The sequence below is a fragment of the Sporosarcina luteola genome, assembly GCF_023715535.1.
GTDB classification, from domain to species: Bacteria; Bacillota; Bacilli; order Bacillales_A; family Planococcaceae; genus Sporosarcina; species Sporosarcina luteola_B.
Map to the genome: position 1 here is coordinate 1 of NZ_JAMBOI010000007.1, position 57,671 is coordinate 57,671.

The window sequence follows — 57,671 nt, forward strand, 5'->3', positions numbered from 1 at the left end:
GGGGCGGACGGTTTAGCTGACGGGTTCTATCACCCACGGGTGCTTACGTCCTACCCCGGCTACAGTAATCATAAAACCATATAAAAAATGGTCAACCAGAAATATCTGGCTGACCTTATAATACGAAAGGGTGCTTTACTTGAAATCATTTTGAACTGCTTCAGGCAAATTAGATACTGGATCCCTATTTATGGTTCTAATTGAAGATTAGTGATTCAAAACTGAACGGATTAGGTCAATAGACCATCCTGTTATTTCATTCTAGAGGAGGAAAGTAATTATGTTAGATGGTCTTTTTGATTGTAATCCACTTGCCATAATCCGTTTTAAGATTGACGACGAAAAAGAAGAGCATGGGGAGTATATGGGTGGATTTTCAACTTGGGTTCCCGATGAATTGACTGAACACCTTGAACATAATTTCGGTAAGGTCACACTTGTTCAACAAACCGAAACCAGGATTCGGTACACTTACAAGCGTGGGAAAAAAGGCGGGAAGAGGGAAGGGAAAATACTTGTGACGTTCGATTACTTGTGGGATCAGAAAGCGGAGAGGGTTAATAAACTTGTCCCCTATTGGATTGCAAAGGGGCGGCAGTAGCATGGGGAAGTAATTAGGAAATTAATTCTTATGCCTAATTACCGAACGCTCAATTTTTCTTGTTCAATCAACGGGTGCTTTACTTCAAGAAGGAGTAAAGAATTTTTCCTGATTGACCTAACGTGGCATTTACTTCAAGAAGGATGTTAATGGGTGTTAATAAAATATCATGTGACTGCCATAGGTAATTCGATTTTCTTTTTCATATATCACTACAGTTTAAAGGAGGAATTGAATGACAATCTCTATTCATGATGGTGTGTTAGTTGGCTACTCAGTAAGTTTTCTGGAAAATGAATTGTTATTAGATATTAAAACGGTGGCAAATGAAATTGTAACTGTTACATTCGAGAATTACTTAGCACATTATTTCGATCATGTAATGGCAGGAAGTATTTTATTTGATATTGAAGAAGTAGATTTGAAAAGATTTATCGTGGAGAACAGAGAAGAATTAGAGTCCCGTAAATCATTTGATTGGCCGATTCGGTACAATGATACAAATGACCTCGAAAAATACTTACAAAAGAATAATTATAAATGCTATCTAATTTTTGCATCACTAGGATTAAGTGGTTATACATTTGCTAAAACGCTTAAAATCAAAAGAAAATGATAAGTTCAGTGAGAAAAACTAAAGTTTGTGAAGTATTCTACCTGAACTAAGGGTGCTTTAGAAAAAACGGGCAACAAAGTAAAATGAGCATAGAGATGTATTTTTCAGCTCATTTTTATGAGCATTGTTAAATCAACCTATACCCTTAACATAAATTTAAAAGAAGCAACGCCGGTTTATCAGCATTGCTCTTCATGGTTTATCGGTTCTTTGTTTTCAGATCACATGTTGTATATTATCTCTTCCGAACAGGAAGCCAAATTTCACTATAGGCATAATCCTTTTTATGCTCATCCATTGTAGTAAAGGAATAGGAAGGAGCATTAACGATCTCATAATCGGAAGTGGGGAGCCATTCTGAATATGTTCTTGCCATTGTTTCTTGCAACGTTGATGGAAATGGCCCTTCATTTGGAAACACTGCCCAACTACATGCTTTGACTGGGACTTTATCTAATCGATCACTTGCTTCAGATTCAGTCGTTAAAACACCGATCATGTGAGTTAAATCCCCTTCTTCTTTTAGGAAATTTGCGTCAGCATGATAAGAAGCATTAACGATTTTCTTAGGCTCTATATTTTGAAGTGAACGCATTTCTTTTCTATGTTCATCCGTTATGCTTTGTGCAAGTTTTACGATTTCGTTATTCACACCTTCAAATTGCATAGGGACACGTTTACTTACACCGACTAGATTGAACGCTGGTTTATCTTCGATTCTAAATTCCATAGAAACTCCTCCTTTTACAGTAATAACGAATGAAAGTTTGGGAAATGTTTTGCTACTCCTATTTTTTATGACATCTGAAGGTAAATAGCCGCACCATTTTTTAAATGCCTTCGTAAAACCATCCAATGATTGATACCCATATTTAAAAGCAACATCAGTTACCTTTTCTCCACTTACTAAATCCTTATTGGCTTCCGATAGTTTTCTGTTTTTGACATACTCATTTAGCGTCATCCCCGAAAGATGAAAGAATACCGTTCTAAAGTGATAATCGGAAACCCCAGCATAATCGGATATACTCTCAAGAGACAGGTCATTGGTTAAATGATTTTCAATATAGTTAATCACTTGGTTTAACTCTTTTAACATCGAATCCCTCCTTTCATAAATTCATAATAGTATAGCCAGTATAAAATCACTCGACATTTTCAATGTAAAAATATCGAATTGTTAAACCATGTATTATGTAAAATCGTAATATAGAAGGGGACACCTGCGACGCAGTTGCAAATTGCCGAGAAATCCAGTAATGATGAAAAGAGGAGTCAACTATGAAACTAAACAAATACACGCTACTCCTGTTGGCGGTTTATTGTATTCCATTCGTCTTTTTGTCCATGTATAATGACTACAAAAACTACTCAATAATCGTTTACGGTCTGATGATAATTGCCGTATGGTATTTCGCCTCTCTAGCAAAAAGAAAATCGTCTTTCTTTGTACTTTTGATTGCAAATATCCTGTCTTTTCTCAGCTCTTATTTTTGGGTGTTGCGTGTGAATAAAGTCGAAGAGTGGGAAGGCTATTTCAAACCTTTTTCCTCCGATAAATTTTTAGTATTCGTTACTGTTCTAATTGTTTTGCTGCAAGGGGCGGTGTACCTGTGCACTCGGCCTGCTGATTATGAGAGGAAGGTTAAAAGGACCGAAAAATGAAGCTTTGCGAATAAATATCAATATCATCATGGAGGTGGCAAGATGGTCAGAAGAAGAGGGATCTACGAAGTGAACGTCCTTGGCAAGTCGCTCACTTGTCTATTCTGTCAAGGGAATCAATTTCGGCATCGTGAAGTATACATGGATTTACAGCCGTTAGGTCAAAAGGTGACGAATCAGCTCACCTTTCAATCTCTAACTTGCACGTCATGCGGCGATAACCGTATGTTTCAGGAAAAGGAAATTCTCCACCAAACGTCAGAAAAACAAGTATCGAGCATTGAATACACGGAAGTGATACAAGAATGAGCATCAGTTATTTACGGCCGATTAAGTGCCGGATTACGATCTTCGATAAGCCAATGATTTGCAGATTCTGTTCCAACGATGTCTTCATTCCATATGAAATGTACATAAATGTTGAACAGCCGGGAATCGGTTGCTTATATGCGCACGATCTAGCGATTTGCCAACATTGCGGGGAAGTGAACCATTTTAGCGACCCAAGCGACTTTGATAATGAAAAAGGTATATTTGTCTGGGCGTTGAAGCAATATGCAGTGGATGAGAATGAGGAGAATGATTAAAGGGGGCCACTCAGGCCGGAATGGACAACCTTTTACAGTGAAGTATATGAAGAACCCCTTCATAGCCGCGAAAAGGCTTTGAAGGGGTTTCGCTGTGGGTTTCATTAACAACTTGTTATCACTACACCTGCGCGCCATATATAGCTAAATACTGTTCCTGCAATACAAATCCATTATTGCTCCATCCAAGCGTATTCAGAATATAACCTAATCCATCCGCATGATATCTTCCGGATATTTTTTGATAGGCTAAAAGTTCGTAGACTCCGTTGGCATCAAAATCCACCGGATATAAGCCGCTTAAAGGATCTACAAAACCGATTATTGGGCTTTTCAACTTGCCATTCCTATCGTATATTTCATTTAAATAGTCCGCTCCCCTAAGAGATATATCAATAATATATCTCTCGTCATTCGGTCTGCTCACAACTTCAACCTTATAATTGTCTTGATACGTGACCTCATAGTGGAAATGATTATTATAAACGTCAGAATCAAAAAGGATTCTCGCCTGATTGCCCGCAAAGGAAACAATGTAATAGTTTATAATCCCACCACTGCCGCCCGTAGCAATGCCTATTACGATCTGATCTACGCCATCCCCTGTGAAATCTCCCAAGAACAGTGTCGGATTATAGCCGACATTGTTATGAAGCGGAATCATTGTCGTTATTCCTGTTCTACCGTCCCAAATGTGAAGCGTTATATTTTGGATGAATGGACTATCAGCCGTTTTTGTGCCAGTGAGATAGATTTGATCGATCACTGTATCACCCGTTACATCTCCACTAACAAACGCCACAACACCTGGATATCCCATAGCAGCTGAAACAACTGAATTATTCATGATACCCCCCTTTCCATAAAGACTATAGATATATCTATCCTATGGGTTACTGGACTGATTGCTACTACTTGTCATGGAATCATCGAAGCTGGCAAGATCGGTGACTATAAAAATCAAAGAACGGGTAGAGGATATATATAATTGGGAGGTAACTAGTAATGAAAAATCATGTTATTGGCATATACGAAAATGAACAACAAGTAGTTGAAGTCGTTGAGGATTTACTAAAGAAGGGATATACAACTGATGAAATTTCAGTGATTGCTAAAAACACAAACCAACTACCCGAAATTGCAGAGGAAGTGAAACCCTCCATTAAGGATGGAGCCATCGCTGGAGCAGCAACGGGAGGAGCAATTGGTTTAGCAGGAGTGATAGCAGGGTTATCCACTATATTGATCCCCGGATTTGGTGCTGTGCTGGCCGCAGGTCCTATTATCACCACAATCGGAGGGGCAGTCATAGGGGCCAACTCGGGTGCTGGCGGATTTAAGCATGCGCTTATGGAAATGGGAATCACAGATGATGAAGCTGAACACTATTCCAAAGATGTTGAGGACGGTAAAATTCTTGTGTTTCTTCATTCGAAAGAGTGAGGTTGGATTGGAATTAATTAAATAAATGAAAACGCCAGCCATATTACTTTTTGGCTGGCTTAAATAATAGAAGAAATGAGTGCTGACTAACTCTTTTTCACATTTCAATTCTCTAACTTCTTCAATTGTAAGCCCAGTGGCTGTGGCAATCATATCTATCGACAGATTTTGTTTCAATAAATTAAGGTTGGCTAAGTTCAAAAATGATGACTTCGAGAAGTACTATGCGTTAGTATCCAATGAATCCGTCATGGCGCAAATCACAGAGCGGGCGATTCCATTGGATGAAGCGGAAGTGAACTATCGAAAGTTGCTAGAGCGCAACAGCAAACACGGGCTGTTTGGCTCCTACAAAGTGTTTGATGAAGACTACATAGGCCTCGGGCATGTCACTGTAAATGAAGACAATCCCCAAGAAGCTGAAATCGGATACATGTTGCTGCCAGCTTACTGGAACAAAGGATATGGAACCCTCATTGCAGCCGAACTAATTGAATTGGCAAAGCATACGAATGTGAACCGTCTCACTGCTGTCATCGACCCGGAAAATATCCCATCGAGAAAAATTCTTCTCAAGCATGGATTTACATCGGAAAAGGTTTGTGAAATCGGTGGACTGCCCGGGGAAATTTTAGGTAGGTTCCTGTTGAGATGAAGAAATTAGGAGGCTGTGAATTTGGCGAATGAAGTGCTATTTCGATTAGCGACAGAACAAGATTTAGAACGAATCGTGGAAATGCTGGCGGATGACAAGCTAGGAGCCACACGGGAACAATTCGTACTGCCCTTACCGGAAGTGTACCGTGAAGCGTTTCGGGCGATTGATGCAGACCCCAATAATGAATTAGTCGTTGCCTGTCTCGGAAATGAAATCATTGGCGTCCAACAAATCACATTCACCCCCCATTTGACGCGTCAAGGTGGATGGCGCGCAACAATCGAGGGGGTAAGGACCTGTTCAACCGTACGAGGAAAAGGGGTCGGAACGGAGCTCATCAACTGGGCTATCCAGCGGGCCGAACAGCGTGGCTGCCACCTCATTCAGCTAACGACCGATAAAACGCGGGAGGACGCCATACGCTTTTACGAACGGTTAGGGTTTCAAGCAACTCATGAAGGGATGAAGATGAAGTTGAATTGAAAAAAGTGCCTATGACCAAACAGAGGACAAGGGTTTGGTCATAGGAAATAAAAAAATGCAAGGCGATTGTTCATTTTTCTTCAATAAAAACGTTGAAGCCTGGTTCAAAAATCATTTGGAATGAAGCGACTTTTGCTTCCGCCTCTTCAATGGTTTCATAATTCCCTAACTCCATATAAAAGCTGCTCTCAGTTGTGTTAAAAGGGGCACCACTTTCTCGTAAGTAGCGGATACCTTCTTCTTCATAGACCCTCTCTTCCATATTGCCAAGCTCATGTCCGAGTGGATAAGCGTCCGTCCGAATCGTGTAGAAAGCAGAATCGTCCTCTTCTTCATCGTTTCGCGGAAGAATACTTACAACAACTTGAGCGGGATCTGCATATTCGCGGATCTTATAATGGACAGGGGAGTTGAACACAACGACAAACCGGTAAGCGGAGTCATCGTGCGTCATGACCCAATAGGCATCTGCGACCAAATCACTGTCCTTTAAAGCTGTAAAATCCCTTGCGTCAAACGCTCGCACGCCATGCATTGTAAAAAACATTGTGTACGGGTGTTCTTGTACTTTCACATCGAAATAAGGGGCGACGAGCTGCGGTTCCTGAGCTGCCGCATCACTTCGCTGCGTAAAACCGATAAGAATATGTTCGACTTGCTCATCTTTTTCCAACGAAATGGTACGAATATTGACATTGTCCGTACTTTCTCCGCCAGACCCCTTGCCATCTTCAAAGGACAGTTCTTTCACTAAATTTCCAGCTGCGTTAGCATTCTGAATCAATTCTTCTGCATCCTTATTATCCTTTGGAGATGAAGCGTTTTCTGAAACGACACTACAGCCTACACATAGGAGTAGAGCAAGGAATACGATTGCTTTTTTCATTACCTCACGCCCTCTATATTTTTATACTAGATATGGAAAAGATTAACTGTTACCATTATCTTAGATGAAAATTATCAGAAAGACAACTCAAAGTGTTCCATTTTAGGCTTGATGATCAATGAGTTGGCGATCGTCTTTGTCATTGGAATTGTTCGCAAAATCTTCGCGATGATCAAATATAATGAAGAAAGGGGTGCATTTCCATGATTAGTGAAATGAAATTACTATATGATAACTGGAATAAAAATCAGTTGCAGCTTGATGACCATGAAGATTTTATATTAATTACAACACCATTCTTGGATTACACCACGATCTTCTCCAATTGGTATTTACGAAAAATGGCAGAGGTGGATATAAACTATCCGATGATGGATATGTCTTATCCGAGCTTGGGATGTTGGGGATCGATATTTTCAGTTCGCCGAAACGTAAGAGTTTTTTTGACATGACACTCAGAATGTTTAGCGTAGAAAACAATCGGGCTACCGGGGAACTTTCTCTATCAATAATTTGCTATCCGATTATCCAAAAAAGCAGAATAACCTCATCCAATGTCTTTTGAGAGTTTCTGATATGCTCCTTACAGCTAGAGATACAGTGATTAGTATTTTTGCCAAAGAAGTTTCAAACTACTTTCGAGAGAACAATGTCTTCTATTCGGGTGACATCGGATATACAGGCAAAACGGGCAACTATCATAGTTTTGACTTCGTCATTCCATCTGCAAAGCAAAAGAAAGAAAAAATAATAAAGGCCATTAACAATCCAAGGGCAGATAACTACAAGCAACCCCTATTATCATTCATAGACATTCAGGAATTAAAACCTGACTCTGATTTTATCGTATTAGGAAATGAGACGAATCATACAATATCCGAGACAATCTACAGCACACTAACGAATTATAATATTGAAGTGCTTGCTTGGTCGGAGCCGGATAGGCAATTTATGGATTGTCTAGCAGATGAATAGATTGTGTTAGGCATGATAAATGATGGATAATGTTATGAAAAGCTAAAAAACGAAACAAGGATGGTTTTGTGAATGGAATGGGAAGAAGTTCGTAAGTTATACCCAAATCAATACGTAAAACTGAGTATCCTTGCCTTTCATGTAGAAGGCGATAATAAAATCGTAACCGATGTCGCATTACTAAATGTTATTGAAGATCCTAAAACGGCTACGATAGAATTAGGTCACGCAAAAGGTGACATCATTGTTTATCATACAGGCACAAAAGAAATCGTGATTGTAATGAGAAAAAGAAAAAAGTAACCACCCTCCGCTAACGACCTAGTAAGCAGATGATTACTTTTTGTGACACTTTTGTTTCGATACTGGTCAGCCGCTAATCTTGCGGTATGTCCGTTAGACTGATCAGATGTTACAGCATCTGGCAGCACCTAGTCTTTCCTTATTTTACGCTCAGTTTACCACAACCAAACGAATTATTCACATAATTGCACATTTCGATTATTTATCAATCACCACAGAACCTTCTTCCTAATCACTCTCCAAATACTTCTCCCGCAAACATGAGAGCGTCCATCCACTCTCTTGATGCATAGCAAACATATACGTTTGGATGCTGGCCCAATCAAAGACTTCCTTCAACCATTTTTGTATTGATAGCTCAAAGGTATTCACTTGCACATTCCCATTAGTTATAAAACCCCTTCATAGTATCACTATCATTCCCGTTCTCATTGAGAAACTCCATAACTATTCGAGTGCCTAATTCCACGCTTGTCAGGGGACTACTTTCAAGCATGCTTTTATCATATCTCTTGATATAGAGCACGTAATTCCATTTGACCAAATCCTCAACATCTTTAATCGTTGCATAGCTTGCAGTGTAGCGGATCGCCTGCAATTTAACTGTATCGTAGTTAATGGATTATCCGAAGGGGAAGGGTTTTGGTTCTATCCTTGAATCCTTTGTGAAAATAGTCTTGCAGTAAATATAGAACTGTAAGACAATGGAATGAAAGAATTATTAAAAAACTAAGAATTGATGATCCAGTAAAAGTGAAAAAAGTTGGTGTACTTATGATCATATATGAATCGACAAAAGAACAATTTGTAGGAGACGTAGTCAATGAATTGCTCATTGACAGACTCTACAACTCCTATCAGAAGAAAATAGGCCGTACTTCTAAAGCTGAAATACGCTCATAGGAGAATTCGTTGCAAAAAATGTCCAATGTCATGCAGGATGATGAAATTCCAAATGACGCTTCAGTTGCCATTGAGTTTAATATTCCTAACACTTCTAAACGAGTCGATTTCTTAATTGCTGGCAATGATGGCAATCAAGATCACGTCGTCATTGTAGAACTGAAACAATGGGAAGAAGTTGAGATAGTGCCCAATAAGGATGCCATAGTTCGGACTTATTTAGGTAAAGGGAATCGGGAAATAACCCATCCATCCTATCAAGCGTGGTCGTACGCTGCGCTTATTGAGGATTTTAATGAGAATGTACAAGAAAAGGAAATTCAGTTGAAGCCTTGTGCATATTTGCATAACTACAGGAAGGTTGATGACGATCCTTTAACAGATGCTCATTATCAAGATCATCTCGACAAGGCACCTGTTTTTGCAAAGGGAGAAATACAAAAACTTCGAGCATTCATTAAGAAATTCATTCGAAAAGGCGATCACAATCATCTGATCTACCAAATTGAAAACGGAAGAATTCGCCCATCAAAATCCTTGCAAGATGCATTGAATAACATGCTTAAAGGAAACGATGAGTTCATTATGATTGACGAGCAGAAAGTATTCTTTGAGGAAGCGTTCCATCTTGCATTGGAAGCCGTTAAAACAGACTCGAAGCAAGTGATGATTGTAGAAGGGGGTCCTGGTACGGGGAAGTCCGTGCTGGCCATAAACTTATTAGTGAAACTGATAGACCAAGGGCTTGTCACTATGTATGTAACAAAGAACTCAGCCCCCAGGAACATTTACTCCACAAAGCTCAAGGGTGATTTCAAGAAATCACATATCGATAATCTATTCAAAGGCTCCGGCAGCTTTACAGAAGTGGACGATAATGAATTTGACGTACTTATCGTAGATGAAGCGCACCGTTTAAACGAGAAGTCAGGTATGTTCCGTAACAAGGGTGAAAACCAAGTGAAGGAATTAATCAAAGGCTCGAAGTTCACTATCTTTTTTATCGATGAAAACCAAAAGGTCACATTGAGTGATATAGGCAGTGTCGATTTAATTAAACAGTACGCCAACCAATACAAAGCAGATATTATTTCCTGTGAACTTACATCTCAATTCCGTTGTGACGGATCTGACGGATATATAGCATGGCTAGATGATGTGCTGCAAATTAGAAGTACAGCAAATATGAACGATCTAGGAATGGATTATGATATTAGACTTTATGATGATCCAAATGAAATGCTTGCAGAAATTGAAAGGCTCAATGAACGCAACAATAAATCCCGTGTGATGTCTGGATATTGTTGGGAATGGCCAAAGAACAATCGCCAGGACGTAAATCATCATGACATTACAATTCCGGAACATGATTTCGGAATCAGCTGGAATATCGAAAACACATGGGCAATCGAAAACTCTTCAGTTAGAGAAGCGGGTTGTATTCATACTGCGCAGGGTTTGGAGTTTGATTATGTTGGCGTCATAATTGGCGAGGACATGCGCTATGAGAACGGACAAATTATTACGGATTACACGAAACGTGCTAAGACAGATCAATCGTTAAAAGGAATAAAGAAGATTGCAAAGGAACATCCAGAAGAAGCACAATCATTAGCTGATCCAATCATCCGAAACACGTATAGGACATTAATGACACGGGGGCAGAAGGGTTGCTTTGTGTTTTGCACGGATCATGCATTGCAGGAGTATTTAAAAGAACGGTTGGAGAAGGTTATGTTGTATCGGAGGGAAAGGGAGGAGACGTTGTATTTGGTGGATGAGGGGGAGGGGTATATGTAAGGCGACAAAAATGATTCTATTTAACCCTCGCATGGTCCTCTATTATAATATTATTTGTTTTAATAGCCAAGGCAGAAATAAAACTAAAATTCGGAGGTGTAAATTGTGCAGATTAATTTAGATGGGTATAAAATGATTTTTTTTATAGAAAATTTATTAAGGGAATACTGCGAAGAATTTACTCAAATAGAAGATTTGAGTAGTGAATTAAGGACTAAGTATAGCGAAACGGCAAAAGCAAATGAACAAGACCATAATAACTACCGCAATTTATTAAAATACTCTCACTTGGGGGACTTAGTTGATTTTATTAAAAGTAAAAGATTCAAAAGTTATAAAATGAATAATTTAGAAACTGTGAATGTATCTGTGTTAATCAAGAGACGAAATGACATAATGCATTCAAGATCGATTAGTCATTTAGAAATCGATAAAATATCCGAAGTATCTAATGAAATATCTTTAGCATTATTAGAAAGTAAGTACAATCTGCAATGGAATAAATTTATAACAACCGATATAAAAGAGTATAGAATACCTTTAGTACATATGGTATATCCACTGGGTAAGAATTTTGATAATCTTATTGGTAGAAATGATGAGCTGATTGAGTTGAAAAGAGAAATAACAAGACCCATACCTGTATCGATAGTTGGACATGGTGGTTTAGGAAAAACTGCATTGGTACTTCAATTAATAGAGGATGTTTTGTATTCCCCCGATTTACCCTTTGAAAATATCTATTTTATGAGTTTTAAAAATAGTACCTTTGAAAATGGACAAATTATGAGATTTGAGAAAGCAATAAGCAATCATACAGACTTAATACAGAGACTGGCTTCATTTATGAATATTGAATCAGAAAATAAAGAGTTTCATGAGTTAGAAAGATTAGTTTGGGATAATTTGTTTGCCCAGAAGTCGCTGTTAATTCTAGATAACTTGGAGACTGAAATTGTTAAAAGTAACTTGAATGAATTTACGGAAATAGCACAAAGATTCATAGCTGGCTTCACGAAACCCTCGAGATTAATCATAACGAGTAGGTATGGTCTAGGAGATAGAGAATCAAAATTTCCTCTACACCAATTTAATCTTCAAAATACAAAAAACTTAGTTTGTAGTTATTTGAGTGAATCAGTTCTTAAGGAGAAAAATATTAAGCAAGGAGATTGGGAATGGATACAAAGTTATACTAGAGGTAATCCTGGTTTGATTATTGCGTTTTGTAATACTTTAAAGTCGACTAGAAAACAGTTGATGGATCTTAGGGTTGAATATAACACAAAATATACTGAAGAGTCTAAGATATTGCATAATTAATTGGAGGAATTTTTAGTTTTTTGTTTTGAAAATACTATTGAAAGTATGTCAATTGAATCTCAGAAATTTTTGGCGGTTTTATGTTACATTTGTTCGGAAGCAAATATAAATGAAATCAACGAAGAACTATTAACTTATATAAAAGATGAAGTTGGTTTGAAAAAATTAGGAGAACACAACTTGAGATCTCAGTTATTTACGAATATTGGTTTTTTACAGCCGATACCTTCTTCAGATAAGTTCTATGTCAATGAGCTGTTTCTTGATTATTTAGATGGAAATTTTTCCGATAATGTATTTAATGTATTTAAACTTAGGGACTTAGAGTGGTATTCTGAACTGGAGGAATTAAAGAATCATATTAATGAAATACAGTTTGACGAAGAAGTTTCAATCGGGAAACTGCTTTCCAATTTGTATCTTTCTAAGTATAGAATCAAAAATAACAATAAGTATTTAATACAAGCTTTCTTCTGTGACCCTGATTTAGATAAATTGATTAAGATATTTACCGCCTCTCCAGGAACAGAAATTTTAAACCAGTTTAATCTAATGGATAAAGTGGAAATGAATTTGAAGAATATTAAAGAGAAAGCAAACCAAGAAAGAATACTTAATATCATTATTAATTCGTTAATAGAAATAAATAAAAGAATATTAAATAAAGAATTGAATAAGATAAGACAGAGAGATTTACTTGGATACTATACACAGCTTGAAAATAAAATACCGATTTTAAAAAGAGGTATAGTAAACATTAAAATAAAAAAGTCAGCTTGTTCTTTATTGAATAACTTGAAAGAATACGAGAAAGTTGAATTTTTAGCGACTAATGAGCCGAAACTAAGGCATGAATTGTTCATATCATACTTAAAACAGGTTGGTGATTTATCAGGAAATAATAAAGAAGAATGTATGAGGAAGATAGACAAGTGTAACCAGATTATTAAACAAAATCCCAAGGACATCCCTAATCATTTAATTGGTCAGTTTAAGTTATATTGTTCTAGGTTTTATAAAAAAGAAAATCCTCACGAAGCGTTAAAATTACTTAATAACTACGAACAATACTATATTAGTAATAAAAACATAAATGCCACTATTTTTTATTTGGAATCTTTGTTAGTGAGAATGGAATGTTTAATTAGCACCAAATCAGATATTGTGAAAATTGAATCCCTAAGAGATAGGTTTAAGAAGATATCTCTAGAATCGCAGTACCAACAGATTTTTAAGACGAAAAGGGATAAAATGGATCAACAATTCAATAAATTGATAAAAGACGTAGATGAGTATAAAAAGACAAGTGCTTATGTATAAAATTGTCCCTATCGTTAGAATGGAATTAAAGGAGGATGCATTCACTTCAGCTTTAAGTATGAAATGATGTTGTTTTAATAGCAGAATGAGCCAGGGTAGTGTCAAGCTTCGAGTTCATCAAGCTTTTTAAAAAAAGTTGAGCCAAATATCACATAATTTGACTGTACAATAATCGCTTTTGAATCTAAAATCCAGATAACTTTCCTAAAGGGTTAACTAATCACAAGTGAAGGAATATGGTTCGATCTATAGAAAATAAAAAACTGGCTTCCTATCGATCCCAACTAAGGATGTATGATATGATCTCCATAACAATAGGCTGTATCGCATATGCGGTAGCTGTTGGTTAGTTAGGAGGTTAATTGATATGAGCAATTCAAAACAATTTTATTCCGATGGTTTGGTTAATATAGAAAGATTGTTAAATGGTCAAGATTATTATGAAATACCCGTACTTCAAAGAAACTACGTTTGGTCTAAGGATAATATCAAAGATTTAATTAGTGATATTAAAGAAAGTATGGATGAGGATCATACACAGGACTATTTTATTGGCAGCATGGTTTTTTCGGAAGGCAAAGAACGAAAGGTAGTCGTTGATGGACAACAAAGGATTACTACGCTTTCTTTGATCTTTGCTGTAGCGGTAGCACGATTCAATAAGAATAATGATACTGATTATATAGGTTTGTATTCCCCATACCTATACAAAGGAACACCTAATGATGATGGGGTTATTATTTCAATGAATCGCTTGAAACACCATGATAAAGATAATTCATTTTTCACTAATTTAATTAATAGTAGACCTGTTGGAACTACGGTTACTACATCCCAAACAAATATGGCTAATGCCAGAGTAACGATTGAAGAAGAGCTCGGTTCTTTTAATGAAAATGAACTAAAACGATTCATAAATTACTTGGCAAAACGGGTACATATTGTCTCTATGGTAACTAGTGATCTTAATATGGCGTTTCGAATCTTTGAGACGTTAAATGATAGAGGGGCGAAGCTTCAGCCTGAAGATCTTTTGAAAAATATGCTGCTGCGGAACTTATCTGACGGAAGCTATGATCAGGTTGCAAAAAGCTGGGATAACTTCATCAATGTCTTAACCTCTGATAATGGAAAAATGCTCGTTCCAACTTCCACGTTCTTAAAGCATTATGTAATGTCAAAAGGGCACCTTGTACAGAAGGCTAAATTATATGACTGGTTTGAGAAGAGAACGCAATCATCTACAGTTAGTCAAGCCTCATTAGGATATGAGATAAATACCAATGAAGGAATTAATGCATTCATCAATGAATTGGCTGATGAAGCCAAATTATATGTGAAAGCACTCTCTGGTAATTTCGAGGAATCTATTGATAACTGTATTGCGTTAGGAGTTAAGCAGGTATTAATTATGGTCCTGGCTGCAAAGAAGCTCGACGAGACAAAGCGGAAAAAAGTTTTTGCTTTAATGGAGTCATTAATTTTTTCTTACGTAATTACAGCTTCAAGATTTAATGTTGTTGAAAAAAGCCTGTATAAAATCGCAGGAAAGATTAGAAGTGCTCATACTAATTCTGCGTTATTTGATGAAGCAGTCAAGGATATAGAGGCATTAATATTGGATAAAAAAGAGCAAGCACTCACCGCTTTAGTAGAATTTAAAATGAAAAAGTCTGACCGTAAAAAAGCAAAGTATATACTGTCTAAACTAGGTGAGTCTTTAGATGACATTGATCATTCGGGTTTCACGATTGAACACATCATGCCTGAAGAAAAGTCTGCTGGTTGGAAACATGTTAAAGAGAGTGCAGAGGATTACCAAGTCTTAGTTTCAAGCATTGGAAATCTTACGCTTATAAATCCATCTGGGAACAGTTCTTTAAAGAACAAAGACTTTGATAGTAAAAAACAAGTTTATAATAATCAAACTATGCTTACCAAAACCATCGTCGAAAGTGTTAATACAGGTACGAAAAATACTAAGCATGACAAGGCAATTAAAGCGTTTAATTATGACCCTGTCAGCGGAACGTGGAATAGAAAAGAGATCGAGAGAAGAGCCAAAGCGATACGAAATTTGGGAGAGCATATTTGGTTTAAGTTCTAATAGTAAAACTGAAAAATAATCCATCCTTGAGTGTGGTAACTCAAGGATGGATTATTTTATTTCTAGATCACTTGGAAAGGTAAGTATTAATACTAATAATTTTATTAAATGGAACAATTTTCATGTTATGTGGTATTATTTTAATAGTTAAAGTGGCAGACGCTTCCCTGTTATCTAAGTAAATAAGGCGAACCTTCTACTAGATGGTTATAATTTTACGGGTAGAAAAACAACAGGGGAAATGAATTTTGGACGAGTAAAAAAATTATCGTTAAAATAATTTGGTGTTCGGCAATTAGTCATTGAGTATTTAGTATTTAGTATTTAGGGCGTATAGTAATTAAGATGGATAATAAAAGTGATTGCTGATACTCTGAGTATATAGTTTTGAAGCATTAAATAAAAGCAGTTTTTTCATACGTACAAGAGATCATTGCAATTCTTAAAATAAACGAATAGGAGAATAGCTTTGAAAAAATTTGTAACACAACATTTTTTCTCATTAATTATTTCTATTTTAGCAGGTTTAATTGTACTATATTTCCAACAACAATCCCCTGAAATTAAATATACACTTTCAGAAAACATTCCAATAATTGGAGATATTGCTGGTCTGGAAAAGGATACAAACATTCAGTTATTAGAAGTGAAAAATACTGGAAATAAAGAAGCAAATAATATTCAAATACTTTTAAATGGAGAAATTGAAAATGTTAGCGTAGAAAAAAATTCCAGTGGGGATGAATTTCAAATATATAAAAGTCATGATAAATTTGAACTTGTATATACATCTCTTCCGGTCAAAGGGACATTCAAATTGGTTATCCAATCTAATTTACAACCTATTAAAGATTCAACACTGACTATTAAGCATAATGAGGGGCAGGGAATTAATGCATTAGAAAATCATAAAATAAGTTTTTCACTCATTATCGCATGGATAATTATAGTTATATATTTATTGAGTACTTTCAAAGATTTGTATATTCGGAGTCTTTATAGAAAGTCATATTACTTTAATCAGCTAAATATTCTTCATAAATTAAAACCTTGGTATATATCCAATGGTCATTGGAAAGAAATTAGAAATACGGCGATCGATACATTGTTAACAAATGACTTTGATTCTAAAACCATTGAAGAAGTAGCTGGATATAAATTGCTTTCTGATGACAAACATTCCAATATAACTATGAATGAATGGGAAAAAATAATTAAGTCGAGTGAAGAACAAATAAAACGTTGGGTCGATAAGTATATTAACCGTTCATTTAGGAAATCAAATGAGATAAGCGTTTTACTAAAGACTAAAAGGCCAAAGTATTATTCAGAAATAAGTTGGCTTGAGTTAATAAACGTTATAGAACGTGAACTGGTCGAGAAATTAAAGAAAGAAATTGGCAATAATTCATTTGATCAACTAATGAGCATTGATTTTTCTATACTGAATATATTGAAGAGAGAAAATAAAGAAGACTTCACATATTATTACTTACAGTTACTTGTAAATGAAATAGAAAGTTCTATAAATGAAAGTGAAGAACCTTTCGATATTTATATAAAGTATTGTGATGGCAATGATATAATTCCACAGTATTTATTAAACCGTTTGGAACGAGTTGCAAAAAATAAACAGCTTATAATAACTCCAAATTTATATGAAAAAGAGAATGCTGAAAAATTTATTGAAGAAGCAAGTGAAAGAAACTATGGTGACTATTATTTTTCAGTATTATCTAAGGTTGCTAGATCAACAATTGAATTAGAAAATAAAATACTAAAATATAATTACCTAAATAGAACATTGCGACAAATAAGTAATTCTAATAACGAACCTATAATTAAACCTGATTTTTTAAATGTAGATGAATATGAAAGTCTAAAGAAATTGTTTATAAAAATCAATGAATATAAATCAAATCGTAAGGAAGTTGAAGATGCTAAAGAGGAATTGATTCCATTGAAAAGGAAAATAGAGAAACAATTAAGTATTATTGATATTGTATTAAACAATCCTGAGGGAATAGAAAAAATAGAAGATTACAGTAGTGAATTTTCTCCAGGAAACTTTAGAAATATAAAGGAATTAGCAGTTAAAATAATTGAGGGAAAATAGGATAGGAAAATTACAGACGTCTTCAAAGCTATTAAGCGGCACGTACAATAAAATAGATTGGGAGAAAGTTCAAAGTTTTGCGGAATTCGGCAGAATATATTTTGATTTAGGTTCTAATTGTTAAACCACAAAATAATCCATCCATGAGTGGTAAATTCTATTGGATGGATTATTTCACTCTAGCTACCGTTTGGCAAGAAATCACTCACTCAATTACGTTTACTTTGCGGCCTTTCTAGCCGCTTATACCAACACCCCGAGTTCCGCAACATCCACATAATAACCAAGATACTCCATAAAAATCTCCTTAAGTTCATCCTTCTCTAACATCGGAGACATCACGACAGGGTAGCTTTTATTAAACTCCAAAAGGACTTGACGTCCCACCCGTGGATCATCACCTAAGTCGTCACGCCACGTTATTTTCTTCTTCAATAAACTGGATAGCCCCAATTCATCAACGATCGACAGGATATTAAAGACGAATTGTTTGTTGCGGAAAACCTCGTATTTAATCATATAGTTAAAGAGATCCAGGTTATCGACGATAACCTCATAATAGTGTTTGCGTGTTGCTTCATCTTCGACTAGGTCGGTTATATATTCAGCTCCGATTACCGTCTTGTAAATGTAATTTTCCCAGTCGAAGCTCTTCAGTACAATGTTGTTGAAGTTTGAGATGCTTTCTTTAATCTCTGGATATTCCCGTAGCAGGAAATTACGTTTCTTCAAGACAAGCAACGAGTGCCAAAACTGCTCGTCAAAGTGTAGTTCTCGGTTGCTATCTAGATAGTGGTTGCCGACTGTCTCGAATGCTTCTAAAAACAATTGCTTCCGGTCATCTTCACTTCTTTTTGCCATATAGATGGGGAAGTCAGGTGCTTCTTTTATATAGACGGTTTCGTCGGTGAAGTAGTCATCGTTGCTTTCGATCGTGTCGTTCAAGAAGTCTTGGTAAAACTGTTCGTTTTTCTTATATCCTTTGCTTAGCAGTTTAATCTCCACTTGCTTCCAATCCTTTCACAGCTGTTGCGTATTTTTCAATGACGCGGTCGGAAATTTTGTAGATCACTTCGTCTAGCGAGTCGACATCTAGTTCGTATACCATCTTCGCTTTCATAAGTCGATAGAGCTTGGCGTCTAGCTGATCTGTTGGCAATTCAACATCGTCCAGGTAGACATGGCCATCATCACCATAATCGGGATTGGTCGCGAAGCGGTGTAATGCTTTCTGTAGTCCCATATAGATGTACGGGTTGTTTAATGTCCCGCTCATTGGCATTCCAGCGAATTGGAGATCCTCATTTTTGTAATGAATGACAATCGTTTCACTGCCGAGTTCTACTTTAATATCGGACTTCAACGTAGCGTCAATCTTCCGTTCAAATAAGTCGAACGGTTTTGTGGAGCTGCCTTCGAAAATAACGGTATTTGAAAAGCCGAGAAGGGCATGTTTCGGAACGATGATGTCATCTTTGAATTCTCGATAGAAGTCGTTTATGTCTTCATTGTCACGGAATGAGATGTCAGTCGTTGCTTGAATACTCATTTGGATAGATGTTCTTGTGTTGATGGATAAACGTGATTTCGCAATTTCGATAGCGCGTTCATCTGGCTGCAGTCTGAAGAATTTATTATCCTTCGACTGGATAATTAAGAATAGCTGAGCTTGCTTACGAGCGAGCAGCTGTTCTAAAAAAGCGGATTCTACTTCGTATTCGATATCGAATCGATACGTATCTGTATTCTCTTTCAGATCAACATTCAACGTAAATCCGCCGCTCTCATAACTGTTCGATGTATTCGTTAGCACTGGGTAAGGGAAGTTGGCATCCTTTTTGTAAATCATTTTACACCTCTACATAATAGACGAATTTCAATGCGCGGTTGTAGTTGTTTTTCAGATCGAAAGTCAATTCAGCTATGCCTTGATTGATCGTCACATGATTTATTTTATTGTTGTTGAGTGAGCATGTTGAGCCTGTGGATTTATCGATGACTTGACTGAAATTGTCTTTCAGTTTGAATGCGCTTCTATATTCTTGGCCCATCCCGTCAATAATGGAAATGCTAACGTTGCATGTAGCTGCTTTTTTAACTTCCTCATTGCTAGTAAGGTTGAATCGAACGATTTCTTTATTCCCCATAAGCAAGCGCTCTACAGTGTTCGGATGGATGTTGAAAATGCTAACTGGCTTGTCATCGTTTGAATCGGTATCACCCTTAGATCTATCCCTTTTCACCGGTTTGATCAGCTTTGGCGGTGTCAGTTTGGAAGGGCCTCCAGGTTTCTTTTTACCTTTTTGAGAGGGTAAGTCATCATCCATTTTGACAACGGGTTTCTTTTTATCGATAACAACTGCACCCATCGCTTTCGAAAGTTCTTGTTTGAATTGGATTTCAGAAACGTATAGCAAGTCTCTTGTATCCATTTTGCCATCTGTCGGGTTATGCTCTTTCACCGCTTCATCAATGACAGCTGTCATCGCTTTCGACAAGTTGTTTATGAATCGTTTCGCTCGTTTTTGTAGCACGGGATCTTTAATGTGATCATGCGTGAGCTCAGTATGCGACTCGTTTTCTAGTGATTTTAAATAGGCATCTTCTTTCATCCCACCGATTAAGACCGCGTTGAACGGCTGATTCGCTTTGTTCTTTACTTTCTTATCCTCGATTTTCATGCCGATTGTACGAACTATCGCGACTCTGCCTTTTGGTATTTCTTCGTCGTACCGGAAATACAGGTTGAATTCGTAATCGTCTTTGCCGTCGGACACTTGAAGCGTACGGGCAGGCTGTTCTAAATAATTGCTCACATAGAGGGGCGTGAATACGTGTTTCATGTCCGCAATGTTTTGAGTGTAGTATTCCGGATCTTTCACGTATTCCTGAATGTTGTCAGCGTTAATTTTTCTGCCGTTAACGTCGACTTCTAATTTATTCAGAAGGATTGAAACGAAGAAGCTGTCGCATACACTACGAATGATTTCCGTTTCATCGCTATATTCTTTTCGTAAGAACGGAATGATGATCTTCAAGCCACGCGTTTTCTTTTCGAACACTTCGTGGAAGTTGTTTTTAAAGGGATAGAATTTTGATTTAGATTTATTGGCATCTAGATATGTAATATCCGCGAAGTAGCCTGTGGAACGGTAACTTTTATCTTTATAGTTATGCTCAATGAGTTGCACGGTACCCCCTAGATGCTGGTCTCCGTTCGCATCGCAGTTTGCGAAATACATGACATTCAAATCTGAAGCAGCGTTGGAAGCGATTTTACCGACTCCGTGAGAACCACCGCGAGAAGTTTCAACAGCTGCGTCCTCTTCTTCTGAATGGACCCCTTTGTTATAAGCGTAAATCGCCCAAGTGTCTTTAGGAGAATTGCTCTGGCCATTCTTCGCGCCACTCAAGCCTCTCGTATTGGAATCTTCAAAAGAGATATAGTGAACCTCTTCCTCCTCAGACGTTTTCACCATATGTGCAATGGCTTCTTTCGTATAACTGTTACGGCCTTTCAAGGAATGAATACGTTCGATTACTTCATTGATTCCTGGAACGTCTTTCTTTTGGATCGTACCTGTTGTAATGGAGAACTTTACAGGACCCTCGCTATCAAGCAATCTGCCATCTAGTGAGTTTTGGATATTTTCACGGATAAGCCCCGCTACTTTTAAGTTATAAAATCGTTCAAGAATTTTATTGAAATTGGACTCCTCTATATTCGGAATCGGGGAGAACTGCCAATAGGACATACTGCACCTCACGGAGATATTCATATTTTAATCATAATGTCTTGGATCTAAGACATTATAGTAAAGTATAGGGGAAAAGATGCAGAGGATCAATGTATCTCGTGGTATTGTTTTAGGTAAGTTGACCCAATAGTCTGTTGATTTAATCGTTCATATTGGTTTCTTTTATGGGGGATGCGGTACAGGTAAAAATCACGATGAGATTTTTGTTGAAGGAGTAGTCTAGACTCAAGGCATAGAATGTTCTTACTAAGGTAAAATGATTATGCATCTGAATATTGTTAGGGTGGTTGGTTGTCGCTCTTCTTTCCTGTAAGGGGAGGGAGATAATTATGGAAACATTTCTTGAATATACACGATAAGTCTTAAAGGGGATGGTACGTGCAGATAGTGCATACCTTTTTCAGACACATGTATTAGAAAACAAGAAAACCACCCTGCGCCGTGAGGGTGGTTTTCAAATAACTTTTTTGACAACAATCCCCTTGCGGTAGAGGTTACAAAGAAAAGATGATTGGGAGCTGGGTACCATTTCTGAGGAATTTTTTATATATATTATGGTATTATTGTAATAGATGAAAAAGTAGATATCTTTGATGCATAGAAAGATATATTAAAAACTAAATGATTTAATCAGTGTGTGCCTTGAATGTATAAAATTATCATTTTATAGAGATATTTCTTAACGTTTTTATTGCATCAGGGTTTGTCATCATATTTTTCAATCAGACTGCAAATACCGGTTAGTATAGGGAAGTATGGTTAGCAACAGTTTTGGGAAGAGGGTGTGCACAAAATCTCTTGTGTGTAATTCGATGCAAGGAGCAGCACATTAGTGAGGGTAAAGTTAAGTGGAACTTTGAAGCAGAGCGACTTTTGATTAACTATAAACAGAAAATAGAAAGCCTCAACCTAGACTATGTAATAGATGCGTAAAGCAGAAGACGCCACATAGACGGTACATTTTACATACCATCCCTGTTTTTCATGCTGCTTGTCAGAAGTGTTAATGAGGAGAGGATTGTACTATTGAAAAAGCCCAATGTCTGCTACGCAAACAATGGACTTTTCAGCAGTATATTTAATCAAGACCTGCTATGCAAGCCATCATTAAATATAATAATTATTATATGCACATATTCATTATAATATGTAGGGGAAATAATATCAAGCCGAAAGTGTGGGGGAAAGTGCAGTGAGCTATGAAGTAAATGTATTTTTCGATGAAAGTGGAAAGTCAAAAGACCCATTGCATTTTATGGGGGCTGCTTCAATTCCGAGACATTTGCATGAGAAACATAAGAATGCTTTAAATGAGATTATTGAAAATAACGATATCCATTGGACTAAGTATGGAGGACATCGTGAAACCGCAAACGCTATTAGACAATTCATTGAGATACTGTTAGAAACGCCTTATCTCATCTCGGTGAATATTATCTCTTATAATATAAATACAATTGAAGCCAACTCTAAAAATATTAAACCATTTATGGAGGATATTGTAGAGCATACTGTCTATAATAAGTTTCCTGAACGTGTCATTTATGGTGTCATTAGAAAGCATGGAAAACATACGAGGATTGAAGCGAATTTATTTTTAGAACATGATAATGTTTATGAACCGCCTTCCAAAATATTTAGTTTAAAAGAGGATCTCCCGAAACAACTAAATATTCAAAGTGTATATCGTAACGATACATATATAGTGAAAAATTCTGAGTATCGACATAAAAAGGAGGATTTTGGTATTGAATTTATAGACTTGATATTAGGTTTTACCCGACTCATCGTAGTGAATGAACCAATTACACAAGGGAGAAATTATAAAAAGCGTGAGCTGATTTATGAATTATTGACCAGTAATAAATACAACTTGTTTGAATTTATGGAGAATATAAAACTTTATGAATGGGGCAATCATAGGTCTCAATTGGAGCCAATTGGTTTTAAAAACTATCTATATACTTTTATCGGTACATCGAAGTCAATTGGTTTATAGGGAGAGCATTTTTCGCTATACTTTGCAAAGAGGATACTATCTAAAGGAGGGTAATCATAATGAGTGGATTAAGATTTTTGTATATATCACAAGAGGGCAAAGTGTTTAGAGTTCCTCAACCAAAAAACAATAAATTTAAAGCGATTCGAGATTTATCAGGTCAAGTTGTTTTAAAAGTGATGTTATATTACGAAACCGAAGATAGAATACCCTCAAAACTATTATTCCTTGAATTCGATCGAATCCAGCTCGATTCTGAAGGGGGTTATGAATTGATAGAGACAGAAATAAATAAGGTGATAGGAAATGCGATGGAATATATTTTTGTCACTCCTGAAGAGATGGCAAAAAGACATAGACCATTTGTAATTCCACTTGCCCCTTCTCTTCCGGATGAAATAGAAAAGAAAGCTCTATATGGTTATTTGGAACTTAAATTGCCCTTACTGAGTAAAGATGCGCCATTCATTACCGAAAAAACAATAAATAAACTAAAGCAGATTCATGATAAGAAATTAACATTAGTAAAAGAGGCAAATAGGCTTAGGAACGAAAATAAATAATATTTGTAAACAAATTTTAAATGCCGGATTTCAATTTTATTGGAATCTGGCTTTTGGGATTTCGGGCAACATGAAACACTGTATGGTATTAGTTCAAAAAAACTCCTAAATTAATTTTTCCATACACACTTAAATTTCTTTTTCCTTAGACGTCTTCACCGTATATTCATTTACGGTCTAATTCCTAGAGTTTATGGGGATAATAATATAAGTCGAGCCAGCAATTTGAAATAAATTTGGATTTTAATTAGATATGGTTTCAGTTAACCGAGTCAACTTTTGTTCATCTTTTTTCTGTTGCATAATGTACTGTCTTATTAAAAAAACTAAGGAGAGCTAAAATGATAGAGAAAAAATTCGAATCTTACAATGAACAAATTGTGAATTATTGGTTTTCAATCGTAGATGAATCTGATTTAAGTGTTGATGCGTCCGAAGCCCAAGAAAGGTGCTGGAGATGCGGATGCGAGGCACGTTTAGAACGGTGCCACATTGTACCAAAATCTCTTGGTGGCACCAACTCACCAGAGAATTTGGTACTGCTTTGCAAGCGATGTCATAATGAGAATCCTAATATAACAGACCCTGAAATTATGTGGGATTGGATAAGGGCATATAGCACAACTTTCTATGATATTTTTTGGGCGTTACAAGGAGAAAAGGAATATCAATTTATCTATGGAAAAAAGTTTGAGGATGAGTTAAGAGAAAGAGATATCACGGATCCTAAGATGATTGAAAGCCTACTAAAAGAAGCATTTCAAAACACTACTTTTCACTTTGGCCAACCTTCTACAAACACAGCAACATTAGCAGGAATATTGCGCACGGTGATAAAACAATACGATAAAAGTTTATGAGATAATGTTTTGAATTCCTGGTATTAGTGCTGATAATAATAAAGCTTGAGATAAATATCATATGATAACCTTCAACAACTCATAGCTAATATGATCGCCTTACCAATCAAGTTATACGCTCAAAATATTGACCCTTAGTACTTATGAATTTCGACTATGGGAACTTCGTAATCTCAATAAATATATAATTCATGATGCCAGTTTCAAAGTATTGAACCAGGCATCTATTCATAAGGTCGGGGATTTGATGATGTGTCTTGTAAAAATAAAACAAGATACACTCTGTACCAACTTTGAATTTTGTCGTTAATTGGCACCAATTAAATTAATGTGAGTCTCTTAAGACACCGATCCTTTCCTCTCAAAATGCCAATGTAATCGATATTCACAAATCTCCTTCATCCACTCAAACAATATCCCTTCATGTTCTTTTATCACTTTTAACTGTGGGGCGAAAACCCCATCTTCAAATTGGATCAGACCCTTTGAAGTACCACTCCACTTCGTCATTGGCATAGTCTCAATGAGCTTAGCAACTTTGGCCTCATCATAATCATGTAATGCCAGTCCTTGCTTATCTGCCAGGTCTGCATCTCTACGATACGGTTTCTCCATCAGATAGGCATGAAAGAAAGGTGCCACTTCCACAGCTGTAACCGGCTTGTACCAATTTCCGGCTCCTCTTGATAGCATATATTTCATTACGACCATCTTGTAACTTTTATTCATGCCGGTGCGGTTCACTTCAATCAGCCAGTCCCCATGCTGTTTCAACACTCCGGTTTCTAATTCATTCAACTCCCCAGCTTGTTCTAAGAGGATAGGGTAAGTTTTGAACTTCTGTTGAATCGCTCTAGAATCCTCTTTTGCCTTAAGATGATATTCCAAGTAAGAAGGCCGATGACCAAGCTCTTCTTTTAATTCAAAATAAGCATTGATCAGTCGCTGCTGGATTGGCTCATTCTGTTTCATTGCTTCCAATAAATTGATGACTGCAGTCTCGAAGTGGAACTCAAAGTACCTTGGTTCTGTAAATGTTTCACTACTTATTTTGACGGGCAGCTCATTGTTATCATTGAAAACTTTATATTTCTGGCGTGCATTGCGGTAATTTCCAATGAGATCGATGATTGTACAATGTGATTTGCCGGCCGCAAGTCGTAGTCCGCGTCCGATTTGTTGAGTGAAGACGGTAAGTGATTCCGTTGGACGAGCGAACAACAATGTATCTACAGAAGGGATATCGACACCTTCATTAAATAAATCAACTGTGAAAATGATGTCGAGTTGCCCGGATTCCAACATGCTCCTAGCGGCAGTCCGGGTCTCCCTGTCTGTATTGCCATGAAGGGCGAGGGAACGGTAGCCTGATTGCTGGAAGTGTTCGCTTAGGAAAACGGCTTGCCGGATGGACGAGCAGAATCCGATTGTGCGGCTCTGTTTATGTTCCTTCCAAGCTGTCAGCACAGCTTCCGCATAACTGTCACGTATTTGAAGACGGAGCAGTTCCTCTTCGTCATACCGATTGTTTCGCCACTTCAATTGGCTATAATCCGTTTCATCCAATACACCGTAGTAGATGAAAGGGGATAGCCAGTTTTGCCGGATGGCGTCCAGGAAGTGGATAGATATGGCTTCGTTGCCGTCACACAAGCTATAGACGTCCTTGTTGTCCAATCTATCAGGCGTAGCGGTCAGGCCAAGCAGGAATTTTGGCTTGAAATGATCCAATACTTTCTCATACGTAGGGGCGGCAGCATGATGAAATTCATCGACGACAATCAAGTCGAACGCAGTCGGTTCAAAACGCTGCAAATGATGTCGCATAGCAAGTGTCTGGATTGAAGCGAACACAAAATCTACGTCACTTTCTTTCTGTTGACCATTATAAATTCCGCTTGTTCTGTCAGGGAATACATGCTTGAAAGATTGCTGTGCTTGCAATAGTAACTCCTCGCGATGGGCGATAAAAAGGACTCGTGGATAGGCTTGGGCAAAGAACGCAGCCAAGTACGTCTTACCGAGCCCCGTTGCAAGCACAACTAAAGCTTTTTCATATCCTTCTTTCACAGTTTCATTCAACGCGTCCAATGCGAGTTGCTGTGCTGGGCGCGGTTCTAGGCTAGTTGATTCATAAGAAGATGATGGATCTGCAACTTGGTCATCCAAGATATTTGCTCCGAATGTCATTTCAAGCTCGGTCTTTGAATCATACACAGCACTGAACTGCAATTTGCGGTTTGTTTCATCATATCTAGTCCTGTATTTTGCAATCTGTTCATTGTTGATCTGAACAGTGTTCGGCGACAAAAAGAGATTCATGAACTCATGGGCAGCCGTTTCAAAAATTTCGGCATCGACAGTGGAGGGGGCATATAGGTTCCATTCAATGCCGCTCGTCAACGCAGACTTTGATAAATTGGAGGAGCCTACAATGACAGTGGTACTATCCGTTGATTTAAATAAATACGCTTTCGGATGAAACGAAGTGCCCCCGCTTTCCATCATACGGATTTCGGCACTAGGGATCTCATCTATCAGCAATTGAAGCGCATCTGGCTGGGTGATGGACAAATAATCGCCAGTCAGAATTTTAATATCCGCCCCGCGCATTACTGCCTCTCGTAAGACAGGTAACACTTCCTTTACACCAGATTTCATAAGGAATGCCGTCATCCAGTAGATTGTTTCAGCTTCAGCAGTAAGTTTCTTCAAGTCATCCAACAAGTTCTGTGTAAGTAAGCGTAGCTTAGTCATCTTCTACTTCCACTAAAAAGATCCGTTCCTCGAAACCACCGCGTTTAGCGGCTTTCTCCGCACGGACTGCCTCCAGTTCTTCCACTGTCACCCCGTGAAACTTTGCTGCAGCGTGAATCAACTCCAGCAAGTCAGCCAGTTCCTCAACGGCATCATCGGACGTTGGAGCGCCCGCGTATTCCGCCAATTCTTCATGCATCTTTTTGTTCAATTCCGTTATGTATTGCGAGTCGTCCAAAATATACGTGACACTCTTCTTACCGTCTGATTCAATAATGTTAGGGATCAAGTCACGGACTAGTTTATTGTAGATTGGCATATGATTTTCTCCTTTGGGTACAATTTTCTATATTTTATCATATAGGTTAGTAGCACGTGAATGGGATGCTGGGTTGGACTAATCCCATCAATTTCTTATTATAAAGAGGGTATTTACTTTTCATCTTTACCAGGACGATACACCTACTAATATGGCAATATTTCACTCACTTTTATTCCTGTATTTTTGATATAATTATTTCAATAACGTATTACTTACTGAATAAGTCGTAACAACCAACCAGCTATAATATATAGAAACAAGAAGGGACGCTAAAACTGTAGTCTTCTTCAACTATACTAGGGGGAATATATATATATGTTCGGACTAAAAAATAAAGCTAAGGTAAATTACAATATTACTGACAATGAGTTCTCATGGTCTAATAACTCTTTTAAGATCGAGGACGACTTTCTAATTGCTGACGGACTACTTAACAACTTCCGAGTTCCACTAAACTCTATTGAGACTGTGGTATGGTCACGTAACCCTATGAAACCTGAGATTGCTATTAGTATGAGAATTGTAGGGAAGGGCGTTGTGCTAGTTGACGCTGACGTACCATTTGATAGAGTAAGCGAAGTACAGAATTGGATTTTAAATAGGATCGCCTGATGGACGCTAATTAAAGCGTTCTTTTTCTTTTGTTCTAATTGTACCAATAAATGCTAGTTCCCATTACCAGGCACCCGGAAATTCCAAATTGCACGGGTGCCTGGTTCCTTTATTAAACCTTAAATTTTAAGTGAACTTCAATTCACTTTCAAAGAAACAAGCGCATTGTGTATGGCTTCGAGTTTTGTTTCAAGCCGGTGCAAGAGATAAAAAGATACAAAGATCGGAAATCCGATTTGTTGTATAAAATTAAGCCATTGTTCCATTTTGAATTCGCCTCCTCATTTTTAATGATAAAAGGCTCCCCAGCCAAGCCGGAGAGCCTTTTTCACTTATGCTTTTACAAGATCTTCTACGGTGCGTTCGATAATGCGGGCGCCTTTTACGGTTGCAAGAAAAGAGCCATCCACTTCAAACACCTGTGAATTGATGATCTCTTGCATGGCTGCCTCCACCTCGGCTGGTGTTAGTCCAGCTTTTGGCTCGTCCACTGTTAGGGATGTTTGTTTTCCCGCAGCAGTCGTGAAGTTTAATTGTAACGTTTTCGCCATTCCTCATCTCCCCTTTCTACTTAGTTCATAATGTCTCCTGTTTCTACCCTTTCTGCTCCGATTAATGGATATTCGGAGAGCTGTGCCAATTGTGTAAGGGCGTTGTGAAGGTTGTCAGCCGTCGCCCCTTCTGCGATGTTGCGGTAGGATTTCGATTTTTTGATCATTTTCCCATCCTGCGTCATCCCGCCGTCGAAGTACACCTTTCCAACTGCATTTCTGAATTCGATTGTCGCCATTTGCTTTCCCCTCCTTTCACACACTATATAGACTTGAAATGAGGGAAAGGATACTTTCATCGTGAATTTTTAAAAAACTTCCAAGGTAGAGCCGATGGCATTTCCTTTATGTTTATTTATAATCCGAATTATTTCTACTTTGATTTCATCGTTAAATACATATAAAATATACTTCTGTACTTCTGGGATTTGCAGAAGAAGGATGAACTGATAACAAGAATAAATGATGTAACGGAGGCTACTTATGAATTATAGAATCAGTAACAAGCAAGTATTTGAACAAGCACAGACGCGTTCGGTTTCAGATGTACCGTTTACTGAGGAAGAACGTCAAAACGGAATGAAACTTGCGGTTTCTAAGGTGGATAATACGCTGGCTTTGTATTTGGTGGAGGTAGATGGTCATAAGAAATTTGAGGTTCGTTGGGACGATTCGCAGGAAATTTTCATCGGTTGGAATTCCGCCTGGGAAAACTTCACTTGGTGTCTAAATGTCGCAAGCAGTGATTGATTAAAATCGTTTGCAGCGCCAGGTTGGGGAAGGGGTTGATAACATGAAAGTTGATAGGGAATATTTTTATGAATTAATTGACAAAATACCAGAAGAAAAATTACCTGAGTTAAGAATGGTGTTGCTAAAAATGGCAATTCCCGAAGTAGACCCAACACCTGAGGAAATAGAAGCGATTCAAAGAGGTCTGGAAGAAGTTGCACGGGGTGAAATTTACTCCTATGAAGAAGTATTTGGGGAAACCCGGAAACGCGACAAGGAAGATGATGAATAAAGGTTAGAGCACCAGGTTAGGGTTTATTTAAAACAAATAATCCATCCTTGAGTTTAGAACGAACTCATTTAGGATGGAATATTTCACCTCAGGCTGATCCCCCTTGGGAACCTGCTATTACAGACCGCCTAATGTTAGCGCATTAGGTGGTCCTTTTTAATTTATTCGTAGTAGACAGACGTATTCGTCTTTCCGTGGATTCTTTTCAACGGGGAGAATAAGATTAAAGGTTTCGAGGTAGTAATAATTATTTCTCATTCGATAGTAAAAGTCTTAGTAACCTTGGGCTCATACAATGTCTTTATCTTATTAACGCCCTAGGAAAGGTGCGCCGCGTATTGCCCGCAAAAATGTCAGCACTTCCTTCACGCCGGACTTCATACGTCATCCAGCAAGTTCTGAGTAAGCGACCGCAGCTTAGTCATCTTCTACTTCCACTAAAAAGATCCGTTCCTCAAAACTGCCGCGTTCAACTGCTTTCTCAGCACGCACCGCTTCCAGTTCTCCCACCGTCACCCCGTGAAACTTCGCTGCAGCGTAAATCAACTCCAGCAAATCAGCCAGTTCCTCAACGGCATCATCAGAGGAGATCGCTCCCTCATATTCCGCTAATTCCTCATGCACCTTCTTGTTCACTTCCGTTATGTATTGCGAGTCGTCCAATATATATGTGACACACGTCTTACTGTCCTTTTCGATAATGCCGGGTATCAGGTCTCGCACAAGTTTATTGTAGATTGGCATATGATTTTCTCCTTTAGGTTGCAATTTTCTATATTCTAGCACAGCGCTAAATAGGGATGTTGATAGTAATGTAAGAGAAGATTATTTTGCGAGAATTATCCCTAAATTATAAGGATTATTTTACATGTTATATGGTACTATTTAATTAATGCGAATTATGTAGAAAAAGGTGGGGGATTGGAATGTTGAGCTTATTTAGATCAAGATGTGGAATCTGTAAAAGGAAAGTATCAGAGTTCCAACGTTATAGGTTACCCATAATAAGGTAGGGAAAGTCTGCTTAGCTTGTTGTGTGTATGCGGAGAGAAGGGCTTATCGGAAGTGTTGAAGCAGCAACGAAGCGAACTTCACTTGTACTGAAAGGTGCTGTTGTTCAATTAAGAGTAAAGGTGGTGTTGTTATGATTTCGGGTTTCTTTGGAGGGATTCTATCTGTTTTCCTTATGCTGATAACATCAAGTGTCTTTCCGTTACTTGTTTTATTCATAGTCTTATCGTTAGTAGTGCAGTGGAAAATGCCCATTATCAAAGGAAAGTATGGAGAGTGGGTAGTGAAAACCAAGCTTCAGAAATTAGGGGATGCATACACTGTCTTCCATGACGTGTATATTCCGAATGGCGAGCGGGGATTGACGCAAGTAGATCATATTGTTACGTCAGTGCACGGTGTGTTTGTCATTGAAACGAAACATTATAGCGGTTGGATTTTCGGCGATGAATATAAACCTTACTGGACACAAGTCATCTATAAAAAGAAAACAAAAATGCACAATCCAATCCGACAAAATTACGGCCATGTGCAAGCTTTGCTTACTTACACAGGACAAGCGGAAATGAAGGATGTCCATTCCATCATCGCCTTTTCACCGAGCTCGACTTTTAAATTCAATAAGGATTTCACGTCAGCGCACGTTATTCAGTTTCCTGAATTGCTAGCGACAATCAAGCGGTACAAGGAACAGCGTATTAGTTTGGCTGCGGTGAAGAGGATTAATGAAAAGCTTAAGGTTCTGTTGGTTGAAGATAAAAGTGAGAGGAAACATCTTAAGGCAGAGCATATGCAGTCGGTGCGGAAAGCGAAAGGTTCCAAGCAGACGACCCATGTACAAGCTGACCTAATTTCAAAGGTGACAAAGGAGGTTGCTCCCACGATTTGTCCAAGGTGTGAAGGGCAACTGACTATGAAGGCGGGCAGGTATGGGAAGTTTTATGGGTGTAGTAATTATCCTGATTGTAGGTATACAGACAATCTGAACGCTAAGCGGCAGAATGTTTAAGGAAGGCGCAAGCGTCTTTGAGTGATAAAAAATAAAAGGAGCGTAACCAGTGGGTTGGGACTAGCCTCAAGACCATTGGAGCTCCTTTGATATCGTTTATTATATATACTACTTTAATATTTTATACGTTTTCTGATAAAATGTCAACATTTTTGGAGGTATATATGGAATACGGATTAAATAATTTGGACGTTCTAAAATATGGCGATTTTAATGAAGGACAAATTTTTTTCATACAGCGCTGGTCAGAAATGTTGAATACCAAAACCCATAGTAAGTATGCTGTTAGATATTTAAATAGTCACCAAGCGTTAAGGGAAATCTTATATGTGTGCAGAGGGATGGTTGATGAAGAAATCAAGCGATCGGATCACCATTTAAGACTTGTCTTCGAAGAAGTCAATAAAATTATTGAAGCAGATAAGCTATTTGAAAAGCATGCCGATAGTCATGCGAAGATTATGAAAAACTCATTAAGGGCAACGCCAAAAGTCAGCGAAATACCAAAGATATACTCTGTGATCTATCAGTTAGAATATGTCATTAGGCATTTGGAAATCAACTATCTAGGATGGATTGTTCATGAGCTAAAAGAATTACTCCAACAGGAAGTTTATGCTGATACAACCCTCCAAAATTTAGAAGTACTAATACATATGTTGGCAAGCGAATTATTGGGCAATGGGTGGTCGCTGAAGGCGTTATATTCATTGGTAAGGGTTGATATATTAAATAGAACAAGCCCGGTGTTTGAGCGATTCAACAATTTTTATAAACAGATTTTATCGGATCCAACAACATATGTCTATCTCTTTCCTATAAAGTCAGGCCTAACAAGAGAAACAAGAGAGCAATTCGTACAATTTAATGTCGAGCTACTTGACGGAGCAGCTATTATGAGTACATATGATGATTACGACTTAGGGCACAACATTTCTAGGAATAAAGATTACATTCGGGTAATAGGCAAATCTTATGATATACAAACAGGAATGAATTCAATGTGGCAACGGATTGCCGAATACATGGACGTTCTGAGATTTTATGGATACGAACTACCTGATATTGATACAGCCCCAATTGTCCTATGGCTGAACGAGCAAAGATTTACGAGAAATATTCAAGTATCTCTTGTCGAAAAAAAGAATAGGTTTCGAGCACCGAGTACTATAATGCAAAAAATCCAAATGCAGCTAAATCAAGGTAACAATGAGGTGAATCGAAAGATTAAGAGCTTATTTGAATTTGCAAGAATAAGTGATGAATCTTTATCTCCGCAATCGACATTTTTAAATTTATGGATTGGCATTGAATCTTTCGTCCAAAGCAAGGAACATGAAGGTGGAATAGAAAATGTTAAAATGGTGGTTTCTTCAAGTACTACTCATAATTATTTGTATAGCCTATTAAAGAATTTTATTGAGGATTGCAATAGATGTAATTTGGAAGTAACAATTGATTATCAAAAAGTTGAAATTGGAAAAATGAATCCCCAGCGGGCTATCCTATTCCTATTCGATGACAGGTATGCGCCAGTTATAGAAGATGTTTGTAAGGAAATGAATATCCTATTGGCTTATCGCTATATAGAACTGAAAGATACGTTATTGGATGGCAAAAAGTCATCGAAATTACTTAAAAACCATCTGGATAATATCAAGCAACATGTTCAAAGGCTATACCGAATAAGAAATTCCATTGTACATTCGGCAGAAGTACATTACAATATCAATTTATTTATAAAGCACTTGCATGAATATTTAGAGTCCACGATGTCCGTAGTACTATATAGATTGGAAGAAAATCCAGATGCCAGGCTTGAAGAGATATTTGCACAGGTAAGGGATAGCGTTGAAGCAACCATTGAAACACTTGGAAATAGTAGAAACCTTGATAAAGATGCATATTATGATTTGGTGTTAAAAGGAGCGTTTTAGTAAGTGAAAGAAATCTGTTAGGGCTAAGCATCGGGCGTAGTAGTGTCATTCAAGGAGGATGTGAATTTGAGTAAAACTGTTGAAGAAATGATAGTAACAATTGAGGGATTATTAGAAAAAAGTTTCAGGAAGGAGGGAGTAGGAACTATTCAAAACAGTCTTTACCACATAATTAATGACTACAAAAGATTAATTGATATTATTGAAATTAATACAGATAAATCAGGTATTTGCATGCTCAAAAAAACGGAAATTGCTAATTTATACGGGTTATCACGGGAACTAATAAAAAGTTAAGGTTTCTTATTAGATACAGAATGTTAACGGAGTGTAGGCCGGGTATGAAGGTGTCTGGAAAATGTAATGTTTCAGATACGCCTATATCTCTTACTGTGAAAATTTTAAAATTGCTTAAGCAACATCCAGAGCTTAGTGATAGTTATAAAAAACAAGCCGAAGCATTAAACATCCCCATTTATGATGTCAGGGTGGCGTGGGGATTTATTAGTCACTGTTAAAGGTTTTATGATCCAAAAGGCGAGGATTACTATATTTTGTTTTAGATTAACATAAAGTAATCATTGGGGTTTATTCAAACAATGAATAAATGTAATGTAAAGGAAGGGTGGCTTAAATGTCTGATGTAAAATACGTGCATGACCAAATTACTGATTTCATGAGTAATGACACAGAAAAAACTTTACTATTACGAGGTATTGCGGACAAAGAAAAGCATCAAGTTCTTCTTAAAGCCCTAAATAAATCAGGCGATTTGAAAGGATTGATTAATTTAATTCATACAACAAAAGATGGAATGCAGGACTTTTTCAGATGGGCAGAACTTTATAAGGTTATTGTGCCTAAAAAGTATGGACAGCGCATGAGGTTGTCCAACCTCACAATTTACTTCGATAATCTTACTACTAAACAGAATAGCGATAAATATGATGATCATGCTTTTGATTTTATGATTATATGGCCGATACAAAGTGTAACTAAAAGTGAAAAAGAAATTCAGATGCTCAAAGAAATGGCTCAACGTCAAAGAACAAAAAAAATCATCTTTCTGACCCTAAAGGAACCTTGGTATAAACCAGACTCATTTGAGGCTTTTGTTGACAGAATAATTAATTTGGATTGTGAGAACGATGACCCAAAGGAGTATCAGCGTATTATAGCTGCATATGAAGAAGATATGAAAAGGAGAAGATTTTAATTCGAGTACCTGAGTGGAAAACTAAACATTCTAGGTATTGAGGAAGGTAATCTATGTACGCTTCTTCCTGTCGTACAGACCGCCTAATGTTATTAGCATTAAGTGATCCTTTTTAGTTTATTCTTTCGAACAGAAGTATTCTAATTACCTGTATTGTATTGTGTATTGTAATATTTTCAACCTGTCTGTTAGGTAAACCATTTCCATACGGTGAAATTAAACTACTACTTACATAAAGTATAAGTATTCCGCAAATTATACTCTTAATAAAGTCGGCTGGAGGCGATGAAGTGGGAATAAATATCGGTGATTCCTGCACTCTCTATAAACGATGCAAAATATGCGAAGAATACAAACACAAGATGAGTTTTCCATCACTAGGCGGAAAGGGAAGGAGCGAAGGGAAAAGAAGGTCATTTTGCTATGATTGTAAAGATCGCAGGAATGAAAGGATCATTAAACCCGTCAAAGAATACAGTTATGACACTTCCATCCTCGATGCCAACAGGGAAATAACTATCCGCGGACGAACTAAGAATAATCGTAAATATGAAAATGTCATCAGCTATGAAAAAGCGAAGAGAATAGTGGAAGAAGGATCAGCAGGAATCTACCATAGTACGTTAATTCACCATTTCTATAATAGAAGAACAATAAAGGCGTTTATTTTAGAACGTGATGACTATACTTGCCACTATTGTGGAAAGTATGGTGATACACTGGATCATAAAATCCCGAAGGCAAAAGGTGGTCTAACCACGGTAGCAAATTGCGTCTGTGCCTGCTTGAAGTGTAATACTAAAAAGAGCGACATGGATTATGACAAATATATGGAAAGACTTCACGAGGTAATTTCCTGATAGGATTACCACTTACAAGTGTATTAGGTGGTCTTTTTTAGATTCTATTAAATAAACGAAACAGGGGACCGAAAATTGAAGAAAATCACAAATGAAATCGAGTTATTTGAACACTTTAGGAGCATGGCAATACGTAAAAGGGCTTCTGAAATTGAGATACCCGGAGTAGGGAAGTTTCGGATATTTTATCAAGAACCCGAGGATGTCGATCGAGATTTTGCTGCAGACTTGGACGGAATAACGATAAATGATGACGAGCGATTTACACTCTGGGACGATGTATTATTGAAGGTGAAGCAAACAATCAGTTTTCCAAGTTATGAGACATGGTTCAAAAATACATCCGCAATCCTGCTCGATGATCATCATATCGGTGTAGTGTGCAGCAATAGCTTTCAAGTGGATTGGTTGCAATCACACTATAGAGACACTCTACTCAATATACTTGAAGAAGTGACAGGGGAACAAGTCGGGATAGAGTTCTTTGTAGAGAACTCTCAATAAGGAAGTAGTGACTCACGGGAGGTCGTATGTCAGTATCTGAAGCGCTAATGCTCATGGATAGGTGATAGGTACGCTAGGCTGTTGAATGGAGGGACATATTTCCCTCGCTTCGGAAGGATAACCTCCAAAAGATGGATAGCTCTTTTTGACCTTGGGCGATATTTTTGTAGTATAATATGACATGTAGCGAGTTGATCCGTGGGTGAAATGAACGGTGGGTTCTTAACATGTGAACTCCTTTCGTGTTTTCGTTGTTGTCAAATTGTCCTCCCCACGGACCGACCGCTATTTTTTCACCTATTTACTTCGATACTTTAGTACATCGTGCCAGGTTTCTTATTAGAGAGCCTGGCATTTTATTTATGTAGGGCACTTTATTCCCCCCAGGTACCTAACTCTCCTACAAAACAAAAAAGACCTTTCTCTAAAAATAGAGAAGGGTCTTGTCCGTATTACTCATAAAAGTATTCTTTAATATCCTGTTGCATTAAATCTATTTTGGATTTAACGTTTGGTTTTGGAATATCATAATGCTTTTCATATTTGCACATCTTGCAAGAACAATTCAACTTCGCTTTCGACAGTTTGCCGGGATGCATAATAAAAGGATGTTCGCTATCCTCCGCTTTATTCAATCCCCAGGCATATCTTACAATCTCTAGCTTCCGGTTAATTGCCCTCTTTCTTTGATGGCGATAATATGAACTTGAACGATTTTTCACTAGTGAAAACCTCCCTTGAGAATCGTACCTGCCCGCAGGAGTCCTCAAAGGGTGTTTAAACCCCTACAGGCAGGTAGTTAACGTTTTCACTAGATATCTTTCTATATTCATCCGATGTCCTCCTAAATGTTCTAGTAGAAGTATATCGTAGATGGATTGATTATCAACTCTTCGGAGTGGTTGAGATATGTTCTCCAAAACTTTTTACAAACAAGATGAAACTTTTTCTGAAAGTCCTCGTCTGTACGTTGCTCGATGGACAGGTAACGGAATGGAAAACAATTGATGGCTATTATGGGGAAAGTTATGGAATGCTTAGATGAAATGGATTCCCAAATTGAAAAGGGGTTTGCCGAAGTCAATGAACGATTAGGTGCAATTGATGAACGTTTGAATTCAATGGAACAACGCTAACATGACTAACGAGAAAAAAGGACGCTTTGTGATTCTCATTTTAATAATACTTACGATGGCATTTGCAATTAAATCTATCATGCAACATCCCCGTCTTTCAGATGTGCCAGACTTGAAATTTACGACTGAATGGCAACCTGCTACCTATCAAATATACGAAAAAGGAACAGGCATCAGGGTTGAAAGATTTAATAGGTGGGGATTGTTCAGAACGGCAATGAATTGTGAGGATATCGCACTGGAATATGTTGAAAACGGCGCGGGAGATTGGCTTGTGCTAAAGGGCTGCGGACCAAAGAAAATCGATAAGGAAATTGACTATCTTAAATAGAATAAAATACATATTTTATGATTTGCATTTTGGGTAAGACGAGATTATTAATGAAGTATCGGTTTACATTTCGTATAGGTCATATGTAAAGATATTGAAATACAAAAAAACTAAAAAATATACTGGAGGAAACATCATCATGAAAGAAATTGCAAATAGAATTATTTTAGGTGTGGGCATCCTAGCTGCTTTGGTAGTCGGTGGATGCGCTGAAACAGCTGAAGATGAAAAACAATTTAATGAAGAAGAATATGCTTCAGGGAGTTATCCAGCAGAGGGTGAAGGTCTTGAAATCGCTATAGACTCTGTGAGGTACGTTGAAGAAGCTGCTGATGGGTATTCATTTCCAAACCAAAGAGAAGAGATCCTTGAGATTGAACTGACAGCTAAAAACGATTCAAGTGTTAAGATAGATATAGACACATTCAACTTCTATATCCGTAATGTTGAACCAAGTGGTGGCAGTTTTTACTACTCGTCCGATGATATGAATTTTGATGGATCAATCGGACCTGGAAAAGAGTTTACTGGGAAGTTTTACTTTGATGTTCCGGAAAAAGAATCATATGAACTTGTATATATGCCGTTGAGCCCTAAATCAGACGATAATACTTTTCTTGTAACTCCTGAAAAGAATACTAACTGAATTATATTCTTGAATAGATTAGGCACCAGGCACCCGGACAATTTCGGATTGATCGGGTGCCTTGTACTTCACACTACTGCCATTTTTCTCAAAGTTGGTTGTCATCAGATCAAATACCAAAGCCATTATGACCCTCATAGCCACACCAACCCATCTACAAAAAAGTCGAAAAGGGTTGGTGTTTTTTCATTGCTGAAAATAATTTTCCCCTCGCAGTATCCTTTTCCCGAACTCGCATCTATATAACAAATGAAAGGTCTGATCAATTACTTTGAAGGGGTGTGGGAAGGAAATGAACAGTAGGTGGATGAAATTACATAGGTCGTTATTGAATAAGCCGATTTGGACAGAGGCGACGTCGGAGCAGAAGGTGATTTTGATAACGTTGCTCATGATGGCGAATTACGAGGAAAGGCAGTGGGAGTGGGGTGGAAAGTTTTATTTATTGCAGCCGGGTCAGTTTGTCACTTCTCTTCCGACGCTCGTTCAGCGATGTGGGAAAGGAGTCACCGTGCAGAAAATCCGGACAGCTTTGAAGCGCTTCGAGGCGTATGGATTTTTAACAGACGAGTCAACAAATCAGAATCGGCTCATAACGATTGTTAATTGGGGCTTTTATCAACGAAACGGTTGCAAGGTAACAGGCGGCGTGACAGGCAATCGACATACGTATAACAGGCAGCTAACAACTACTAAGAAAGAAAGAACTAAGAATATAGAAATAGAGCGCGTGTGAATGAATTCACGTTGGATTTGACGAAGGGGGAAGCGATATGACTGCGGAAAAAGCGGTGCCTTAATTTCTGCAAGAGACGCAGAAATTAAGGTAAATCGAACCCTTCGCAGTTCGATTCGCTAATGCTCGTATTTACATTCGCAACATTGATTGTAGATATATTGTCGTTTAACCATAAAAAATAATCCATCCTTGAGTGGGTAGCTCATAATGGATGGATTATTTTCATACCCGAGCTGATCCCCCTTGTAGGGAACCTGCTATTACTAATTCCAGACCGCCTAATGTTGGTAGCATTAGGTGGTCCTTTTTAGATTGGTTATTGAAACCAATAGAACCTAACACCGTTCATTGGATTGTCAATTATGATAATACAAATACACGCTGATAAGGTGATTGTCGATGGCTTTGAAATTTACGGTCACATCGATCAAGAACAATCATGTTCTTACCAGGTTCACATCGAGTTTCGAATTGTTTCAGAACCTAGTATCGTTTCAAAGCACCTGTTAGCAAAAACAGTGCATTATAGTCGTTGCTTTTCTTCTTTTGTACTTTTAGATTTGATTAGCGAATAAATATCTTTGACATGAAGTACAAGCAACCCTATCATAAGCAACCAAACAAAATGTACTTTGTTACCCAAATCGTCCATCATATATTCACGATATTTAAACGTAAAGTAGCAAACAAATATAAATAATAGCAGGTCCCAGACTACGGTCACTATTTCTTTTAGTTCTTTTTTGTCATTCAGTAATCCAGTTAAGATTAGCCTCACGATTAGAAAGGCTGCGAGTGCACTTGGATAATTTGACATATCTACATGAAAACCACGAAAAGCATCCATTGATAACCTCCTTTATTTTGATACCCGACTTTTATGAAACCATTTAATAAAGTGCTGACTAAGCAGCTTTGATCCTTGAGTAAAGCACTCCGTTCGTTCAAGAACTACTTTCTCCCTTAAAGTTCTTTTCCATTAATTATTTTATATAAGATTTCTGAATCCTTTATTGGCAGTTTTATATATTTTGCCTGACCCTCAGCAATTATCTCTAATCTATCTCTATTCGGAGTAACCCATATAGCATAGTTAATCGAACCCAAGCTAAAACGATATTCAGGAGGAAATGCCATATCCACCTTAATGTTTTCTTCCCATTCAGCGTTCTCGATTATTTCCACCACGGTCTCTATTTCATCAGATCTAACAACTTCTTTTATACTTTTATACTCATACTCTTCACCTTGTCGTTCTTCAACTGTAAACGGTATTCTTTCAAGATGTTCAGCTTGTGATATCTCTGCTTGTATTTCTTTTGGTGCTTTTATTCTTTCTTCATGATTACAGCCAACTAATGCAAAACAGAATACGATATATAATATAAAAGTAACTATCCTTTTCATACACAACACCCCTTATAATTAGACGTTACTTTTTCAAAAAAGTCTCATATCCTTCTTCAACTAAACTGCCGCGTTAGTTCAATAAGCAACGAGTCCCCGAGCTGCTCAGACTTATCCGGATTTCAGGGTACTGAATTTTGATAGTCAGGCAAAAAAGAATATTATAATTATATACTTCAATTGTTTGGAGTGCTTTGATTACGAGGTCCATTGAACAACAAGCTGCATGTGAATCAAACAAACTGGCTTTATAACCTTTCGAAACTTTCCGACAGACTTGCCCGTATACCATACTACGCGGGCTCTGTCGGTTTTTGAATGCTATCAAATCGCTTTTCATACAAAGAATCGGGGGATGGATATGAGAGTATCGAAAGGGATGATCATGGGGGTATTCGCTGTAATCATGGTTTCACTTGCGGGATGTGAGGAGGAAGAGAAGGGGGTTGCTGATTCGGTGGAGACGGGGATTGTTGAAGAGCTCCATCAAGTCGATGAAACAGTAGTCGATGAGTACTGGTCGCAGCCGATTGATTCGGAGATATGTCAGACAGTAGGGGAATGCCGCGATGTAGGGGATGCAAACGGAAGCGAGTATTTTACTAGTTTTTCAGGAGATCTCAAACAGACAAACAATATGTCATATCTGAATGTGCAAGCGGTAGAAGATGAATCTGTTCTTGCATTTGCTGCTAATGACAAGGACGATGAAAAATCCATCACCGCTCGCTTTGAATTAATAGAAGATGAATTTGTTTTGACGAAAGGGGAAGAAGCGAGGGTCTTCAATGGTATCGCTGATATTGTGCGTGCGTTATATGATCGAGATAAAGTGAATTTGCAAATCCTTGAATTTCAAAAGGACGTTTACCCGAATGTGAATACTTACGAGGGGAAATTGGTGTTGCCTTCTAATTTGGTACAGCATTGGCTTCAGTCGTACACCGTGGCTGTACTGTTTCATGAGTATGGCCATATGCTGACATGGAATAAGGCGGATCTGGTAAATTCGTATACCTGTCCAGCAGATCAATTTCATTTGAAATTGTACTGGGAATGTTACAACGCTGACAGTTATATGAATCTCTATTATCAAGCTTTTTTGAAGGAATATGAGGAGCAGTGGTTAGATGCAGGCAATAAAACTGTGGAAGAAAGAATGGCTTTTTATGAAAAAAACAAGGATTCATTTGTAAGCACATATGCGACAGTTAATCCTTATGAAGATATTGCAGAGTCTTTTGCGTTCTTTATGTTAACGCCGTACAATGACAGCCCCGACACAGTAGCAGAAGAAAAGGTTAACTTCTTTTATCAGTTCCCGGAACTGGTCGAGTATCGAGCGTTTGTACTGAAGGAGCTGAAAGACCGAAAAGACGAGATGTGGTCTTTTTATTGAGGATAAAAACCTCGTCTATCTATAGCAAAGAGTCGGTAATATCTATAAAATGGGAAAGTTGGCCAGTACATGATAAAAAAACTAAAACTAATCACTTGGGAACCTACCGTTGAATTTACTAAAGAATTTATTCAAGTAGTTAAATTTGATATGAGTTTCAATGACAAGGGGCTAACTATAACCCTAGTTGATAAAAAGGGAACTAGAGTAGACATCACTTATGATAAGGGGACAAAATACTTAGGGGATTATGTAGTATCGTATCGTTATACCAGTGAAATCCCCATGTCCATACTTGCCTTACTAGCAGAGAAAGCGAGGGATGATAGTGGTCTAAATAATTTCGACTCTTGTTTTTATAAAGCACTACACTCTGATTATCTAGACCAGTTCAAGCCACATTTTCCCGGCAACTTAGCAGATGGTTTGGAACATCATATATTTCCAGTTGGCACAGGAATAGTCGAGGTAATTAGCGACTATGATCCAAGCTTTACTTTAACTAAGGCCACTTACTAATTTGCAAACCAATGTAACCATAAAAAATAATCCATCCTTGAGTGGTAGCTCATAATGGATGGATTATCTTATCCAACTAGCTGATCCCCCTTGAAGGGAACCTATTGTTAATAATAATTACAGATTGCCTAACCGCAAATATACCCTTCACCAATAGCCATCAAATTCGCTACCTTCACAGAAACTTGTATCAGGCACCTGTTCAATTCAGAATTGATTGGTGCCTTGTACTTTTATTTGCCGCCATTTTTCTAATTGTCCACCAACACTGATTTTATTACTTTTTTTATTACAAATGCCTTGTTATTAAGTCTACATAAATATGTAACACTAATAAGACGTTTCTTCCTAGTTAGTTATTTTAAAAACCTATTCAAATTTCAAATGATTTTCATTATACTAAGGTTTGGCTAAGAAGGGTTTTAATTGTCATAATAATTAATTGTATTTTTACCAGGAGAAAGGGGTTTCCCATGCAAACGAAACGTAAAGGGTTTTTCCAAAAGTTTTTAGATATGATCGAAACAACCGGAAACCGCTTGCCACATCCCGTCACGCTATTTGCATTGCTTGCGTTACTTGTCATTGTACTATCTGCTGTCGTTTCTTCCTTCGGGATCAGTGTTCCGCATCCCGGTAAAGAAGGAGAAGTAATTGAAGTTACGAACCTTCTTACAGTAGAAGGCATTCACTATATCATTACGAATATGACCGCGAACTTCATTGGCTTCGCTCCACTGGGCGTCGTGCTTATTACGATGCTTGGAATCGGATTAGCCGAAGGATCGGGTCTGATCAGTGCGATGCTTCGTGGGTTTGTCATGTCTGTACCAAAGCAACTGATTACGTTAGGACTCGTTTTCGCAGGTGTCATGTCCAGTGTTGCTTCTGATGCGGGTTATGTTGTACTTCCGCCATTAGGCGCCGTCATCTTCGCTGCACTCGGACGTCATCCACTTGCCGGACTTGCTGCGGCATTCGCTGGTGTTTCCGGTGGATTTAGCGCTAACTTATTGCTGTCGGGAACAGATGCTTTACTAGGTGAGCTGACAATTATGTCTGCGGCAATCATCGATCCTGCTTATGCAGATGGCATGAACATCGCAATGAACTATTACTTCATCGCGGCTTCCGTGTTTGTTCTTACAATCGTCGGAGCTTGGGTAACCGAGAAAATTGTTGAACCGCGTCTTGGAGAGTACAACGGAGAATTCCGTGAAAAAGTTGAGAAGCTTACATCTATCGAGAAAAAGGGCCTTCTATGGGCGGGTCTTTCATTACTCGTTGCAGGAATTCTTGTCTCCTTGCTTGTTCTACTACCAGGTGCGCCTCTTCGTGGAGACGAAGCGGACATGCCTATTATCAAATCACCATTCATGAAATCACTTGTGCCGATCATCGCCTTCCTGTTCTTCGTTCCGGGACTCGTGTACGGTAAAGTGACAAAAGAAATTCGGAATGACAAAGATGTCGCAAGAATGCTGACCGCAACAATGGCTGCTATGGGTACATTCATCGTATTGTCCTTTACAGCGAGCCAGTTCGTCGCATTCTTCTCTGAGTCAAACATGGGGCTAGTACTCGGTGTGTACGGTGCGAAGTTCCTTGAAAGTATCAACTTGACAGGTATTCCACTTATACTATTATTCATCGTCATTGCGGCATTCATTAACCTGTTCATCGGTAGTGCCTCCGCAAAATGGGCGATGATGGCACCAGTATTCGTACCGATTATGATGAAGCTTGGCTATTCACCAGAACTGACACAAATGGCTTACCGAATTGCCGACTCATCAACAAATATCATTTCGCCACTAATGACGTACTTTGCGATTATTATCGCTTTCGCACAAAAATACGATAAAAAAATGGGTATCGGTACACTGATCTCTGTCATGTTCCCGTACTCTATGTTCTTCCTGTTAGTGTGGAGCCTTACTCTCATCGTCTGGATGCTATTCGGCATCGATCTCGGACCTGGGTCTCCTATTCACTACAACGGAAACTAAGACTAAAGCACAACCTTCTATTATGGGTTGTGCTTTTTTCATGCTATACATAATTTTTTTGTACACCTATTAGTAATTACAAATTGCCTAACCGCAAATAAAACCTTCACCAATGGCCATTTAATTCGCTTCCTTCACAGACACCAACTCCGTAAAAATCTTGCCATTTTTATCTGTGATTTTTAAGATTCCGATCCCTTTTGCGAAGTAAACTCTCGAGCCGCTCGGATAACGAAGAATGACGACGTTCTTAAATGTGCCGGCTTTTACGGAGACTGTTTTCGTCGTGCTCTCAACCAGAACCTTTTGCTCCTCGAACATCAAAGATGAATCTATAATGGTAGCCCCTTGTTTCAATGGATAGGGGACGTTGATGAAGATGTGGTCGGAACTCGATACACCCATAAGCAGTCTTTTCCTGTCTTCGATGTAGGTGAAGTTCGATAAATCCGGGTAGAGGGAACTCTTTTTATTGTATAAGTACGTGTATTCATCATCTTTCTCTACAGTAAACGTCTCTTTCTTCTCTTCTAAGAACGATGGTGCATACGTAAGAATCAACCCAGCCTTAGGCGCGAGGCCACCGGTGACAGTCGTTAATGCGGCTTTCGGGTTTTTCTTGGATAAAGCGGACGTATACACATATCCTTTGCTGTTACCGGCTTGTACATAGGACCATCCCTTTGCTGAAGAGATTACAGTAACTTTCGAATGGTTCTTAATGGTGCCAAGCTTTTTCGCATTTTGTTTTGGTTCTGCACGCAGGACAATATCATTTTTCGCATGGACGTACATTTCGGTTGTTGCTTTAGCGGTTGTATGCGTAGGAAACGCATAAGAACAACCAAGGATCAACACCATCATTGCTACGAATATTTTTCTAATTTCAACCACTCCTCACTATAGTTACTACTAAACGAGGTTATGAAGCATGTTTTGAAAATAGAACATATTGCAGGGGGGGACGCCAGGCAGGAAGCTCACCGTTCAGGAAGTGTATGGACTAGATAATAGTCTTTACCCTATACCTGTGAAATAAATTCGGATCTGTTAGCGAATGATGAATGCCAATTGCTCCACAATAAAAAAATCCATCCTTGAGTGTCTAGCTCACATAGGATGGATTATTTCACCTTGGGTAGATTCCCCTTGTAGGGAACCTTCTATTACAGACCGCCAACTGTTGGCAGCATTTTGACGGCCATATAGATAACTAAATACCTGTGCTTTACACCTTAACATTAGGCCCTATATTTCATAGCTAAGCCTTTTAAGAAGTTCCTGGCGTATCGATCCAGGCACGGTTTATAATTCTTGTGCCCTTCTTTTCTCAAGACAGCACTTAGTTCGCCTTTTGATATCGTGACTCCCGCATTCTCCAAAATCTCAAGCATATCCTCACTTGTTAATGCGAGCGCAATTTTCACTTTCTTAAGTAGGAGATTATTAACGCTTTCATTCGTCATGGCAGATACTGCCGGAGCTTGTCCTGGTTTTGGTTCTTGTTTTCCTCTTTTATAGATAATCAGACCATTTAAAAATGAATCCAACATTTGATTCGTACACTTCATTTGTTCTTCATTTTCCGTTTCATCATCATTTGATTTTGTAAGCAACAGCAGCACATCTTCTTTTGTCACTTCAACGCCGCCAAGTTTAAAAATGTCAACCATCTCAGTATTCGTAAAATCCAAAGCATATCGTAATCGAATTAATATATCATTATTATTCATTGTAGACCTCCTGTATATAGTGCTGTACGTACAAAATGACCATCCTTATTATTGCCATCTTGAGTGTTACTATTATTTATTTAATCGATTTAACCCTAATAATAGCACAAAAAATTAATCTTAATTCAAATGCTATATATTACAAAAAAGAATTACACATTCTAGAAAACAAGAAAACCACTCTCAGCCGTTGCAAGCTAAAGAGTGGCTATTGACAAAAAAGTCGATCAAGAGTCGGTGTCACCCGCTTCGCTCACCGGTTCAAAGTATACAGCCGAAACTTTTGAAACACGTACCTTCTGGCCTTCTTGCAACTGAACTAGACTTTTGGAATTTGTCAATCCGCCTCCCAGCAATTCAAATAGGCGAGGGTCTTTACCTTCTTCAATAATTTGTACAAAGCCATGCCCATTGGAGATGCTCATTGTATAATTCCCCGGCTCAATGTCCAATCCGACATCCCATATGCCTGCTGTCAACTCTGTGGAAAGCTCTGTCTTCACAGGGGAGATTGTTACTGTATTATAGCCACCGTCAAAAATAATCGAAAACGTTGAATCGATATCCGCGGTTAATGTAGGCACACCAGCCTTCTCTCCTACGATTTCCCGAAAGAGCAAGTTATCATCTTTATCGTAAACATAAATATTACCTGATGGATAACCGGTCAGTGCATACCTTCCAGCCTCTAGAGTTACCTTTGCTCCTTTTTTTGTAGGCATCGGTGCGTACTTTCTTGTTGCTTCTTTATTATTCCGATCTACTGTCGTGAAAATGGCCGGATGAATCTTTCCGATGATTTCATCTCTTGTAGTTCCTGTAATTTCATAGTTGTCAGCATATACGCTTATCATTTCCGACTTCTTACCTTGTAAATTATGACAACCTGACAAAAATAACACGCAACTAAAAATTCCAATTAACATTCCCTTGGCATCAAACCGTTTTTCCATAATATTTTTCATAATACTCCACCGTCCCCAATGGCCCGATTGTCATTTCCTTATTATATTTAAGCATCCGGCCCATCCATTTTGATTGTTCCGACTCACTCATTCCACCTAACGGAATGCATAATAAGTAATTGGCTATAAACATATGACCCTCTGGTAAATCCAGTTCACTTTTAATCGATTCGTACTGTTCAGCACTCACGTCAAGTTTAAGAAAATTTTCATTTTCACCTGTGAATTTTTGTTCATGGACAAACTTTCCGTCTTTCAAAAATAGAACTCGGTCGGCGTAAAGGTCTAAGTTTGCCAACAAGTGCGAAGCGACAAATATGAGCTTATCCTGCTTCATTTCCATTAAACATTCTGATATGAGAGCGACATTTTCAACATCCAGACCATTCATCACTTCATCCATCAACATAATCGGCGTGTCTGCTGCCATCATCATCGAGAAACATAATCGTTGTCGCATCCCTAATGAATACGTTCGGACTTTCCGTTTCACATAATGCCCCATGTTAAGACGTTTAATGATGGAAGGTACATGCTTCGTCGATCCTTTCCACATATTTGCGTAAAGTTTCATATGATCTACACCGGACAATTCTTCAAATAAGTCCTTTTGTTCCGGAAAGGTCGCCAACATCCGATGAATATGCAATTCTTCCTTTTCATTCCGGTACGTATATTTCCCATCAAAAAAAACATGTCCGGAATCGGGTTTCACAAAGTTCGCCATCACATTGAACATCGTTGTCTTACCTGTTCCATTCGGTGCGGCGACACCTATAATCTCCCCTTTATTCGCTGTTAAATCCAATGAATCCAATACGATTTTATCATTATATGCAATCGTTACATTTGATAATTTCAGCATCTATTCCCCAGCCTTTCAACTAATTTTCATTGGGATCGTTTCCACTTTTTGAATATGCAAAAGCTTATTCCTAAAATATAAAATTGACATGACAAGAAAAGTGAGGAGGACAAGCCAACTATACGCGTGTTTGAAATCGAGTTCTTCAATCCCATATTCCTTAGCTGCTTCGCCACTTAGAACCGCGCTAATATCAATGAATTTGAGTGGATAGAGCCAATTTGTCTCCACTCCAACAGCTAGAAGAAGTTGTGGTGATAGTAATATAAATAGCAATATAACAATTGCTGCGTACAAGTTTTTTGTCACGAGGTTAAGTAACAGGAAAGTAAATAAAAGCAAAAGTGCAATCAAGCCAAACGCGACGAACATGAGAAATAAATAGCGCAACATGGATATTGCGATAAAATCCGCGTCCTGATAAATGAGTACAGGGGTTCTAAAGTCTCCCCACCCGGTTTTTCTCGATACATAATAACCGCCTATTAAAATACTTGCAGATAGGAAGAGCATAATTTGTACGAAATGAACCCCTACTTTACTAGCTGCTTTTTGCATGAAGGAAATGGGAAATCCATTCACGACAGAAGGATGCTGTTGATCATTTAATAGCATGCTGCTTCCCGCAAACAATACTAGCAGGCAAAACATGACACCGCTTATTTGGCGCAATGCCACCGGTATGTAATTGCTAGCTTTAAATTGATCTTGGATGAGGGTAAGTTCATGTTCTAAGTGATACCGATAGAGTGCATTTTCTTTTTGGATTTCGTCAATTGGAACAATATACTCCTTTTGTATCCCTTTATTCCCTCGTCGATGCAACTCAAGACGTAATTCATTCAGCTGAAGTCCAGCCTCAAAAAAATTTTGCAAGTTAGGTCCTGCACCAAAAAAACCAAGAAAGATTCCTTGTTCTTCATTTCGTAAGTAAAGCCTTTGCATGTTAAGCAATGAAGATTGTTGTATTAAATTGCTGCGAATTTCTTTTCCCTCTTCGGTCTGCCAAACAGAACCTGGAAACTTGTCGAGAATCTCAGGGAAATTCTCTGCTTCCTCATTCTTCTCTTCCCTTAAGTCAACCATATCCAATTTACTGTAATGAGAGTAATAAAGCGGGAAAAAGAGAATCAATGCAACACCTAACAACCAATTTTTCTTATTTAATAGTAATAACTTCGTTTCAAATATTACATATTTCCAAAACATGATTGTAAACTTCCTCCTTCCCGGCTTTTAACTTGCTTGATAGAATCGGCGTTTATTAATAACATGAGAAACGATAAACAGGATGACTTCAATGATAAAGTACGTAATAAGTAGTACGAGGACGCCTTTTGCATAGGTTATCGTTTCCGTGTTCAATAAAAAATTCTTTTCCCCATCAACTATTTTTCCAAAGTCAAAATAAGTCTGTGGGAACAGGCTGATGTCCTTGCCGAACAATTCTTGCGTAGAGCGCGCATAATAAAGTCGCTCTGAGAACAGTATCAAACTGCTAATAAATAAGACAATCCATTCATTTTTAAAAAGTAAGCTTAGGACGACATTCAACCTTACAAATAGCATGACTAATAACGGTACGACAACAAGCGTCTTTCCTAAATAGGCTGCCAGTGAAACGACACTGTATTCCTCAATTGTAAACGTTTGTTGCCTAATCATAATCGGAACATTCAAATCGAAATACCCGAACCCAAACTGAATCGTCATGACAAGTACTCCGACAACGATAACGCTAACAATGAACGCCATTGAAAAAAGAAATGCCGACAGTGATTTTAAATTCAGTTGGCGATACCAAGATAATGGTAAGCCTTGGAGGACCGCCTGATATTTTCGATCCCTTGAAAGAACATCACTACTAAAATAAATGACGCAAAATAAAAGGAAGTATACCCCATAGTTTTGCAGAAAAATCTGCAATGTTTGCAATCCCGTTTTCTCATACATCAAACCAAATGTGATGTGGTAATCCTTATTGAGATAATCCTCATACTTCATCATCGTTTGGTAATAGGCATGCTGCCGATCCTTTTCAGGAAATGGTACGGTCTGAAATAAATACCGATCCTCTAAATATTCACCTGGATTATTTTGCAAATAAAATGTCCTTAATTTGAGCAAGCGTTCAAAGTTTCGATTCTCAAAAGACTGCAACATTCCAGAAAACAAATCATAATTATGGTCATTCGTCGCATAAACGGGTGAACCCACTTGACGATCATAGGAATAGCTATGCCAAGGATAAACAAGACCGGTATTACCGATACTTCTCCATAGTTTTTGCTGGTCTTCCAAATAAGTTAAATATTCCTCCGTCTCCTTTTTATTAAATGCTTCCTTCGTATTAGCATACGGCCATAAAAGTAAACAATAGCTAAACAATAAAACGCCGATGAAGAAAACAAATGGAATCGTTCGTCTGCTTCTTGCTGTAATTAAAAATTCATGCTTTAAATAAGTTCGATTCATCCCAGCTTCCCCTTTTTATTTATAAATTGTGTTTTTTATAATTTCAAAATACTCCATTATATTATACTATACACATATAATTGTCATAGCTCAATAGTCTCTAGGGCAGTACGATTGTAGGACTCTCATTTGATATTTCTTTGTAAAAGTAAAATGGAAAAGCAGACATTTACTTTGTTAATGGAGGCTTGTGATAAGCACGAAGGGGATGGAATACCAGGTCCTCTGATAGGCATTATGGATGTATGCTAAGATAAGGCTCATTGGGGTAAGTTCTGGACTAGACTATCAGATTTCAAGAGGGAATATCTGTCCCATAATAGTTATTATGGAGATCTGATTAAGGTTTTAGCTTATACAATCTTTGGATATGGAAATTGGTCAAACAATGATCGAATCAGAAAAGGTTTGAAACCAATTCGATTTAAACAGTTGTAATGAATGACTGTTTTGGCGGAAAGGGGAATGATGTCATGAATCAGGAAAGATGGAGAGAACAACTGCTTAACAATCAAGAGTTGTTCATTGGTGAGGCGACGGCTCTCCGTTCGGCTGTTTTGATTCCACTCGTCCAGCTGGAAGGGCAATGGCGTGTGTTGTTCGAAGTCCGTTCGGCGATGATGAGGAGCCAGCCTGGCGATATTTGTTTTCCTGGCGGCCGAATTGATCCTACAGACGAATCACCTCTTTTCGCGGCGTTACGGGAAACGCATGAGGAGCTTGGAGTGAGCCCGGATACTGTAGAAGTGCTGGGTCCGCTAAGTCCGTATGTTGCTTCTCCGTCATTTGTAGTCTATCCGTTTGCGGGGATAGTGGATTATAAGGAAATCATTCGGTCTTATAATAAAAATGAGGTTGAGGAAGTGTTCACCGTGCCGCTTGATTATCTACTTAGTCATGAGCCGTATATGCATCCGGTTATGGTGAATCTCTCGCCCGATTCGAATTTTCCTTACGATAAGATCCGGAATGGTGAGAACTACCAATGGAGGGGGCGTACGATGGAAGAATGGTTTTTCGAGTACGGACCTTACACGATTTGGGGACTGACCGCGAGGATTTTGAAGCATTTTATTGAGATTATCCGTGAATAGTTCTGTGCAAATTGTTGTTGAAGGAAAACCAGAATAATTATGCTGCATCCTTTAAAGGGTGCTTTTCATATTACATGAGAAGGGATCTTTTTATTAAAGATAAAACCCAAAAAAAAATCCATCCTTGAGTGTCTAGCTCACAAAGGATGGATTATTAATACAACGTTTTAATCACGATTAAATTTTAGTTCTACTAGTGCCTGCTTCAAGGTTCCTTTTGTCATTTGATCACTAAAGTCCAATCCAAGACTTACAGCAGTCTGGGCAACTTCCGGCCTCACTCCTGTTATGATCGTTTGAACTCCCAGCAATTTTAGGGTAGAGCTCAAATTAAAGATATGTTGTGCCACCATTGTATCGACAATAGCTACCCCGGATAAGTCGAGTATTAAGTAAGATATCTTTAATCTTCCTACTTCCTTCGTCGTATTATCCATCAACATTAATGCCCGTTCAGTATCGATATCTCCGATTAATGGCAGTATGGCGATATCATCAGAAATTGAAACAATAGGTACAGACAATTCAATAAATGCTCTTTTAGCATTATCGAGGTTAACTGTGTAGAAGTTTACAAAGGTTAAGCTAAAACAGTAAACAGCATGATCAAGCAATGGATCGATGATCTTACATGTTGCTAACAATGATTTTACCGACATGTCATGGGTTATTACCGTGTTTTCAATTACTTCATGGATAAAGGTTCGATAAAGTGATGTATCTTTCAAGGCTTCATCTAATGGTACTCCAAGTTTATATACATACTCTGAAGTTTCCTTCGCCCATTTTTCTATTTGATCATAGGCCGTTTCTCTCTTTTCTGGTTTGGCCAAAAATTCTCCAAAGAGACCTATAAAGTTAGCTCTCATCCTTATTATTTCGTCTTCAATTTGTGAAGGGATTAATTGTCTTTGATCATCCGGAATCTCTGATAGCCTTAACTCATGAATTTTACGTGCTATATTAATTTTTTCTTCTACTAAAGTTCTCCCAAGTAACCCCATTTCGTTTATCATTAGCTCATTCCCCCTTTATAGAAAAATATATTTTATTTACCATTTTATTGTAATGCATACACTAGATTTCTGCAAACCAACAATTAATAATGTAAAGGACTCATAGTAATATTCCGAAAAATGAAAAATGTGGTAAAATCAATTAAGAGCAGCAAACGATTATACTCTTCAACATTGAGGGGTGCAGGAGGAATAGAAAATGTCGGAAACAAGGAAACTCTATCATTTCTTACTGAGCAAGGCAGAACAAATGACGGAAGAATGGTACGACAAGCTAGATAAAAGTGATCCGTCAGGCGTGTATTCTTCTACCGATCCTTTGGAGATTGAGAAATTGAAAGGGCAGAATTTTGCGTTCCACGAAAATGCTTTCAGAATATTAATCGAAGAAGAATCTGAAGTGATGAATCGGATGGAAAGCTGGATATTAGAGACGACGAGCGATCCTCAACTTATCAGTACACCTATTGAATTTATTATAAGAGAGTTTATGAGAACCCGGGATGTGTATTTTGGCTTCATTAAAGAGTTTGTGGATGAGAATAAAGAGTCGATGACCATTGAATCCACTTTGCATTATTATGAACTGATCATTAAAATAACCGATCAGGCGATTGTTTGGTATACACATGAAAGAAACAGGCATTTAAGAGAAAAACTGCGAATCCAAAAAGATGTGATAAATGAGTTAAGCGCCCCAGTCATTGCGTTGAGTGATCAAACAGCGTTGCTTCCGATTGTTGGAGAGCTGGATGCTGATCGGGCACGAATACTACTAGAGAACACATTAGAACAATGTGTGGCTAAAGGGATCAGCAGCCTCTATATAGATTTGTCAGGCGTGGGACTGATGGATACGATGGTTGCGCAACAGCTTTTCGGTCTAATACAGTCTTTAGAGTTGATAGGTGTCGGAACAACGTTATCCGGTATCAGACCGGAAATTGCCCTGACGGCGATTCAGTTAGGGATCTCTTTCGATAATGTACGGATCACTTCAAAGCTCGCACAAGCAATCCAACAAGGATCATAAGTGAATGATAGTAAACAAGAAAACCACTCCCAGCCGTTGCTCAAGAGTGGTTTCTCATACCTCACCAAAAAAACGGCGTGAAGTTCAGCTTCGCAGATATGCAGTAAGAGAGACAAACCGCAGAGACAGATGGAAGAGGGGGGATTCCGATTCGTAAAGTAGGGAGCAGTTTGGTTTCGTTCATTTTTATTACATCAATCGTCTTTTTTATGCCTATTCTTAAAGGAAGCGCAGATACACCCGGAGATTCCATCACAATCCTTTTCACGCATGACATGCACGACAATCTTCTTCCTTATGAAGTTGAGAGGGAACAAGGGAAAATGACCGTCGGCGGGTATGCCCGATTATCCAGCGCCATTCGGGAACAGAGGAGTAAAGATCCGGATGCGATTGTAGTGGATGCCGGTGATTTCTCGATGGGGACGCTGTTTCAAACTAATTTCACTTCACACGGACCCAGCTTGACCATGCTTGGCAAGATGGGATATGACGCGACCACATTTGGGAATCATGAATTTGACTTCCGTGCGGACGGCCTTGCGGAAAGCTTGCTCGCTGCGAAAGAAAGCGGCGTGCGGCTACCCAGCATTGTTATGTCCAATATGGAATTCCCGAAAGATGAAGATGGAAAGATAGCTGCCGACGTACAGTCTTTAAAAGAAGCGATGGATGCATACGGCGTAAAGGATTATATCGTCCTCGAACGTAAAGGGGTCAAGATCGGCATCTTGGGACTGATGGGAGAAGAAGCCGCCGGAAATGCCCCGATGTCTGGTGTGACTTTTCGTGACGCAGTAGAGAGCGCCAAGTCAACGGTCGCTGCATTGAAGGAAAAAGAGGGTGTCGACCTTGTGATTGCACTCTCCCATTCGGGGACAGCGACTGACCCGTCCAAATCGGAAGATGAACGACTGGCCAAGAGCGTGTCGGGTATTGATGTCATTATTAGTGGGCATAGCCATACGACACTCATGGAGCCGATCCTTGTGGGGGATACAGTTATCGTGTCGGCGGGCGAGTATGGAGAGAATTTAGGCATCCTCAACATTTCTCAGGACAGCAATGGTAACTGGGCAGTCAATCAGTACCAATTGCGGAAGATCGATGAATCGCTTCCTTCAGATCCAGTGATTGCCGAAACAATCGAGGACTATAAACAGACGATCCAGGAAGAGTACCTCAACCGCTTCGGCATGGAATTTGATGAAGTGCTCGCTGTATCACCTTTCGATTTCACCCCGTTTACAGAGCTCGGGGTTGAACAAAGAGAAGAGCCAATCGGCAATTTGATTGGTGACGCATTTATTCACACGATCCGGGAATTGGAAGGAAGCGCTTATGAGCCGATCGCTGCAGCGGTTGTGCCGTACGGGAATATCAGGGATTCATTCAGCAAGGGAACAATTACGGTTGCAGACGTTTTTAAGGTGTATTCATTAGGCGTCGGATTCGACGGCAGTTCCGGCTATCCACTGTTGGATATCTATTTAACGGGGAAGGAATTGAAAACCGTTGCGGAAGTCGATGCATCAATCACGCCGATTATGAATGAAGTCCAATTGTATATTGCTGGTTTAAGTTATACGTTTAATACAAACCGCTTCCTATTCAACAAAGTGACAGACATTCAATTGCAGTCTTTTGATGGCACAAAGGAAGAAATCGATGACGAAAAGCTCTACCGTGTCGTGGGCGGCTTATATTCCGTTCAAATGTTGCCCTATGTAAATGAAAAGTCATTCGGCCTTCTCTCGGTTGTCCCGAAGAATGAAGACGGCAGCCCCGTAACGAATTTTGAAGAACGGATCATTTACATGAATGATCAACAGGAAATGAAAGAATGGTATGCGATTGCGAATTACTTCAAATCCTTCGAGAAAATGGACGATGTCGCACAAGTACCTGCTTATTATGAACATGCAAAAGACAGGAAAATCGTCGAACACGATGCAAATATCTTAACGGTCCTTACAAAGCCGAATGGTATTATCTTAACCGCGTACGCCGTTTTGCTCACTTTTGTCGGCCTGCTTGCACTACTGATTGCCGTCTTACTGAAAAAGAGGAAACGTAAATTGGGGAAATTGCCTATGTGAAAAATACGTTGAAAAAAGAAGAAGCTTGATAGATCTAACGGGTTCGGTTGATGGGGAGAAAACCTATTTTTGTGGTAATTTATGTGCCTCTGCTAATTGCGCTGCTAATAAGATTGTTGATTGGGGGTTGAGAAAATTTGTTGGAAATAACTCAAGACGTTTAAGGGAGTACAAGATTTTGTGCTAAAATAGAGCAATGGGAAGACGGATTATTCAGCAAACTGGCCATTTGGATAATTATGTTATCATGAAAAGAGATATTGCAATTGTAATTTGTTTAAAGGAACAATTTTATTTTTTAAAAGAAAGAATATTAAAGTAAAAGAATTGGAGGATGAATGGAATGGCTAGCAAATGTTATGATTGTGGGAACACAAACGAGGAAGAGATTGAGTATAAGACGGTAACTACTAACGAAGGTGACGGGAACGAAAAAAAGATAAAACTTTGGTTATGCGTAGATAACGATGATTGTGATATGAGAGTGTCTAACAAGTACCGCGCTAATAAGTAAAGAAGGGCAATTCGAGCAATACCAAAGTGGAAGAAGTGTAATTTTAATTTGTGAGTCATTCTATTGCAGAAACCTGACGGCAGATGGTTGGATTATTTTCGCATCTGGTCAATTCGGCTATATAAAATAATTTACCTTCTTTCAGATGATGGGTGCTTGTCTTCAATAGCACTGACTTAGTTGATTGGAGCGGAAATCAACGGGTTACAAGTTATACGATTATCGGGCGCGTTTATTTAAGAACGTGCCTTTTTCGTGAATGGGGCCATATTGTTGAAGAAAGAGATTCAACAATGGAATTGCTATCCTTTGACTTCATACTCATTTCAAGATACGCTATTTTAGTATTCACTGAAATAGAAAATAGCAGTTGAGAGGAAGTAGTGTACAGTGACTGAGGATTTCAAAGTAAATCTTTACAAAGCGCTCGGTGAAACGACACGATTAAAAATTGTAGAAATTCTTGTGAAACATCCCGAGTTGTCTTGTCAAGAAATTGTCGATCAATTAAACATTGCCGCCAACTCTACATTGACTTATCATTTAAAACCTCTACTTGATTGTGGATTGCTATCCGTTCGCCGTGAAGGAACTTTTCGGTACTATAGGTTAGAACGCCCAATCCTCGAGCAGTACGCCCCCGCTTTACTATTATAAATAAAGCGGAATATTTATCTTCTCTATTTCAGGATTTATTGAAATACATAACTGCACTTAGGCCTTGGAGAAGTACTTTCTAGGCACATTAATAAAAAAGTTACTCAATGTCCACATTGCTCTCAAGGGGTACTCCCATACTATACGTCATCTATGTGGCGATATTTACTATATATTTCAGTACTTATAGAAATACCGAAGCAAGGAAAGTTTAGATGACTAAAAGTAATGAAGGAAGCGTGTGTGGGACAAAAGCAATGCTGAA

At 38.3% G+C, this 57,671-nt stretch carries 58 protein-coding genes and 1 pseudogene; 37 read left to right on the forward strand and 22 right to left on the reverse strand.

Going from position 1 to position 57,671, the window contains the following annotated elements; translation table 11 throughout:
- The first annotated feature begins 280 nt into the window (after positions 1-280).
- Both M3191_RS13075 and M3191_RS13080 read left to right on the forward strand, forming a co-directional pair.
- Positions 281-601, forward strand: coding sequence for a hypothetical protein (locus M3191_RS13075; RefSeq protein ID WP_251700825.1), 321 nt, complete (start codon positions 281-283; stop codon positions 599-601).
- Positions 602-836: 235 nt separating this feature from the next.
- Positions 837-1,217, forward strand: a complete 381-nt coding sequence (locus M3191_RS13080; protein WP_251700826.1) for a hypothetical protein — start codon at positions 837-839, stop codon at positions 1,215-1,217.
- 235 nt (positions 1,218-1,452) lie between these two features.
- Here the strand turns inward: M3191_RS13080 and M3191_RS13085 are convergent, their stop codons facing one another.
- Positions 1,453-2,316, reverse strand: a complete 864-nt coding sequence (locus M3191_RS13085) for an AraC family transcriptional regulator (protein ID WP_251700827.1) — start codon at positions 2,314-2,316, stop codon at positions 1,453-1,455.
- Between the two features lie 182 nt (positions 2,317-2,498).
- Between M3191_RS13085 and M3191_RS13090 the strand changes: the two genes are divergently transcribed.
- Genes M3191_RS13090 through M3191_RS13100 form a run of 3 tightly spaced genes read left to right on the forward strand, consistent with a single transcriptional unit; the run spans position 2,499 to position 3,469 of the window.
- Positions 2,499-2,882, forward strand: coding sequence for a hypothetical protein (locus tag M3191_RS13090; RefSeq protein ID WP_251700828.1), 384 nt, complete (start codon positions 2,499-2,501; stop codon positions 2,880-2,882).
- Between the two features lie 42 nt (positions 2,883-2,924).
- Positions 2,925-3,191 carry a hypothetical protein gene (locus tag M3191_RS13095; RefSeq protein ID WP_251700829.1) on the forward strand — a complete coding sequence of 89 codons (267 nt, stop codon included), beginning with the start codon at positions 2,925-2,927 and terminating at the stop codon, positions 3,189-3,191.
- Positions 3,188-3,469 (forward strand): hypothetical protein, encoded by a 282-nt coding sequence (locus M3191_RS13100; RefSeq protein WP_251700830.1) that lies wholly within the window; start codon positions 3,188-3,190, stop codon positions 3,467-3,469. The genes M3191_RS13095 and M3191_RS13100 overlap by 4 nt, the downstream gene beginning before the upstream one ends.
- Positions 3,470-3,590: 121 nt before the next feature.
- On the opposite strand, the gene M3191_RS13105 is transcribed toward M3191_RS13100, so the two are convergent.
- Positions 3,591-4,316: a VCBS repeat-containing protein gene (locus M3191_RS13105; RefSeq protein ID WP_251700831.1), complete on the reverse strand. Its 726-nt coding sequence runs from the start codon at positions 4,314-4,316 to the stop codon at positions 3,591-3,593.
- Positions 4,317-4,474: 158 nt separating this feature from the next.
- On the opposite strand from M3191_RS13105, the gene M3191_RS13110 reads away from it, so the two are divergent.
- The 3 genes from M3191_RS13110 (at position 4,475) to M3191_RS13120 (ending at position 6,053) form a co-directional block, all read left to right on the forward strand.
- The gene (locus M3191_RS13110) at positions 4,475-4,912 is read left to right on the forward strand and encodes a general stress protein (RefSeq protein ID WP_251700832.1); all 438 of its coding nucleotides are present in this window, start codon (positions 4,475-4,477) and stop codon (positions 4,910-4,912) included.
- Positions 4,913-5,069: 157 nt separating this feature from the next.
- Positions 5,070-5,567: a GNAT family N-acetyltransferase gene (locus M3191_RS13115; protein ID WP_435368165.1), complete on the forward strand. Its 498-nt coding sequence runs from the start codon at positions 5,070-5,072 to the stop codon at positions 5,565-5,567.
- 21 nt (positions 5,568-5,588) lie between these two features.
- Positions 5,589-6,053: a GNAT family N-acetyltransferase gene (locus M3191_RS13120; protein WP_251700834.1), complete on the forward strand. Its 465-nt coding sequence runs from the start codon at positions 5,589-5,591 to the stop codon at positions 6,051-6,053.
- A 70-nt stretch (positions 6,054-6,123) separates the two neighbouring features.
- On the opposite strand, the gene M3191_RS13125 is transcribed toward M3191_RS13120, so the two are convergent.
- Complete coding sequence (locus tag M3191_RS13125; protein ID WP_251700835.1) at positions 6,124-6,939, reverse strand: hypothetical protein; 816 nt, start codon at positions 6,937-6,939, stop codon at positions 6,124-6,126.
- 325 nt (positions 6,940-7,264) lie between these two features.
- Between M3191_RS13125 and M3191_RS18715 the strand changes: the two genes are divergently transcribed.
- The 8 genes and pseudogenes from M3191_RS18715 (at position 7,265) to M3191_RS13165 (ending at position 17,786) form a co-directional block, all read left to right on the forward strand.
- On the forward strand, positions 7,265-7,504 hold the full coding sequence (locus tag M3191_RS18715) for a DUF1828 domain-containing protein (RefSeq protein ID WP_353056530.1): 240 nt from the start codon (positions 7,265-7,267) through the stop codon (positions 7,502-7,504).
- Between the two features lie 11 nt (positions 7,505-7,515).
- Positions 7,516-7,914 carry a DUF1829 domain-containing protein gene (locus tag M3191_RS13135; protein WP_251700837.1) on the forward strand — a complete coding sequence of 133 codons (399 nt, stop codon included), beginning with the start codon at positions 7,516-7,518 and terminating at the stop codon, positions 7,912-7,914.
- 72 nt (positions 7,915-7,986) lie between these two features.
- Positions 7,987-8,217 carry a hypothetical protein gene (locus M3191_RS13140; RefSeq protein ID WP_251700838.1) on the forward strand — a complete coding sequence of 77 codons (231 nt, stop codon included), beginning with the start codon at positions 7,987-7,989 and terminating at the stop codon, positions 8,215-8,217.
- Positions 8,218-8,991: 774 nt separating this feature from the next.
- A pseudogene (locus tag M3191_RS13145) lies at positions 8,992-10,920 on the forward strand (DNA/RNA helicase domain-containing protein).
- A gap of 105 nt (positions 10,921-11,025) precedes the next feature.
- A complete protein-coding gene (locus M3191_RS13150; RefSeq protein ID WP_251700839.1) occupies positions 11,026-12,243 on the forward strand; it encodes a hypothetical protein in 1,218 nt (405 codons plus the stop codon).
- Positions 12,244-13,563 carry a hypothetical protein gene (locus M3191_RS13155; protein ID WP_251700840.1) on the forward strand — a complete coding sequence of 440 codons (1,320 nt, stop codon included), beginning with the start codon at positions 12,244-12,246 and terminating at the stop codon, positions 13,561-13,563.
- A 367-nt stretch (positions 13,564-13,930) separates the two neighbouring features.
- Positions 13,931-15,670, forward strand: a complete 1,740-nt coding sequence (locus M3191_RS13160) for a DUF262 domain-containing protein (protein WP_251700841.1) — start codon at positions 13,931-13,933, stop codon at positions 15,668-15,670.
- Between the two features lie 469 nt (positions 15,671-16,139).
- Entirely contained in the window at positions 16,140-17,786 is a 1,647-nt protein-coding gene (locus M3191_RS13165; RefSeq protein ID WP_251700842.1) for a hypothetical protein, read from the forward strand.
- 243 nt (positions 17,787-18,029) lie between these two features.
- Here M3191_RS13165 and M3191_RS13170 read toward each other — a convergent pair whose 3' ends face one another.
- The 3 genes from M3191_RS13170 to M3191_RS13180 are packed head-to-tail and all read right to left on the reverse strand — an operon-like array spanning position 18,030 to position 21,541.
- Positions 18,030-18,791 carry a hypothetical protein gene (locus M3191_RS13170; protein WP_251700843.1) on the reverse strand — a complete coding sequence of 254 codons (762 nt, stop codon included), beginning with the start codon at positions 18,789-18,791 and terminating at the stop codon, positions 18,030-18,032.
- Complete coding sequence (locus M3191_RS13175; RefSeq protein ID WP_251700844.1) at positions 18,781-19,635, reverse strand: hypothetical protein; 855 nt, start codon at positions 19,633-19,635, stop codon at positions 18,781-18,783. The genes M3191_RS13170 and M3191_RS13175 overlap by 11 nt, the downstream gene beginning before the upstream one ends.
- Before the next feature lies 1 nt (position 19,636).
- Positions 19,637-21,541, reverse strand: a complete 1,905-nt coding sequence (locus tag M3191_RS13180) for a hypothetical protein (RefSeq protein ID WP_251700845.1) — start codon at positions 21,539-21,541, stop codon at positions 19,637-19,639.
- A 1,195-nt stretch (positions 21,542-22,736) separates the two neighbouring features.
- On the opposite strand from M3191_RS13180, the gene M3191_RS13185 reads away from it, so the two are divergent.
- The 3 genes from M3191_RS13185 (at position 22,737) to M3191_RS13195 (ending at position 24,966) form a co-directional block, all read left to right on the forward strand.
- Complete coding sequence (locus tag M3191_RS13185; RefSeq protein WP_251700846.1) at positions 22,737-23,543, forward strand: DUF3800 domain-containing protein; 807 nt, start codon at positions 22,737-22,739, stop codon at positions 23,541-23,543.
- 59 nt (positions 23,544-23,602) lie between these two features.
- A complete protein-coding gene (locus tag M3191_RS13190; RefSeq protein ID WP_251700847.1) occupies positions 23,603-24,106 on the forward strand; it encodes a hypothetical protein in 504 nt (167 codons plus the stop codon).
- A gap of 341 nt (positions 24,107-24,447) precedes the next feature.
- Positions 24,448-24,966, forward strand: a complete 519-nt coding sequence (locus M3191_RS13195) for an HNH endonuclease (protein ID WP_251700848.1) — start codon at positions 24,448-24,450, stop codon at positions 24,964-24,966.
- Between the two features lie 339 nt (positions 24,967-25,305).
- Here the strand turns inward: M3191_RS13195 and M3191_RS13200 are convergent, their stop codons facing one another.
- The 5 genes from M3191_RS13200 to M3191_RS13220 all read right to left on the reverse strand — a co-directional run bounded on the left by M3191_RS13200 (position 25,306) and on the right by M3191_RS13220 (position 29,447).
- A complete protein-coding gene (locus tag M3191_RS13200) occupies positions 25,306-27,723 on the reverse strand; it encodes a DEAD/DEAH box helicase family protein (protein WP_251700849.1) in 2,418 nt (805 codons plus the stop codon).
- Positions 27,716-28,042, reverse strand: a complete 327-nt coding sequence (locus M3191_RS13205) for a nucleoside triphosphate pyrophosphohydrolase (protein WP_251700850.1) — start codon at positions 28,040-28,042, stop codon at positions 27,716-27,718. Before M3191_RS13205 ends, M3191_RS13200 begins: the two co-directional genes overlap by 8 nt.
- A gap of 752 nt (positions 28,043-28,794) precedes the next feature.
- Complete coding sequence (locus tag M3191_RS13210) at positions 28,795-28,923, reverse strand: YvrJ family protein (RefSeq protein WP_239431882.1); 129 nt, start codon at positions 28,921-28,923, stop codon at positions 28,795-28,797.
- A gap of 66 nt (positions 28,924-28,989) precedes the next feature.
- A complete protein-coding gene (locus M3191_RS13215) occupies positions 28,990-29,208 on the reverse strand; it encodes a DUF2922 domain-containing protein (RefSeq protein ID WP_251700851.1) in 219 nt (72 codons plus the stop codon).
- A 20-nt stretch (positions 29,209-29,228) separates the two neighbouring features.
- Positions 29,229-29,447: a DUF1659 domain-containing protein gene (locus M3191_RS13220; protein ID WP_251700852.1), complete on the reverse strand. Its 219-nt coding sequence runs from the start codon at positions 29,445-29,447 to the stop codon at positions 29,229-29,231.
- Between the two features lie 244 nt (positions 29,448-29,691).
- Between M3191_RS13220 and M3191_RS13225 the strand changes: the two genes are divergently transcribed.
- Positions 29,692-29,958: a hypothetical protein gene (locus tag M3191_RS13225; RefSeq protein ID WP_251700853.1), complete on the forward strand. Its 267-nt coding sequence runs from the start codon at positions 29,692-29,694 to the stop codon at positions 29,956-29,958.
- Between the two features lie 43 nt (positions 29,959-30,001).
- Complete coding sequence (locus M3191_RS13230; RefSeq protein ID WP_251700854.1) at positions 30,002-30,232, forward strand: hypothetical protein; 231 nt, start codon at positions 30,002-30,004, stop codon at positions 30,230-30,232.
- A 417-nt stretch (positions 30,233-30,649) separates the two neighbouring features.
- Here M3191_RS13230 and M3191_RS13235 read toward each other — a convergent pair whose 3' ends face one another.
- Complete coding sequence (locus M3191_RS13235) at positions 30,650-30,976, reverse strand: nucleoside triphosphate pyrophosphohydrolase (protein ID WP_251700855.1); 327 nt, start codon at positions 30,974-30,976, stop codon at positions 30,650-30,652.
- Between the two features lie 514 nt (positions 30,977-31,490).
- On the opposite strand from M3191_RS13235, the gene M3191_RS13240 reads away from it, so the two are divergent.
- The 6 genes from M3191_RS13240 to M3191_RS13265 all read left to right on the forward strand — a co-directional run bounded on the left by M3191_RS13240 (position 31,491) and on the right by M3191_RS13265 (position 36,769).
- The gene (locus M3191_RS13240; protein WP_285853369.1) at positions 31,491-32,252 is read left to right on the forward strand and encodes an NERD domain-containing protein; all 762 of its coding nucleotides are present in this window, start codon (positions 31,491-31,493) and stop codon (positions 32,250-32,252) included.
- Positions 32,253-32,416: 164 nt separating this feature from the next.
- Positions 32,417-34,189: a hypothetical protein gene (locus M3191_RS13245; protein ID WP_251700857.1), complete on the forward strand. Its 1,773-nt coding sequence runs from the start codon at positions 32,417-32,419 to the stop codon at positions 34,187-34,189.
- 66 nt (positions 34,190-34,255) lie between these two features.
- Positions 34,256-34,486: a hypothetical protein gene (locus tag M3191_RS13250; RefSeq protein WP_251700858.1), complete on the forward strand. Its 231-nt coding sequence runs from the start codon at positions 34,256-34,258 to the stop codon at positions 34,484-34,486.
- A 337-nt stretch (positions 34,487-34,823) separates the two neighbouring features.
- A complete protein-coding gene (locus M3191_RS13255) occupies positions 34,824-35,405 on the forward strand; it encodes a hypothetical protein (protein WP_251700859.1) in 582 nt (193 codons plus the stop codon).
- A 290-nt stretch (positions 35,406-35,695) separates the two neighbouring features.
- Positions 35,696-36,265: an HNH endonuclease gene (locus M3191_RS13260; RefSeq protein WP_251700860.1), complete on the forward strand. Its 570-nt coding sequence runs from the start codon at positions 35,696-35,698 to the stop codon at positions 36,263-36,265.
- Positions 36,266-36,340: 75 nt separating this feature from the next.
- The gene (locus tag M3191_RS13265) at positions 36,341-36,769 is read left to right on the forward strand and encodes a DnaA N-terminal domain-containing protein (protein WP_251700861.1); all 429 of its coding nucleotides are present in this window, start codon (positions 36,341-36,343) and stop codon (positions 36,767-36,769) included.
- Positions 36,770-37,221: 452 nt separating this feature from the next.
- Here M3191_RS13265 and M3191_RS13270 read toward each other — a convergent pair whose 3' ends face one another.
- The gene (locus tag M3191_RS13270) at positions 37,222-37,491 is read right to left on the reverse strand and encodes a hypothetical protein (protein WP_251700862.1); all 270 of its coding nucleotides are present in this window, start codon (positions 37,489-37,491) and stop codon (positions 37,222-37,224) included.
- A gap of 415 nt (positions 37,492-37,906) precedes the next feature.
- Here M3191_RS13270 and M3191_RS13275 point away from each other — a divergent pair, with 415 nt between their 5' ends.
- The 3 genes from M3191_RS13275 (at position 37,907) to M3191_RS13285 (ending at position 39,618) form a co-directional block, all read left to right on the forward strand.
- Positions 37,907-38,236, forward strand: a complete 330-nt coding sequence (locus M3191_RS13275) for a hypothetical protein (RefSeq protein WP_251700863.1) — start codon at positions 37,907-37,909, stop codon at positions 38,234-38,236.
- 139 nt (positions 38,237-38,375) lie between these two features.
- Positions 38,376-38,882 (forward strand): DUF4352 domain-containing protein, encoded by a 507-nt coding sequence (locus M3191_RS13280; RefSeq protein ID WP_251700864.1) that lies wholly within the window; start codon positions 38,376-38,378, stop codon positions 38,880-38,882.
- A gap of 307 nt (positions 38,883-39,189) precedes the next feature.
- Complete coding sequence (locus M3191_RS13285; protein WP_251700865.1) at positions 39,190-39,618, forward strand: hypothetical protein; 429 nt, start codon at positions 39,190-39,192, stop codon at positions 39,616-39,618.
- A gap of 526 nt (positions 39,619-40,144) precedes the next feature.
- Here M3191_RS13285 and M3191_RS13290 read toward each other — a convergent pair.
- Both M3191_RS13290 and M3191_RS13295 read right to left on the reverse strand, forming a co-directional pair.
- Complete coding sequence (locus M3191_RS13290) at positions 40,145-40,468, reverse strand: hypothetical protein (RefSeq protein ID WP_251700866.1); 324 nt, start codon at positions 40,466-40,468, stop codon at positions 40,145-40,147.
- 116 nt (positions 40,469-40,584) lie between these two features.
- Entirely contained in the window at positions 40,585-41,028 is a 444-nt protein-coding gene (locus M3191_RS13295) for a hypothetical protein (RefSeq protein ID WP_251700867.1), read from the reverse strand.
- A 361-nt stretch (positions 41,029-41,389) separates the two neighbouring features.
- On the opposite strand from M3191_RS13295, the gene M3191_RS13300 reads away from it, so the two are divergent.
- The 3 genes from M3191_RS13300 to M3191_RS13310 all read left to right on the forward strand — a co-directional run bounded on the left by M3191_RS13300 (position 41,390) and on the right by M3191_RS13310 (position 44,955).
- The gene (locus M3191_RS13300) at positions 41,390-42,427 is read left to right on the forward strand and encodes a hypothetical protein (RefSeq protein ID WP_251700868.1); all 1,038 of its coding nucleotides are present in this window, start codon (positions 41,390-41,392) and stop codon (positions 42,425-42,427) included.
- Positions 42,428-42,496: 69 nt separating this feature from the next.
- Positions 42,497-42,946 (forward strand): hypothetical protein, encoded by a 450-nt coding sequence (locus M3191_RS13305; RefSeq protein WP_251700869.1) that lies wholly within the window; start codon positions 42,497-42,499, stop codon positions 42,944-42,946.
- A gap of 473 nt (positions 42,947-43,419) precedes the next feature.
- The gene (locus M3191_RS13310; protein WP_251700870.1) at positions 43,420-44,955 is read left to right on the forward strand and encodes an AbgT family transporter; all 1,536 of its coding nucleotides are present in this window, start codon (positions 43,420-43,422) and stop codon (positions 44,953-44,955) included.
- A gap of 120 nt (positions 44,956-45,075) precedes the next feature.
- On the opposite strand, the gene M3191_RS13315 is transcribed toward M3191_RS13310, so the two are convergent.
- The 6 genes from M3191_RS13315 to M3191_RS13340 form a co-directional block, all read right to left on the reverse strand.
- Positions 45,076-45,849 (reverse strand): SH3 domain-containing protein, encoded by a 774-nt coding sequence (locus M3191_RS13315; RefSeq protein WP_251700871.1) that lies wholly within the window; start codon positions 45,847-45,849, stop codon positions 45,076-45,078.
- 347 nt (positions 45,850-46,196) lie between these two features.
- On the reverse strand, positions 46,197-46,688 hold the full coding sequence (locus tag M3191_RS13320; RefSeq protein WP_251700872.1) for a DUF1456 family protein: 492 nt from the start codon (positions 46,686-46,688) through the stop codon (positions 46,197-46,199).
- Between the two features lie 227 nt (positions 46,689-46,915).
- The gene (locus M3191_RS13325; protein WP_251700873.1) at positions 46,916-47,653 is read right to left on the reverse strand and encodes a hypothetical protein; all 738 of its coding nucleotides are present in this window, start codon (positions 47,651-47,653) and stop codon (positions 46,916-46,918) included.
- Positions 47,625-48,518, reverse strand: a complete 894-nt coding sequence (locus M3191_RS13330; RefSeq protein ID WP_251700874.1) for an ATP-binding cassette domain-containing protein — start codon at positions 48,516-48,518, stop codon at positions 47,625-47,627. The genes M3191_RS13325 and M3191_RS13330 overlap by 29 nt, the downstream gene beginning before the upstream one ends.
- A gap of 15 nt (positions 48,519-48,533) precedes the next feature.
- Positions 48,534-49,727, reverse strand: coding sequence for a hypothetical protein (locus tag M3191_RS13335; protein WP_251700875.1), 1,194 nt, complete (start codon positions 49,725-49,727; stop codon positions 48,534-48,536).
- 27 nt (positions 49,728-49,754) lie between these two features.
- A complete protein-coding gene (locus M3191_RS13340) occupies positions 49,755-50,993 on the reverse strand; it encodes a hypothetical protein (RefSeq protein WP_251700876.1) in 1,239 nt (412 codons plus the stop codon).
- Positions 50,994-51,466: 473 nt separating this feature from the next.
- Between M3191_RS13340 and M3191_RS13345 the strand changes: the two genes are divergently transcribed.
- Entirely contained in the window at positions 51,467-52,087 is a 621-nt protein-coding gene (locus tag M3191_RS13345) for an NUDIX hydrolase (RefSeq protein WP_251700877.1), read from the forward strand.
- Positions 52,088-52,254: 167 nt separating this feature from the next.
- Here the strand turns inward: M3191_RS13345 and M3191_RS13350 are convergent, their stop codons facing one another.
- Entirely contained in the window at positions 52,255-53,103 is an 849-nt protein-coding gene (locus tag M3191_RS13350) for an STAS domain-containing protein (protein ID WP_251700878.1), read from the reverse strand.
- A 199-nt stretch (positions 53,104-53,302) separates the two neighbouring features.
- Here M3191_RS13350 and M3191_RS13355 point away from each other — a divergent pair, with 199 nt between their 5' ends.
- The 3 genes from M3191_RS13355 to M3191_RS13365 all read left to right on the forward strand — a co-directional run bounded on the left by M3191_RS13355 (position 53,303) and on the right by M3191_RS13365 (position 57,406).
- Positions 53,303-54,136 carry an STAS domain-containing protein gene (locus tag M3191_RS13355; protein ID WP_251700879.1) on the forward strand — a complete coding sequence of 278 codons (834 nt, stop codon included), beginning with the start codon at positions 53,303-53,305 and terminating at the stop codon, positions 54,134-54,136.
- 170 nt (positions 54,137-54,306) lie between these two features.
- Positions 54,307-56,235, forward strand: a complete 1,929-nt coding sequence (locus M3191_RS13360) for a bifunctional metallophosphatase/5'-nucleotidase (protein ID WP_251700880.1) — start codon at positions 54,307-54,309, stop codon at positions 56,233-56,235.
- Positions 56,236-57,139: 904 nt separating this feature from the next.
- Complete coding sequence (locus M3191_RS13365; protein ID WP_251700881.1) at positions 57,140-57,406, forward strand: ArsR/SmtB family transcription factor; 267 nt, start codon at positions 57,140-57,142, stop codon at positions 57,404-57,406.
- Positions 57,407-57,671 lie beyond the last annotated feature (265 nt).

What these genes read in the sequence shown, in the direction of transcription:
- M3191_RS13075 (WP_251700825.1), top strand. Translation starts at nt 281, where the DNA reads ATGTTAGATGGTCTTTTTGATTGTAATCCACTTGCCATAATCCGTTTT.
- M3191_RS13080 (WP_251700826.1), top strand. Translation starts at nt 837, where the DNA reads ATGACAATCTCTATTCATGATGGTGTGTTAGTTGGCTACTCAGTAAGT.
- M3191_RS13085 (WP_251700827.1), bottom strand. Translation starts at nt 2,316, where the DNA reads ATGTTAAAAGAGTTAAACCAAGTGATTAACTATATTGAAAATCATTTA.
- M3191_RS13090 (WP_251700828.1), top strand. Translation starts at nt 2,499, where the DNA reads ATGAAACTAAACAAATACACGCTACTCCTGTTGGCGGTTTATTGTATT.
- M3191_RS13095 (WP_251700829.1), top strand. Translation starts at nt 2,925, where the DNA reads ATGGTCAGAAGAAGAGGGATCTACGAAGTGAACGTCCTTGGCAAGTCG.
- M3191_RS13100 (WP_251700830.1), top strand. Translation starts at nt 3,188, where the DNA reads ATGAGCATCAGTTATTTACGGCCGATTAAGTGCCGGATTACGATCTTC.
- M3191_RS13105 (WP_251700831.1), bottom strand. Translation starts at nt 4,316, where the DNA reads ATGAATAATTCAGTTGTTTCAGCTGCTATGGGATATCCAGGTGTTGTG.
- M3191_RS13110 (WP_251700832.1), top strand. Translation starts at nt 4,475, where the DNA reads ATGAAAAATCATGTTATTGGCATATACGAAAATGAACAACAAGTAGTT.
- M3191_RS13125 (WP_251700835.1), bottom strand. Translation starts at nt 6,939, where the DNA reads ATGAAAAAAGCAATCGTATTCCTTGCTCTACTCCTATGTGTAGGCTGT.
- M3191_RS13135 (WP_251700837.1), top strand. Translation starts at nt 7,516, where the DNA reads ATGCTCCTTACAGCTAGAGATACAGTGATTAGTATTTTTGCCAAAGAA.
- M3191_RS13140 (WP_251700838.1), top strand. Translation starts at nt 7,987, where the DNA reads ATGGAATGGGAAGAAGTTCGTAAGTTATACCCAAATCAATACGTAAAA.
- M3191_RS13160 (WP_251700841.1), top strand. Translation starts at nt 13,931, where the DNA reads ATGAGCAATTCAAAACAATTTTATTCCGATGGTTTGGTTAATATAGAA.
- M3191_RS13175 (WP_251700844.1), bottom strand. Translation starts at nt 19,635, where the DNA reads ATGATTTACAAAAAGGATGCCAACTTCCCTTACCCAGTGCTAACGAAT.
- M3191_RS13180 (WP_251700845.1), bottom strand. Translation starts at nt 21,541, where the DNA reads ATGTCCTATTGGCAGTTCTCCCCGATTCCGAATATAGAGGAGTCCAAT.
- M3191_RS13190 (WP_251700847.1), top strand. Translation starts at nt 23,603, where the DNA reads ATGAGTGGATTAAGATTTTTGTATATATCACAAGAGGGCAAAGTGTTT.
- M3191_RS13195 (WP_251700848.1), top strand. Translation starts at nt 24,448, where the DNA reads ATGATAGAGAAAAAATTCGAATCTTACAATGAACAAATTGTGAATTAT.
- M3191_RS13200 (WP_251700849.1), bottom strand. Translation starts at nt 27,723, where the DNA reads ATGACTAAGCTACGCTTACTTACACAGAACTTGTTGGATGACTTGAAG.
- M3191_RS13205 (WP_251700850.1), bottom strand. Translation starts at nt 28,042, where the DNA reads ATGCCAATCTACAATAAACTAGTCCGTGACTTGATCCCTAACATTATT.
- M3191_RS13210 (WP_239431882.1), bottom strand. Translation starts at nt 28,923, where the DNA reads ATGGAACAATGGCTTAATTTTATACAACAAATCGGATTTCCGATCTTT.
- M3191_RS13215 (WP_251700851.1), bottom strand. Translation starts at nt 29,208, where the DNA reads ATGGCGAAAACGTTACAATTAAACTTCACGACTGCTGCGGGAAAACAA.
- M3191_RS13220 (WP_251700852.1), bottom strand. Translation starts at nt 29,447, where the DNA reads ATGGCGACAATCGAATTCAGAAATGCAGTTGGAAAGGTGTACTTCGAC.
- M3191_RS13225 (WP_251700853.1), top strand. Translation starts at nt 29,692, where the DNA reads ATGAATTATAGAATCAGTAACAAGCAAGTATTTGAACAAGCACAGACG.
- M3191_RS13230 (WP_251700854.1), top strand. Translation starts at nt 30,002, where the DNA reads ATGAAAGTTGATAGGGAATATTTTTATGAATTAATTGACAAAATACCA.
- M3191_RS13235 (WP_251700855.1), bottom strand. Translation starts at nt 30,976, where the DNA reads ATGCCAATCTACAATAAACTTGTGCGAGACCTGATACCCGGCATTATC.
- M3191_RS13240 (WP_285853369.1), top strand. Translation starts at nt 31,491, where the DNA reads ATGCCCATTATCAAAGGAAAGTATGGAGAGTGGGTAGTGAAAACCAAG.
- M3191_RS13245 (WP_251700857.1), top strand. Translation starts at nt 32,417, where the DNA reads ATGGAATACGGATTAAATAATTTGGACGTTCTAAAATATGGCGATTTT.
- M3191_RS13255 (WP_251700859.1), top strand. Translation starts at nt 34,824, where the DNA reads ATGTCTGATGTAAAATACGTGCATGACCAAATTACTGATTTCATGAGT.
- M3191_RS13275 (WP_251700863.1), top strand. Translation starts at nt 37,907, where the DNA reads ATGACTAACGAGAAAAAAGGACGCTTTGTGATTCTCATTTTAATAATA.
- M3191_RS13280 (WP_251700864.1), top strand. Translation starts at nt 38,376, where the DNA reads ATGAAAGAAATTGCAAATAGAATTATTTTAGGTGTGGGCATCCTAGCT.
- M3191_RS13285 (WP_251700865.1), top strand. Translation starts at nt 39,190, where the DNA reads ATGAAATTACATAGGTCGTTATTGAATAAGCCGATTTGGACAGAGGCG.
- M3191_RS13290 (WP_251700866.1), bottom strand. Translation starts at nt 40,468, where the DNA reads ATGGATGCTTTTCGTGGTTTTCATGTAGATATGTCAAATTATCCAAGT.
- M3191_RS13295 (WP_251700867.1), bottom strand. Translation starts at nt 41,028, where the DNA reads ATGAAAAGGATAGTTACTTTTATATTATATATCGTATTCTGTTTTGCA.
- M3191_RS13300 (WP_251700868.1), top strand. Translation starts at nt 41,390, where the DNA reads ATGAGAGTATCGAAAGGGATGATCATGGGGGTATTCGCTGTAATCATG.
- M3191_RS13305 (WP_251700869.1), top strand. Translation starts at nt 42,497, where the DNA reads ATGATAAAAAAACTAAAACTAATCACTTGGGAACCTACCGTTGAATTT.
- M3191_RS13310 (WP_251700870.1), top strand. Translation starts at nt 43,420, where the DNA reads ATGCAAACGAAACGTAAAGGGTTTTTCCAAAAGTTTTTAGATATGATC.
- M3191_RS13320 (WP_251700872.1), bottom strand. Translation starts at nt 46,688, where the DNA reads ATGAATAATAATGATATATTAATTCGATTACGATATGCTTTGGATTTT.
- M3191_RS13325 (WP_251700873.1), bottom strand. Translation starts at nt 47,653, where the DNA reads ATGAAAAATATTATGGAAAAACGGTTTGATGCCAAGGGAATGTTAATT.
- M3191_RS13330 (WP_251700874.1), bottom strand. Translation starts at nt 48,518, where the DNA reads ATGCTGAAATTATCAAATGTAACGATTGCATATAATGATAAAATCGTA.
- M3191_RS13335 (WP_251700875.1), bottom strand. Translation starts at nt 49,727, where the DNA reads ATGTTTTGGAAATATGTAATATTTGAAACGAAGTTATTACTATTAAAT.
- M3191_RS13340 (WP_251700876.1), bottom strand. Translation starts at nt 50,993, where the DNA reads ATGAATCGAACTTATTTAAAGCATGAATTTTTAATTACAGCAAGAAGC.
- M3191_RS13345 (WP_251700877.1), top strand. Translation starts at nt 51,467, where the DNA reads ATGAATCAGGAAAGATGGAGAGAACAACTGCTTAACAATCAAGAGTTG.
- M3191_RS13350 (WP_251700878.1), bottom strand. Translation starts at nt 53,103, where the DNA reads ATGATAAACGAAATGGGGTTACTTGGGAGAACTTTAGTAGAAGAAAAA.
- M3191_RS13355 (WP_251700879.1), top strand. Translation starts at nt 53,303, where the DNA reads ATGTCGGAAACAAGGAAACTCTATCATTTCTTACTGAGCAAGGCAGAA.